This is a genomic window from Halorubrum californiense DSM 19288 (assembly GCF_000336875.1).
Taxonomy (GTDB): Archaea; Halobacteriota; Halobacteria; order Halobacteriales; family Haloferacaceae; genus Halorubrum; species Halorubrum californiense.
This window is the reverse complement of the sequence record NZ_AOJK01000050.1, coordinates 1-55,168: the sequence shown is the minus strand read 5'-3', so window position 1 is coordinate 55,168 and position 55,168 is coordinate 1. Positions and strand designations below refer to the sequence as shown.

Genomic DNA, 55,168 nt, shown 5'->3' with positions numbered 1-55,168 from the left:
TGATGGGGAGGAACGTCGCCCGGCCCGCGTTGCGCTGCTTCAGGTAGTCGATACACGTCGAGCCGACGCCGTCGTCGTCGACGACGACGTTCGCGAGGCGGCCGCCCGCCGCGGTCTCGCAGGCCTCGGCGTACTGGGCCTCGACCGATCCCAGCTCGCCGACCGCGCCGTGGACGCCGTCGATGCCGCCGTTCTTCACCTCGGTGACCGCGCGGGGCCACGAGGCGTCGCCGCGCTCGTCGGCGGCGGCCTCCAGCTTGGCGTACTCGTTCTGCTTCTCGCGGAGGGTGGCCTCGATCTCCTCGAGCCGCTCTTCCTTCTCCGCCTTCTCGGCGAACAGGTCGGCGACCGCGTCCTCGATGGTCGCCTGGTTCTTCTCGGCCTTGTCGAGCTCGCTTTTCAGCTCGGAGATGCGCGCCTTGTGTTCCGGCAGCGACTCGCGGGCCGCCTCCAGCTCCTCGCGCGCCTCGCTCACCGCGTTCGAGCGGCGGCGGGCCTCGTCGAGCAGCCGGTCCTTCTCGCGTTGGGTCTCGTTCTTCTCCTCGCGGAGCGCCTCGATCGCCGCCTTCTTCTCCGCGAGATCGCTTTTCAGCTCGTCGAACTCCGTGTCCGCGCCCTCGATCTCGGCCTCGACGTCGGCCAGCTCCGAGCGCTTCGTCGCCAGCTCCGACTTCACCGACGCCTTCTCAACCTTCGCTTCGCGGATCTCCCCATCTATTTCCTCTACCTTCTCCTCTTTCCGATCTATCTGGACGAACGCCTCTCGGCGGTCGGTCTCGGCCGACTCGGCGCGCGACTCCGCCGACTCGATCTTGTCCTCCAGCCGCGAGGCCTCGCCTTTGACCTCCTCGATCTCCGAGCGGATCCGGATCTGCTCGTCCTCGCCTTTGGTCTCGATCTCGTGGTTGAGGTCCGCGAGGTCCTCCTCCAAGCGGGTGAGCTTCCCCTGTCTGGCGTCGAGCTCCTCGCGGAGCTCGTCGAGGTCCGCCTCCGACTCGTCGATGTCGCCCTCGACGTCTGCGAGCGCGTCGCGCTTCTCCTCCAGCTCCGAGGCCTTCCGGAACCCGCGGTACTCCTCCAGCTCGTCGCGGAACTCCTGGTACTGGAGCGCGGTCTCGCGCTCGTCGGCGAGCTGGTCGAGTCGGTCCTGCTTCTCGCCGATCCGGAGGTCCGCCTCGCCGATGCGGTCTTCGACCGTGTCGAGCTCCTCGTAGGCCGCCTCCTTCTTCTCGTCGAACTCCGCGACGCCCGCGATCTCGTCGATGATCCCCCGCCGCTGGTAGGGAGTCATGTTGATGATCTCGGTGACGTCGCCCTGCATCACCACGTTGTATCCTTCCGGGGTGACGCCCGCCGCCGCGAGCAGGTCCTGGACGTCCGAGAGGTTCACCGAGCGCCCGTTGAGGTAGTAGTACGAGTAGTAGTTGTCCTCGGTCTCCTTCACGCGCCGTTTGATCGTTATCTCGGAGACGTCGCCGACGTTCTCCGTGCCGGCCGCGGAGACGACCTGCGACCGGTCGAGCGTCCCGTCCTCGTTCGAGAGCACGACCGTGACGGAGGCTTCGTTCGGCCCATCGGCGGCCTCGCCGTCGTCGTGGCCGGGGTTGTAGATGAGGTCGGTGAGCTTCTGGGCGCGGATCCCGCGGGTCCGGGCGAGGCCGAGCGCGAACAGCACGCCGTCGATAATGTTCGACTTCCCGGAGCCGTTCGGGCCGGTGACGACGGTGAAGTCCTCGTAGAAGGGTATCCTCGTCGTTCGCCCGAAGCTCTTGAACCCGTCCAGAACGACTTCAGTGATGTGCATGGGGTCGGGGGCGACCGCTTACGCGACGATGATGTCGTCGCCCTCGCTCGACTCGCCGTCGTCGTCCTCGGCGGCCTCCGCGTCGGGCGTCGTCGCCGACTGCTGGGGGACGATGACGTCCTCTCCCTCGCCCGCGTCGTCCGCGGTCGTCGCCGCCTCATCGGCGCCGTCGGACGACTCCTCAGCGGGTTCGAAGACGTCGACGTGGTCGTCAGAGTGGGTCGTCCGCTCGCCGCCGGACGCCTCCTCGGCGTCGGCGCTCGCGGATTCGTCGCTCGCTGACTCGCCGGCCGCGGCGTCTCCAGCCTCGGAACCGGCCGGCGCCTCGGCGACCGCCTCCTCGACCGCGACCGACCGCTCGTCTTCCAGCTGTCGGACGCGCTCTTTCATCTCGACGAGCTCTTCTGTGAGCCCGTTGACCGCCGCCTGTAGCTCCGCGACCTGCCGTTCGAGGTCCTCGACGCGGTTACTCATTTATACACACGCATGCTCGCGCGACGCGTATAAATCTGCGTCAGACACACGTGTGACCAAATCGCATGATTCGGGCGGCGTTCGGCTGAACGTTTCGCCGCCGTGAAACGTGTCAGACAGCAGGAGAAGATACTTATACCGACCGGAGATACTGCTTCGGTATGAGCAAGATCCCCTTCCGGGCGGACGACGACCTCGTCGACCGGCTGGAAGCGTGTGACGCCTCCAAAAGCGAGGTGATGCGGGAGGCGCTCCGGACGCACCTCGGCGGAGAGGGAGACGCGTCCGACGCGTCCGACGCGTCACCCGGGAGCGTCGACGACGCCCTCGCGGACCGCGTCGACGATCTGATCGCGGAGCGGCTCGACGCGGCGCTCGACGAGCGGCTCGGTCCGGCGGGCGGCGCTGCGACGCGAGCGTATACGCCCGGAAACGCCGGCGATATCAACGTAAACGTCACGCTCGACGCCCCGAACGCCGGATCCGACGAGCGGGACGACGAGGTGCGTGTGACGACCGACGAGACGGAACCGAACGCGCGTAAGACGGAGGCGAGTCCGGGCGCGCAAACGCGTGAAAACGCCTGCGGCGGATGTGGCGAAATCGTCCCTTCTGACCACGTATACTGCCCGAATTGTGGAGAGAAACAGTCGCACAGAGCGTTCTGCGAGTGCGGCGACGAGCTCCGGACCGACTGGGCGTTCTGCCCCGGATGCGGACGCCGGACCCCGGCAGCGGACGTTTTGAAAGACCAATAACCGGCTGTAGCAGTCCGTATACGTCGATATTCGGCCGTCTTCACGTTCTGTCTTACACCCACCGATAGTTTTATAATAGTTCGCTCGGTGATTTCATCTGCGTAAGACGGTCGTCTTACAGCGGTCGTCCGGTGTGGGGCGTCTCCCCGCAGTCGGGCGGTTTCGCGCTGTAAGACACACGCGTTGCGTGTTCGTCGTCTTACCGGGGGAATACCAATGGAGCGTGTGACACTACGAATCCCGAAACAGCAGATAGACGAGGTCGAACAGATGGTGGAGACGGGCGAATTCCCGAACCGGAGCGAGGCGATCCGGTCGGCCGTCCGCGACATGTTGAACGAACAGGACGGCGAGCGCGACGAGCGCGGCCGCAACCGCAACTGGGCGAAGGTGTAAACTGATGCAAGATCTCGTTCAGGACGCCCTCGACAACGCGGAAGCGGAGCAGCGCGACATGGATGACGTCGACATGGGAGACGACGAGTTCGGGGACCCCCGGATCGTCATCGTCGGCGCCGGCGGGGCCGGGAACAACACGGTCAACCGCCTGTACAACATCGGCGTCGACGGCGCCGACACCGTCGCCATCAACACGGACAAACAGCACCTCAAGATGATCGAGGCCGACACCAAGATCCTCGTGGGCAAGTCGCTCACGCAGGGGCTCGGCGCCGGCGGCGACCCCAAGATGGGCGAGCGCGCCACCGAGATGGCCCAGGGCACGATCAAAGAGGTACTCGGCGACGCCGACCTCGTCTTCGTCACCGCCGGGATGGGCGGCGGCACGGGCACCGGCGCGGCGCCGGTCGTCTCGAAGATCGCCAAAGAGCAGGGTGCCATCGTCGTCGGGATGGTCTCGACGCCGTTCAACGTCGAGCGCGCCCGCACGGTGAAAGCCGAGGAGGGCCTCGAAGACCTCCGCAACGAAGCCGACTCGATCATCGTCCTCGACAACAACCGGCTCTTGGACTACGTGCCGAACCTGCCGATCGGGAAGGCGTTCTCCGTGATGGACCAGATCATCGCGGAGACGGTGAAGGGGATCTCGGAGACGATCACCCAGCCGAGCCTCATCAACCTCGACTACGCGGACATGTCGACGATCATGAATCAGGGCGGCGTCGCGGTCATGCTCGTCGGCGAGACGCAGGACAAGAACAAGACCCAAGAGGTGGTCAACGACGCGATGAACCACCCGCTGCTCGACGTCGACTACCGCGGCGCCTCGGGCGGGCTCGTCCACATCACGGGCGGTCCGGACCTCACGCTGAAGGAGGCCGAGGGGATCGCGAACAACATCACCGAGCGGCTGGAGGCGAGCGCCAACGTGATCTGGGGCGCTCGCATCCAGGAGGAGTACAAGGGGAAGGTGCGCGTCATGGCGATCATGACGGGCGTCCAGAGCGCGCAGGTGCTCGGCCCCTCCACCCAGAAGCAGGCCGACAAGTCGCGCGCCGCGGTCGACGGCGACGACCTCGGCGACTCGCGCCAGCGAGCGGCCGAGGCGACCGAGGCCGCGGGCGCCGCGGGCGAGAGAGGCGAGCCGGCGGTCTCCGGCGGCACCGACCGCGGCTGGGAGTCCGACGGCGGCAGCGAGCCGATCGAGAAGAACAACGGCCTCGACGTCATCCGCTGAGCGCCTCGCGACCGCTGGGGTTCGTTTTCTGTTCCGTCGATACCGTTTTTCGATTCCGTCGATACTGCTTCCGACTCGCACACGGCGCGAGGACTTAACATCACACGGTCCCTGTGGAGTCACGTGTCACGTCACCAGCCGAGCCGGGGGGCGCGGCGTCGCTCCGGCGCCGCCCGCGGACGGACCAAGTTCGCGACGACACGATGACCGACGCGGCGCTCTACTTCACGGGGCCGGAGACCGTCGAGGTGCGAGAGACGTCAGTCGGCCCGCCGGAGGCCGACGAGCTGCTCGTCGACACCCGCGCGTCGGCCATAAGCGCCGGGACGGAACTACTCGTGTACCGCGACCAGACGCCCGGTGACCTCCCGGCCGACGAGACGCTCGACGCGCTCGACGGCGACCTCTCGTACCCCCTTCAGTACGGATACGCCGCGAGCGGAGTCGTCCGTGCGGTCGGCGCGGACGTCGACCCGGACTGGGTCGGCCGGTCGGTGTTCTCGTTCGTCCCCCACCAGACGAGCTTCCGAACGACCCCCGACGCGGTGGTCGCGCTCGCGCCGGAGACGACGCCGGCCGTCGGATCGCTCCTCCCCTCGGTCGAGACGGCGACGAATATCGTCCTCGACGCCGCCCCGCGGCTCGGAGAGCGGGTCGTGGTGTTCGGCGCCGGCGTGATCGGGCTCTGCGTCACCCGACTGCTGGCCGGGTTCCCGCTGGAATCGCTCGTCGTAGTCGACCCCGTCGAGCGCCGTCGGACCCTCGCGGCGGCGTTCGGCGCCGACCGGACGACGACGCCCGGGACGCTCGACGACGCCGCCGACGCCGGCGTCGGCAGTTCGGACGCCGCCCTCGGCGACGCCGACCTCGCTGTCGAACTCTCCGGGCAGCCGAGCGCGCTCGACGACGCCATCGGCGTCGTGGGCTACGACGCGCGGATCGTCGTCGGGTCGTGGTACGGCACCAAACGCGAGCCGATCGGGCTCGGTGGGCGGTTCCACCGAGACCGGATCGATATCGTCTCCAGTCAGGTGTCGACGATCAGCCCCGAGCTCCGCGGGCGCTGGGATCGCGAGCGACGCATGGACGCGGCGCTCGAACGGCTCGACCGGGTCCCCGCGGACGAGCTGATCACCCACCGGATCCCCTTCGAGCGTGCGGCGGAGGCGTACGAGCTGCTCGACTCGGAGTCCGAGGAGGCGGTTCAGGTAATCTTAGAGTATTCGTGAGCGTCCGCCGCCGTCATCGGCGGGGGAGGCGCCCGCTGACGGTGAGGTAGTCGCGCGTAAACACCGCGAGCGACGGGAGGAGGACGGCGGGCGCGACGGTCCACACGAGTCCCGTCGGGACCGGCGGGACGAGCGCGACCGTCACGAAGACCATCTGGACGCCCGCGAGATACTTCCCGAGGTCGCTGTCGGGGAGGTCGGAGACCGGGAGCCCGCGGACGCGGCGCAGCCACACGGCCCCGCGGAAGACGTACCGCGCGGCGGAGATGGCGAGGTACCAGACCGGCAGCAGTCCCCACAGCACCGCCACCAACGGCGCGGCGACGAACCCGAAGGTGTCGAACGCCATGTCGAGCCGGCGGCCGACCTCGGTCTCCCGGCTCACCGTCCGGGCGAGGATGCCGTCGAGCCTGTCGAGGACGACGCCGGTCCCGTAACACAGCGCCGGCACCCACGCGAGCGTCGTCCCCGCTGGGACGACCGTGAACCCGGCGACGACGGCGTACAGCGCTCCACGAGCGAGCGTGACCGCGTTCGCCAGCCCGAACAGCCGCCGCCAGAACCGCCCGGCCAGCCGCTCCGGATCGATCCGGTAGCCGACGTACCAGAGCTGTCCGGCCCAGCAGCCGCCCGCGACGACGGCGGGAGAGAGCCCCCACCGACCCGTCGCGACCGTCGGAAACAGCCGAAACAGGAGCGCGGCGAGCGCGACCGCGGCGACGAGCGGGAGCCCGATGCCGACCCCGACGCGGAGGGAGCGCTGCCGAGTCGACACGGCTATCGGCGGAGCAGGGCGACCAGGACGGCGATCAACGCGACCTGTGCGACCTTGTCGACGGCGCCGAGCGTCCCGACGTCGGCCGGGAACGACTTCGCGCCCCCGGCGAAGTTGACGACGTACCACAGGAGGATCTGGACGAGCGTGAACGCGATCCCGACGGCGTACACCGTGCGACGCCGGTAGTCGATCGCGAGGAGGACGACGCCCCCGACGAACCCGAGCCCCGCGAGGACGAAGCTGATCCCCATCGGAGAGGGAAACAGCCTGACGCCGAGGAGGAGGTGAACGGCGGCGGAGACGAGGGCGGCGACGATACCTACCCAGTGGAGACCGTTCAGCGATCCGAGGTCGACCGCCGACTGTCGCGCTTCGGTCGTTGCCATATCACACACACGGACTTCTCTCACATAGGAATACCGCCCGGACCGCGGGCGTCCGATCGGGTCGCGGGCGGCGACTCAGCGCTCGAAGTCGGGGTCGCGCAGGCCGTCGATCCGCGCGACCTCGTCGTCCGTCAACCGCTCGCCCCCGGCCGCAAGGTTCGAGACGACGTGCGACTCGGCGGTGCTCGACGGGATCGGGACGGCCCCCTGCGAGGCGTTCCACGCGATCACGGTCTGGGCCGGCGAGAGCTCCCGATCCGTCCCGATCCCGTTCAGGACGGGCTCGTCGAGGAGGCCGGGCGCCGACAGCGGCGAGTGCGCGACCACCCGGATCCCGCGCTCGCGACAGAACTCGACGAGGTCGGTCCGGGGGCGGTAGGGGTGTCGCTCCACCTGTACGAGCGCCGGGTCGACGTCGCCGGTCTCCAGCACCGTCTCCAACTGGGACCGCGAGACGTTACAGACCCCGAGCGTCCGCGCCCACCCCCTCTCGTGAACGGCCTCCAGGTTCTCCCACGCGGTCGCGAGCGACACGTCGTCGGTCGCGGGCTCGCCGTCCGCGTCCTCGGGGAAGGTGAGCGCCTCCTGCCGCTCGACCGGCTTCTCGGCGAGGCGGCGAAGCTCGCCCCGGTGTTCGAGCGCCGAGGGCCAGTGGAGCGCGTAGCAGTCGAACGCGTCGATCCCGAGCTCCTCGCGGCTGCCCGCGCAGGCGGCGAGCAGGTGTCCGCGGCGATGATTGGTTCGCCACGCCTTCCCGAGGAGGAACACGCGCTCGCGGTCGGGCGCGCCGGGCGCGGCGAGCAGCTCCCCGATCCGGTGTTCGTTGCCGTACAGCTCGGCGGAGTCGAGGAGGCGGTAGCCGGCGTCGAGCGCGGTCGCGATCGAGTCGGCGCGCTCGACGTACTCCCCGTCGCGGTAGCGCGAACAGCCGAAGCCGACGGCGGGGAGTCGGAGCGCGCTTTGGCCGGACTCTGTTTCCCTTCCAGTCTGCTTCTCTGGCCGGACGACCGGCGCCGGCGGCGGGTCGGCGGTCGCGCCGCAGTCGTCGACCGCGACCGACCCCTCGCCCTCGGCGGCCGCCTCGATGGCGTTACAGACGGCGACGACGTGGGCGCCCCGCCGTCCCCCCGCCCGCGACGGCGACCCGGCCTCGACGGACTCGGTGAGGCGCTCCACGGCGTCGACGTACTCGTACGGCTCCCCGGGCGCGTCCGACGGCGCGCTCACGTACTCCCGGCCGACGCGGCCGAACCGAACGCGGTCGCGGTCGTCGTCCATCGCGCCGGTCCCCTTCAGGTACAGCGAGCCGTCGTCGCCGTGGAGCTCCAGCCCGTAGAACTCCCGGCTCCGGTGGGGCGCGTAGAAGCTGGCCGTGAGCCTGACCGTCGGCCCGGACGCGAACGACAGCGTCGCCTCGACGTGGCTCGGCGTCGACGGCCGCCGGTCTTCCCGGGCGGGCCAGACGTCGAGGGCGTCGGCGACGCGGATGCGCTCGACCGGCCCGAACCACGCCACCAGCAGCGCGAGCGGATACACCGCCCCGTCGTACAGCGGCCCGATTTCGAGGAATGAGTCGGGCCGGTCGTGCCAGTCGGTGACGCGGCCGACGTGGGCGTGGGCGTACCCCAACCCCACCGACCCGAGCCGCCCGTCGGCGAGGAGGCGGCCCGCGCGGCGCTGCGAGGGCGCCCGCGGCGTCCCGGGCGCACAGTCGAGGCCGAGCCCGCGGTCGCTGGCGAGCGCCACCAGCGCCCGCGCCTCGTCGGCGTCGAGCGCCAGCGGCTTCTGCGAGTAGACGTGGCGGTCCGCTTCGAGCGCGGTCCGCGTCACCGCCGCGTGGGCCGCGTGGCTCGTCAGGTTCACCACGACCGGCGCGTCGACGCGCTCCAGCGCGGTCTCCAAGTCGGTGAACGACGGGCAGTCGTGAGACGCGGCCAGCGACGCGGCGCGGTCCGCGTCGAGGTCGACGACGCCGGCGAGCGACAGCGAACTCTCCGGCAGGCCGGCGGCGTACTCCGGCGCGATCGCTCCCGCGCCGACGAACAGGCAGTTCACGGTCGTACCGAGGCGGCGAGACGTATAGGTGTCCCGACGGCGTCGGGGCGCGTGGCCGACGGGACTGCTCCCGCCGGAGCGGTTTAGTCGCCCCGCGCCAACTGACGGTCGTGACGGAGCCGGGAATGAGCCGCCTCGGGACCGCCTACCTGCGCGGGCTACAGGCGATCGGTCGGCGGCTCGACTACGTGACGAACGCCTTCGACCGCGAGTGGGACGTCCTCGTCGTCCTCGACGCCTGTCGGGCCGACCTGCTGCGCTCGGTCGCGCCCGACTTCGAGTTCCTCGGCGAGGTCGAGTCGGTCCGGTCGGTCGGGAGCTCCTCCTCGGAGTGGCTGGAGAACACCTTCCTCGGTCACCCCGAGACGGGGCGGACCGCGATGGTGACCGGCAACACCTGGACCGACCGCTACCTCGACGCCGACGGGTTCGCCGCGCTCGACGAGGTGTGGAAGTACGCGTGGGACGACGAGGCGGGGACCGTGCCGGCCGCGGCCGTGACCGATCGGGCGATCGCGCTCGCCCGCGAGCGCGACCCCGACCGGCTCGTCGCCCACTACATGTAGCCGCACCACCCGTTCGTTCCGGATCCACTCGACGGCGACGACGGGCTGGCCCGGACCGGGAGCCACAGCAACGCGGGGAACCCGTGGGTGCTGCTCCGGCGCGGCGAGGTGTCGGTCGAGCGCGTCCGGACGGCGTACGAGGCGAACCTCCGGTACGTCCTCGACGAGGTCGAGTCCCTCGCGGCGAGCGTCGACGGGCGGATCGCGGTCACCGCCGACCACGGCAACTGCTTCGGCGAGTGGGGGTTGTACGGCCACCCGATGCACACGCCCGTCTCCGCGCTCCTCGCGGTCCCGTGGGCGACGGTCGACGGCGCGGACGAGGGCACGCGCGAGCCGACCCTGACGCCGCCGGAGCCGCTGCCGGTGTCGCGGGTACACGGCGACGAGGGCGAGACGGACAAAGAGCGGCTGCGCGCGCTCGGCTATCTGTGAACGATCGTCGCCGCCGCTCGCGTCCGGGTATACCACTCCGACGCGTCGAACGTCCTTCCGCCGCCCTCCGGATTTAGGTTGCTCGCGTCCGTGGATCGGTTTATGTACGCGACGACGGTGCTGACGGATTTCGTGGCCCAACATTACCTCACGGTCGTCGACGAGGGGCCGGAGAGCGTCCCGCACTCCCATCACTTCGAGGTGGAACTGACCTTCCGCGGCCCCGAGCTGAACGAGCACGACTACCTCGTCGACATCGACGACGCCGAGGCGGCGCTCGGCGACCTCGCGGACCGCTACCGCGACGAACTGCTCAACGACCTCCCCGAGTTCGAGGGGTACAACCCCAGCGTCGAGCGCTTCGCCCGCGTCGTCTTCGAGCGCGTGACCGACGCGGTGACCGACGACGCCGTGAGCGAGCTGGCCGTGACGGTCTGGGAGGACGACGCGGCCGCCGCGACCTACGACGCGCCGCTATGAACGTCGGGTTCGCGCTGTACGGGAGCCTCGACGAGCAGTCCGGGGGATTCCGCTACGACCGGAAGCTCGTCGCGGGGCTCCGCGCGGCCGGCGACACGGTCGAGGTCGTCGAACTCCCGTGGCGGGCGTACCCGCGCGGGCTGCTGGACAACGCGCTCCCGGGGGTCCGCGACCGCCTCCGCGTCGACGTCGACGTGCTGCTCCAAGACGAGCTCGCGCACCCCTCGCTCCTCCGCGCCAACCGCGACCTGCCGTACCCGGTGGTGAGCGTCGTCCATCACCTGCGCGCGAGCGAGCCCCGTCGGCTCTCGCCGCTGTACCGCGCCGTCGAACGCCGCTACCTCGCGACCGTCGACGGCGTCGTCTGTAACAGCGCGGCGACCCGCGACGCCGTCGCCGCCCTCGGCGTCGATCCCGCGGCGACCGTCGTCGCGCCGCCCGCCGGCGACCGGTTCGATCCCGCGATCAACGACGACGCGATCGAGGCGCGGGCCGCGTCTCTCGGGGGTCCCGACCCCGGTCCGCTCCGGGTCGCATTCGTCGGCAACGTCGAGCCGCGGAAGGGGCTCGACACGCTCGTCGCGGGGGTCGACCGCGCCGACACCGCCGTCGACCTCACGGTGGTCGGCCGGGTAGTCGACGAGGGGCACGTCGCGGACGTGCGGCGAATAGTCCGGGAACGCGGGCTCGACGACCACGTGCGCTTCGCCGGCCGGCTGTCGGACGCCGAACTGGCCGACGCGCTCCGGGGGAGCCACGTCCTCGCCGTCCCCTCCCGGTACGAGGGGTTCGGGATCGTCTATCTGGAGGGGATGAGCTTCGGCCTCCCGGCGATCGCCTCGCGGGCGGGCGGCGCGGGTGAGACGGTCGCCGACGGCGAGACGGGCGTCCTCGTCGACCCGGACGACCCGGCAGCCGTCGCCCGCGCGCTCGACGAGTTCGCGGGCGACCCCGACCGGCTCGCCGCGATGGGCCGCGCCGCGAGGCGGCGGTACGAGCGCCACCCGGACTGGGCGGAGTCGACGGCCCGCGTGAGGCGCCTGCTCGCCGAGATCGTCGACGACCCCGAAGCCGTCGACGCCCCAGACCCGGAGGTGGCGACGTGACGGACTCCTTCCGGCGTTACCTCCGAGCGAAGCGCACCGTCGACGACCGGGCGCTCGACCGACGCCTCGTCGGGACGCTCCGCGAGCGGCTGGCGGAGCGAGCCGCCGCGACGGAGGGGCCGCTCCGCGTCTTGGAGGTCGGCGCCGGCGTCGGGACGATGGTCGCCCGGCTGATCGACTGGGGGGTCCTCCCGCCGGGCGAGACGCGCTACGTCGCCGTCGACCGCGACGCCGAGACGCTCGCCGGAGCCGAGCCGTTCCTCCGGGAGTGGGCTGCGGGCCGGTCCGACGCCGCCGTCTCCGGCTCGGCTGACGCTGCCGGCGGGCTCGTCTTCGAGGCGGGCGAGCGCGCCGTGACCGTCGAGCCCGTCGCCGCCGACGCGGCCGCGTACGCCGCGGAACACCCGGGCGAGGCCGACGCGCTGATCGGGATGGCGCTGCTGGACGTACTCGGGTTCGACCGGCTCGACCCGCTGCTCGGCGCGCTGGCGCCCGGCGGGACCTACTACTTCCCGATCACCTTCGACGGCGGGACCCGGTTCCGCCCGGCGCATCCCGATGACCGGGCGATCGAGCGGCTGTACCACCGGCACATGGACGAGAAGCCGGGCGGGGACAGCCGCGCCGGCGGCGCCGCGCTCGCGCGCCTTCGCGAGGCGGACGGCTCGACGCTCCTCGGGGTCGCCGGCTCCGACTGGATCGTGCGTCCCGCCGACGGGGAGGGGGGCTATCCGGGCGACGAGGCGGTCTTCCTCAGACACATTCTGGACACCGTCGAGACGGCGGTCGGCGAGGTGATCGCCGCCGAGGGGGGTGAGACGAACGGCGTCTCGGCCGCCGACCTCGACGCGTGGCTCGAAACTCGCCGCGGACAGGTGAAATCCGGCGCGCTCGTCTACCTCACCCACCAACTCGACCTCGTCGGCCGCGTCGACGGCGACGTTTGAGCGGCGCTCCGATCACGTCGACCGCAGCAGGTGAACGGCGCTCCGGTCAGGTCGCCGCCTCGATCGAGTCGAGCAGCCGGCACTTCCGACAGACGTCGCGGCTCGTCTTCGAGCCGCAGCGCTCGCACTCGCGGAGGGCGGAACTCTCGCTGTCGCCGCCGGCGTCGTCCCCGTCGGCATCGTCTCCGTCGCCCCCGCGGTAGGCGTCGGCCGCGAGCGCGGACAGCTCCTCGTAGCCGGCCATGATCGAGTGGCGCGCGCCGGGGTGGTTCTCTTCGAGTTCGTGGATCGTCGACTGGATCTCGCCGCGGTACGCCTCCTCGGCGTGGGGGCACTCGGCCATGTGCGTCGGGAGGTCGCGGACGTGGCAGTACAGGGCGATTTCCTTTTCGGGTACGTCGCGGAGCGGCTTGGCGCGCGGGACGAACGCGTCGGTGGCCTCGCGCTCGTCGAAGGGGCCGAGCGAGGCGTCGAAGTGTTTCGCCACCTGCCGCACGTCGCCTTCGAGGAAGTTCATCATCGCCGTCTGCGCCTCGTCGTCGAGGTTGTGGCCGGTGAGCAGCTTGTCGGCGTCGAACTCGGCGGCGTACTTCTCGAGGAGGTCGCGGCGGAACACGCCGCAGTACGCGCAGGCGGCCATGTTCTCGGGGTCGTCCTCGACGACGTCGTCCATGCGCACGTCGAACTCCTCCTCGTAGGAGACGAGCTCGTGCCGCAGGGAGAGCTCGTCGGCCAACTCGACGCAGGCGTCGACGCTGGCGTCGCGGTACCCCTCGATCCCCTCGTGGATCGTCAGCGCGAGCATCTCCACGCGGGGGTCCTTCCCGAACACGTCGTCGAGGATCCGCGTCAGGGCGACGCTGTCTTTCCCCCCGGAGAGCCCGATCACCCACCGGTCGGGGTCGTCTGGCGTCGCGTCCGGATCGAGGAGGCCGTCCTCGCGGACCCGACGCTTCACCCGCTTCTCGACCGACTGCCGGAGGTGTTCGCCACAGAGGTGCGCCCCGGAGTAGGCGGCGTGGTGGATCGCGTCGGCTCCGCACTTGTCGCACTCCATCAGTGGCGGGTTGCGGTCGCGCGGGCATACGGGTTTCGGGCCGACTACGTGAGAGGAGTCGTGAGATGTGTTGAAATCGGTTCCGACGGGAGCGGTACCGAAAGCCAACTGACTGGCCGATCACTGAGCGAGGGCAGATTGGCCGAAACCACCGCCGAAGCCCCAGTCGCGACGGCTCTCGCGGCTTGCTGCGTTCCTCGCTCGGTCGCTTGCGCTCCCTCGCTGCGGTACTTGCGTCGCCGTGCTTCGCCCTCGCGACTGCCCCTTCGAGTCCCACCCCGCACCGCACAGCCCCGCACCTCACGCCTCCCCAGCCTCGCGGTTCGCGCTCTTCGAGCGCTCACCGCGTCCAGCGAGAGTCGAAGATTCTCTGGCAGCCGGCGCTACGCGCCGGCGACCTCGCGCGTGCTGCTCGGCCGCGAGGCGGCCTCGCCGGCACGCGCCACCGCAACTGATTCTCTATCGTCGGCCGATCGCTGCGTCTACTCCTCTTCTTCGAGGATCTCGCCCGCTTCGTCGCGCTCCGCCTCGTCGGTGTCGGCGCGCCGGCGAACGTCGACCCGGTAGTCGGTGAGGATGTCGCGGCCGAGCAGCAGCGGGTACTCCATGTGCCCGCGGTCCTCGACGCTCGCGGTGACGGTGTGCTGGTTCCCGCCGATACCGATGACGAGGTCGACGACCGGCCGGGCCTTCCCGCCCTTCACGCTGCCCGACTTGACGCGCGTCATGCTCTTGATCGGGCCGGCGCCGATCTCGGCGGCCAACTGGGTGTCGATGCTCGTCCGCGTCGCGCCCGTGTCCGACTTCGCGAGCGCCTGCGTGGAGCCGGAGGTGCCGGTGACGACGACCTCCTCGATGTAGCCGATGTCGGGCTGCTCGGTCGAACTCGGCTTCGGCGCCGGCGCGCAGGAGGGCCGCGAGTCGTCGAGGGTCGCGGCGACGCGCTCGACCGCCTCGTCGTCGACCTCGCCGCCGACCCTCTCGATCGCCAGCTTCGCGATGTGCGGGGCGGGGCTCGTGCCGGTCGCCTCGAACAGGCCCTTGAACCCGGCCGTGGGGTTGACTTCGAGGACGTACCAGCCGTCGTACCCCTCGACGAGGTCGACGCCGGCGTAGTCGAGGTCCATGACTTCGGCCGCGTAGAGGGCCGTGTCGGCGGCCTCCTGCGGCATGTCGTCGGTGGCGTCCTCGACGGCGCCGCCCAGCGCGACGTTGGTGCGCCAGTCGCCCTCGGGCGCGTAGCGGTACATCGACCCGACGATCTCGTCGCCCACGATGTACACCCGCAGGTCGCGGTGCTTCTCGTCGTCGCGGTCGATCAGCTGCTGGAGGAACGCCTGCCGGTTCCCGACCTTCGGGTTCACGCGCTCGGTGAGGTCCACCTTCCACGTCCCGCCGCCGTGGGTGCCGATGGCGGTCTTGTACACGCCCACGTCGCCGAACCGCTCGCGGCCCTCGTTGAGTCGGTCGTTCGACAGCGCCAGCAGCGCGTCCGGCACGCGGATGTTCCAGTCCGCGAGCGTCGCCGCCGTGGCGAACTTGTGGATCGACGCCAGCACCGCGTTCGGCTCGTTCAACATCGGCCGGATCCGCTCGAACGTCGTCGCCAGTCCCAGCAGCTCCGCGGGCTGGTCGGTGTTCGAGAGGAGGAGGCGGTTCGCGATCACGTCGACCGCGGGCTCGACGGAGACGTCCCCGTCCTCGACGCTGACCGCCGCGTTCTCCTCTCGGAGCCACACGGGCTCGTGGCCGAGGTCCTCGACCGCGTTGCAGATCGCTTTCGTCTCCTTGCTGTTGTGCAGCGACAGCACTCCCACCCGAACGGAGTCCGAACTCATACCTCACCCTGCGTGGGCCGACCTAAAAGACGCGCCGATCGGTTCGGCGGATCGGGTGGCCGGGCGCTCGGGTCGCCATATATATAGCCGACGCCGTGTTCCGCTCCGCCATGAGCGACGACCGGGCGTTCACGTACAACGGCGGGGCGGTTCCGCCCGGCGACACGCAGAACATCCGCTACGGGATCAGCGAGACGTACCTCGGCGACCCCGTGCGGATCCCGGTGACCATCGTCAACGGCGAGCGCGACGGGCCGACCGCCTTCCTCACCGCCGCGGCACACGGCGACGAACTCAACGGGATCGAGGTCGTCCGCGAGGTCGCCCACGAGTGGGACCTTTCTGAACTCGCGGGCACCCTCGTCTGTCTCCCTGTCCTCAACGTGCCCGGCTTCATCGCCCAGCAGCGCTACCTCCCCGTCTACGACCGCGACCTGAACCGGTCGTTCCCCGGCAAGTCCGGTTCCACGAGCTCGAAGCGGATGGCCCACCAGATCTACGAGAACTTCATCGCTCCGTGCGACTTCGGGCTCGACTTCCACACCTCCACCCGCGGCCGGACGAACATGCTCCACGTCCGCGCGGACATGACCGACGAGGCGGTCCACCGGCTCGCGCTGGCGTTCGGTTCCAAGGTCGTCATCGACAGCGACGGCCCGAGCGGCACCCTCCGCGGCGAGGCGACCGACGCCGGCATCCCCACGATCACCATCGAGATGGGCGAGGCCCACCGGTTCCAGCGCCCGCTGATCGACGACGCGCTCGCCGGCGTCCGCTCCGTCTTCGCGGAGTACGGCCTCCTGGAGGCCGACACGGTGCGCTGGCCCGGCTGGCGCACCATCGTCGCCGGCGCGGGCGAGAAGACGTGGCTGCGCGCCGACTCCGGCGGCATCGTCGACACCCACTTCGAGAGCGGCTCGCTCGTCCGCGAGGGCGACCAAATCGCGACGATCACCAACCCGTTCAAGGAGGACGCGGTCGCGGTCGAGGCCCCGTTCACCGGGCTCCTGATCGGCCTGCTGGAGAACCCGGTGGTCTACCCCGGCAACCCCCTGTGTCACCTCGTCGAGATCGGCGAGCCGACCCGCCGCGCGATCGAGGCGGGCGACGCGCCCGAGCCGGTGGGGCAGCCGACGCCGGCGGCCGAGGACTGAGGTCGCCGGCGCGGCGATCCGCCGCTGCGCCGACCGCCGGGTCGTCACTCTTCCCCGAGCCGCCCTCGCAGCGCGACCGCGGCGCCGGCGACGACCGCGAGGAACCCGACGAGGAACGCGACCGGCTGGAGAAAGACGCGCTGCGCGACCACCGCGCCCGGTTCGCGCTCGACGGTCCGGGTCCAGAACTCGTACCGCTCGCCGGCGCGCTCGACGATCAGCAGCCCGTCCCCGAGCGTCGGCTCCGCGGGGTACGCCAGCGACTCGACCCGCTCGTCCGGGTCCTCGACGCCGAACCCGCCCTCGGGCGCGTCGCGAGCCCGGTCGAACGCCGCGCGGGCGTCGGGCGAGAGGTCGTCGTACGCGACGACCGCGTCCGACGCGTTCGATCCGTTCGACCCGTTTTGCCCACTTGGACCGTTCTCCACGCCTGTCACGGGCGATTCGATACCGGCGACAGACCCCTCCCCCACCGGCTGGACGGTGTGCGTGTAGGCGGGGTCCGGCTCGTCGACGGAGACGGGGAGGAACAGGGGGTTCGCCATCAGGAGGAGGCCGAGCGCGACGAGCCCGGCGGCCGCGAGCGGGGTGCGCATACCTCGCGTTCGCCGGGCCGGGTGTTGAGCCTTTCCGACCCGACGCGGAGTTATAAATAGTCGCTGACGGTTCGGCGACGAACGGTTCCGAAGTCCCGGTCGCTCGCTTCTACATCGCTGCTGGCGGACCGTCGCCGCTCGCGAGCGCTCGCGAACCGCGCTCTCGACGCGAGCGGCGACGGTCTCTTGCCTCCGGCGCCCCGCGTTCCGGCACCGTGACGACCGTCCTCTCGGACCGCGACCGACGCAAACGCGACGACCGCCCGGACGAGACGTTCTACGACGAGCCGCGGTTCGTCACCCACGCCGCCGACGCGTTCCTCGACCGGCTGACGGCGCTGTACGCGTCCGTGACCGAGCCCGGCGACCGCGTCCTCGACGCGATGAGCAGCTGGGTCTCGCACCTGCCCGACACCGACTACGAGCGCGTCGTCGGCCACGGGCTCAACGAGGCCGAACTGGCCGCGAACGACCGTCTCGACGAGTTCGTCGTGAGCGACCTCAACGCGGATCAGTCGCTCCCGTTTTCTGACGATTCCTTCGACGTCGTCTGCTGTGCGCTGTCGGTCCAGTACCTCCAGTACCCCGGGCCCACGTTCGCGGAGTTCGCCCGCGTCCTCGCGCCCGGCGGGACGGTCGTGGTGAGCTTCTCGAACCGGATGTTCCCGACGAAGGCCGTCCGCGCGTGGCGGGCCGCCTCGATGGACGAGCGCGCCGACCTCGTCGAGCGCTACCTCGCGGCCGGCGGCTTCGACGTCGCGGAGCGGATCGCCGAGCGGCCGGGCGAAGATCCGTTCTACGCGCTGGTGGGGACGCTTCGGTGAACCGCCGGCGATCGCCGGAGACCCGATCCGGGGCGTTCGTCGGGGTCGGCGACCGTCAGTCCGCGGTCGACGGCTCTGCCGATTCCAGCCCCGATCCGCTCGGCGGCCGGAGGACGAACACCGCCAGCCCCGCGGCCACCGCCAGCGCGCCGCCGAGGGCGAACGTCGGCGTCCACCCGAGGGTCGCGACGAGGTACCCCGCGACGGTGCCGGAGAAGACGCCGCCGCCGACCTTCGCGGTGTACAGGACCGCGTAGTTGCCCGAGGAGTTGGCCGCGCCGTAGTAGTCGGCCAGCATCGACGGGAAGAACACGTACAGCGGCGAGGAGAAGAACATCGCGCCGAGGACGGACGCGACGAAGACCGCCCCGTTGCCCGCCTCGCCGGCGGCCACGAGCCCGACCCGGAACAGCCCGGCGAGGAGGAACGAGCCGGCCATCACGCGCTTGCGGTCGAACCGGTCGGTCGCCTCGCCGAGGATCAGCCGCGAGACCCCCGCGGCGATCGGGAGGAGCGTCGCAGACAGCGTCGCGATCAGCGCCGCGAGCCCGAAGTTCTCCGCGAACCGGACCACGTTGGCGATGACGAGGAGGTCCGCGCTCGCCATCGCGATGAACATCGCGTACAGCAGCCAGAACTGCCACGTCGAGAGCATCTCGCGCGTCGAGTAGTTCCGTCCGCGGATCGAGGCGGCGAGCCCCTCGTCGTCGCCGTCGTCGTCGTCGCCCGCGCGGTCCAGCCAGTCCGTCGGCGGGTCCCGGAGGAGGAACGATCCGACGAGCGTCACGACGAGGATGCCGATCCCGATGTTGCGGAGCACCCCGCTGTACGCCGCCGCGGAGTCGTTCGCCCGCACGTACGGGACCACCAGGGCGCTCCCGGCCGCGAACGCCATCGTCCCGACGCCGGTCGTCAGCCCCGTGCGGTCGGGGAACCACTTGACCGCGGTGTTCACCGCGACGGTGTAGACGATGCCGACGCCGACCGCCCCGAGCGAGTACAGCAGGTACAGCTGCCAGAGGCTCGTCGCGTACGCGAGCCCGATGTACCCCCCGCCCGCGAGCAGCGCCGCGAGGAAGGTGAGCGCGCCCGGGCCGCGGCTGTCGCGCCACTTGCCGGCGGGGAACTGCGAGAGCGACTGGAACACGACGTAAAAGGAGAACACCGCCCCCAGGGCGGGCAGCGCGATGTCGAGGCTCTCCGAGAGCGCCGGCGAGATGGACGACCAGACGTACTGGTACGGGCTCACCGCGGCCATCATCCCGGCCGCGGCGGCGATCTGCCACCAGCGCGAGAAGCCGAGGGTGTCGGCCGCGCGCGCGGCGTAGTCCATTCCCCCGCTCGACTCGTCGCCCGCGGCGCCGCCGTCCGCCCCGTCGTCAGCCATCGTCCCCGTCCGTCGATCGCGTGGTGGTGGTCGGTGTCATGTCGTGTCTCTCGGGCCGCGACGCCGGGACCGCCGGTCGCGTTCGTACCGGGACTGTCTGGACTGACCGATTAAAACGCGTCGTTGGAGGCGAGCCCCCGCCGACCGGCCGGCGGCGCGCCCGCGGATAAATTATGATAATTGTCTATCCTGTCGAAAATTGTTAAGAGGAGTCCGCTCGAAGTGGTATTCGTACTTCGCGGGCGTCCAAGTGGCGGCCCGCATCAATCCCATGTCTACCGACGTCAACGCCGCCGACCCCTCGACCGCGCCCCGTGACGCCGACCGCACCGCGTCGCCTCCCGAGACGGGGCGCTTCGAGCGCGTGCTCGCGGTCACGACCGGCGGGGCCGGCGACGACGCGGCGGTGTCGACCGCCGTGGACCTCGCGGCCGCCCACGGGGCGGCGGTCGACGCGCTCTACGTCGTCGACACCACCGAGCACTGGGACCTGCTCGTCGAGCGGCGCGAGCGCGACGGCGAACGGATCGTGGAGGCCGCCGAGGCCGCCGGCGCGGCGGCCGGCGTCCCCGTCGAGAAGTGGTTCCGCTACGGCACGCCTCACCGGGAGGCGATCGACTTCGCCGCCGCCCACGACGCCGACCTCGTCGTGGTCGGCTCCGCCGGCCGCACCGGGCTGGACCGCCTGATCCACCCCGAGCCGGTCCCGACCCGCGTCCGGCGCGGCGTCGACGTCCCGGTCGTGATCGTCGGTCCGGACGACGACTGATCGGGGCCCTCTCTCCGGGTCGCCGTCCCGGATAGGATCTCCTCTCTCCCGCCGCACGCGACCCGTTAAGTGGTCCCGGCCCCTACGATCGCTGTGACAGACGTAGGCATCGTCGGCGCGGGCGCGGGGGCGGCCGCGGCGGCGTTCGTCATCGACGGGACCGTGCCCGACGCGGACGTGACCGTGTTAGAGAAGTCGGGCGGGCTCTGCGGGCGCGCGGCGACCCGCCGCCACGACGATCTCACGTACGACTACGGGGCGAACTACCTGAAGAGCGACGACGACCGCGTCGTCGAACTGATCACCGAGACGCTCGACGACGAGGGGCTCGTCGAGGTGACGGGGCCGGTGTACACCTTCGACGCCGACGGGACGGTGTCCCCGGGCCGCGACGCCGACGAGCACAAGTGGAGCTACCGCCGGGGGCTCACCCAGATCGCGAAGCGCCTCTTCGGTCGCACCGACGCGACCGTCCACCGGCGCACCCGCGTCGAGACGGTTCGGCGCGTCGACGGCGCGGGCGACACCGACGGTGGGGCGAATGACGGTGACGCCCGGTGGGAGCTCGACGACGCGGACGGCGAGGCCCACGGCCCGTTCGATGTCCTCCTCTTGAATCCGCCGGCCCCCCAGACCGCGGAACTGCTCCGGACGGCCGAGTGGGACGACCCGCTCCGCGAGACGCTCGTCGAGGCGGTCGGCGACGTCGCGTACGGTAGCGTCTGGACCGCGGTGTTGCGATACCCGTTCGCGCTCGATGTCCCCTACTACGCGCTCGTCAACACCGACAAGGAACACCCGGTCGGCTGGATCTCGCGCGAGGAGTGTAAGGCCGGGCACGTCCCCGACGGCGAGACGCTGCTCGTCGTCCAAGCGAGCGGTGCGTGGTCGACCGAGCACTACGACGACGACCCCGCGGAGAACGTCGCCGCGCTCGCCAACCACGCCGCCGACATCGTCGGCGACGACCGGCTGGCGGACCCTGCGTGGACGGACCACCAGGGGTGGCGCTACGCGCTCCCCGACGCGGGCGTCGACCGCGGCCCCGTCGACTCGGCGCGCGACGCGGGGCTGTACCTGCTCGGCGACTGGGTCGCGGGCGAGGGGCGACTCCACGCGGCCCTCGCGAACGGGCTTGACGTCGGCGAGCGCGTCGCGTACGGACTGTAGGAAATCGGGAGACGACGCCGCGGTCGACCGTGGCGTCGCTGCGGGGAGAGATTTTTTGAGAAGCGGTTCGGCGGCGTTTCGGCCCGAAGCCGAGCGGCCGGAACGGTTAGTTCGTCGTGATCCGGTACTCGACAGTCCCCAGACCGGGGAGCGTGAGCGTCTGGACGCGCCCGCTGCGCCGGCGCAGGGTCCGCAGGACGGACCGCGACAGGACGGCGAGCGCGACGGTGCCGGTCAGCAGCGCGACGGTCGCGACGGGGTGCGCGAACGCGACGAACAGTGCGACGACGAGCGCGAGGAACGCGAGGGTTCCCAGCGGCGAGCGACTGCCGGGGGGCGAGTTCCGGCCGAGCCGGTGCGCCTCCTCCGGTGCGATAGAGCCTTGGTACATATCTCATCGTACGGGCTCCGCCGACTAAAACCTTTCATTTTCCAAATAGTTTTTGAGAAATGATACCATGGTTCATGGCAGTAAATCATCTGAAACGGTTATTCATGCGGTGTAAGATGTACCATGGTACTCGCTAGTATACATCTCAAATATCTGTGAATTGGCGGCACGGCCTGCCGCAAAACCGTCGGTCACGAGACCGTGTCGGCCGCGGGTCGCGCTCACGGAACCGGGGAGATCCCGTGCCCCGGCGGCGGTGAGAGCCGCGTTCGCCGGCGCTTTTATTCCGCTCCGACGAAATCCGTACATACGGACAGAACCACACGATGACACTTGACACCCCCACCACCGACCCGACGGTCGTCGTTTCCGCGCCGGAGCGCAGGCGCGTGGTCGCCGGCCCCGTCGACGGCGCCGTCGAGGCGGTCGCTGACCTGCGCGTTCGCGGGCGGGCCGACGAGATCGCCGCCGAACTCCGCGAGACGCACCTGCCGGCCCTCGAGGAGGCCGGCCACATCGAGTGGGACCGCGAGGCCGGGACCATCGAGCCCGGCCCGAACTTCGAGGAGGCCGGGGGCCACGTCGACGACCTCCCGATGCCGGACGCCGAGCCCTCGAACGACTGACCGGATCGGGGGTTGGCACGCGACGCGTCGGTGCCGACCGGCGCGGACGCGGCCCGGGACGTTTATGCCCGGGCGCAGGCGACACCCGACAGCTATGGCCGAGCCGATCCTGAAGTGGGCCGGCGGGAAGCGGCAGCTGCTCGACGAGCTGTACGCCCGGTTCCCGTCGGCGTTCGGCCGCTACCACGAGCCGTTCGTCGGCGGCGGCGCCGTCTTCTTCGACCTCGAACCCGCACGCGCGACGGTCAACGACGCGAACCCGCGGCTGGTGAACTTCTACGAGCAGGTCCGTGACCGCCCCGACGAGCTGATCGCTCGGCTCACGTCGCTCGACGACCCCCAGAGCGACCCCGACCCGGACCTCCCGCACGCCGAGGAGACGGCCCGCGACCGGGAGGTGGACTCGTACTACTACCAACAGCGCGCGCGGTTCAACCGCCGGCCGTACGAGGGCGAGTTCGACCCGCTGGAGGAGGCCGCGCTCCTCCTCTACCTCAACCGTACCTGCTATAACGGGCTCTACCGCGAGAACGCCGACGGTGGGTTCAACGTCCCCATCGGCCGGTACGCCGATCCAGACTGGGTCCGGCGAGACCGGATCCGACGCGCGAGCGACCTGCTCGCCGACGCCGAGATCCGCAACGCCGACTTCGCGTACGTCCTCGACGTCGCGGAGCCGGGCGATCTGGTCTACTTCGACCCGCCCTACGAGCCGATGAGCGCGACCGCGAACTTCAACGAGTACAGCGCGTCGGGGTTCGACCGCGAGGACCAGCGTCGCCTGCTCGACGTCGCCGGCGAACTCGACGAGGCGGGCGTGTGGGTCGTGCTCTCGAACAGCGGCGTGATGTACGACGCGTACGCCGAGGCAGGCTTCCGCGTCGACCGCGAGGACGCGACGAGAGCGATCAACAGCGACGCCGACGGCCGCGACGCGGTCGACGAGATCGTCGCGACGAACGTCCCGCCCGCCGAGCGCCGGGAGGCCGGCCAGCGCGAACTCCCCGACTTCTGAGCCACGGGTTCGTTACAATGTTCGGAGTTCGGCACTTCTCGCCCTCGATCGCTCAGTACAGACGACATATCTACGGGCTCCGACCTACGGACTGTCTTCTTCGGGTTTCCAAATCCACGCGACGAATAGCCCGACAACCATTACCACCGCTGAGATCGGCTCAATCCATCGAAAGAGCAGCGATTTTGAGGAAAGCAAATCGTCGAGAAACACTCCACAGGTAGCACCGGCAAGAAAAACAAACATCCCGATAGTCCGGGTCGTATCCCAGTCATCTCTCTTCGATTGGTAAGCTGCTGTAAGCCAAGCGAAAACAAACAATCCGACAGCGAGCAGAGTCGTCCAGCCCATAATTGCGGATAATGGGTGTATAAAAAAGAATCCCGGTGTTATATTCGCACCCTTCAGCGACCAGCCGTTTCAAGCGAGAATTCGTCTGAACAAGCGGATTCAGGGGGATCGGCACGACGGAATCGCGCGGACCGGAGTATCGCGTCGGCCGCGGACCCGCGCGGTCGTCGGACCGCGGCGTTGGGGCGGGCTTTTTGACCTCCCCCGCCGACGGGTCGCGTATGACCGATCTCGACATCGACCTCGTCCTCGTGCCCGTCGACGGCAGCGAGGAGTCGCACGAGGCGGTCGATTACGCCATCGCGGTCGCGGACGAGTACGGCGCGAGCGTCCACGCGCTGTACGTCCTCGACGAGGAGGTCGTCCGCGCGATCGACCACGGCGTGGTCGACGAGAGCGAGGTGGCCGACGACTCCGAGGCGTTCACCGACTCCGTCGCGCGCCGCGCGGAGGCGGCCGGGGTTCCCCACAGCAACTCCATCGCGTACGGCTTCTCCACGTCGGTGAAGACCGTCCACCCCGGCAGCGTCGTCCTCGACACGGCCGAGGAACTGGAGTCCGACTTCATCGTCGTCCCGCGCGAACCGGTCTCCGGCGACCCCGGTGAGGTGCTGGGGAAGGCCGCCGAGTACGTCCTGCTGTACGCGAGCCAGCCGGTCCTGTCCGTCTGATGGTCGGCGGCCTCCTCCCGGCGGGCACGACGCTGCCGCCCCTGCCGCACCTCCTTGTCGTCCTGCTCGCGACCGGCGGGGTCGTCGCCGCGCTCCGGCGGCGGCGCCCGCGGGTGACCGCGCGGCGCGTGCTCGCGCTCGCCCCGTGGATGGCGCTCGGCTCCGCGGCGCACGTCCTCTACGTCGTCGACGCGCTCCCGCCCCTCCTCGCGCCCCTGGCCGGCTCGCCGACCGTCTACCTCACGGTGGGGTCGCTGGCGGGCGCGGCGTGGCTCACCGCCGACGCCGCCCGCCCGAACCGCGTCGCGGCGCCGCTCGCGGCCGCCGGCGCACTCATCCTGATCCCGGTCGTCGCCGTCGCGGTCGGGACCGGACTCTCTCCCACCGGCGCGCGCTGGTCGGCGGGCGCGCTCGCGCTCACCGTCCCGATCGCCGGCGCCGCGTGGGTCGTCCTGACACGCTTCCGGCCCGAGGCCGCGGTCACCGGCGGCGTCGGCGCGCTCGCGGTGTTCGGCCACGCGCTCGACGGCGTCTCGACCGCGGTCGGGACGACGCAGCTCGGCTTCGGCGAGCGCACGCCGCTCTCGCGGATCCTGCTGGAGATCGGCGGACTGCCGTCGCTTCCGGTCGTCGGCGAGGGGTGGCTGTTCCTCCTCGTGAAGCTCGCGGTCGCGAGCGCCGTCGTCTGGCTGTTCGCGGCGTACGTCCGCGAGGAGCCGGCCGAGGGGTACCTCCTCCTCGGCTTCGTCGCGGCCATGGGACTCGGCCCGGCCGCGCACAACCTGCTGTTGTTCTCCGTCGCGGCGTGAACTCGGAGTCCGGTGACCGGCGTCAGAGGACCGCCAGCGCGAACGCGACCGTGACGCCCGCGAGGAAGACCGCCTGAACGAACGCGCTGGCGAGGGCGCCCACCACCGCGTAGGCCGCCTGCCGAGCGGCCTCGCCCGTGTCGCCGTCGTGTTCGTCGAGGGCGGCGAGGAAGACGGTGCCCCCCAGCCCGACGACGAGTCCGATCGGGCCGAGCGGGATCAGGAGGGCGATCCCGACCAGCGTCCCGACGACGACGGTCCGCGTCGACGCGCCGCCGAGCTTTCCGGAGACCATCCCCGACACGAAGTCTGCGAGGGAAGCAAGAAGCGAGACGAGGACGAGCGCAACCATCACGACGAGGCTCGGCTCCGCGAAGCCGGTGGTGTACGCGTAGCCGACGACGGTCAGCGCCGCGAGGGCGCCGCCCGGCACGAGCGGGACGAACGAGCTGGCCGTCCAGACGACGAGCAGCGCAATCGCCAGTCCGGCCGCGAGGGAGACCATACGGGGTGAACGCCGCGCGCGTTCAAAAGCGCGTCTCCCGCCGCACCATCCCGAGTCCCGTCACTTGGGGACGTACACGAGGGGCTCGTGCCGGTGGGCGGCGTACGGGTCGGCGTCGTCGACCGCCGAGAACACGCTCTTCGGCCACGTCCCCAACACCTCGTGGATGCGCTCGTACGACAGCAGGCTCTCGCCCGCGAGGACCAGCTCGAACCGGTCGGCGAACCGCTCGGGGGCCCACACGGCGTCCTCGCCGAGCCGTTCGTGCGGCGCGTCCGCGATGCGCTCGTAGTGGGATTGTGCGAGCCGGTTGTGGTAGTGAACGACGAGGTAGCCGCCGGGTTCTACCGCGTCGTAGAGCCGCTCTAACGCTCGTTCAACGTCAGCCACGTAACACAGCGTGAACAGACAGGAGACCACGTCGAACCGGCGGTCGGGGTCGAACTCCGGGAGGACCGCCCGCTCGAAGGCGACCTCGCGGTCGGCTCCACGTGCGCGCTCGCGGTTCTCCGCGAGGACCGCCTCGGCGGCGTCATACCCGATGACGGTCGCGTCCGGGTAGCGCTCCGCGACCTCGAACGCGAGATCGCCCGGCCCGCACCCGACGTCGGCGTACGCGTTCGGGCCGTCTGGAAACCGCGCGGTCAGAAACCCGGCGAACGGCTCCGCGACGAGGTCCGCGCTCGGGCTCGTGTCCTCGCGCACCGACTCGTCGGCTCCGTCCCAGTACTCCCCCCAGTCGATGGTATTCGCGTATCGCGTCTCGGACATTGTTTAGATGTTGTGTCATTTTTGGCGCTCTACGACCTTTCGATCGGCTGTTCCGGACTCACGCGGGAGACAGAGAGGGCTGCTACGGAGAAAAACTTACCAAAAATAGTTACTTTACTACTCGCTTACTATTTCTCAGCGAAAATATTTATCTTTTGGGGTCGGAGTATCACGCTCACCCGAGTCGCCGTCTAAACAAATCGAGACCCTCGCTCGACCCCGCGCCCACGGCGGTCCCCGACGGAGACGCCGCTCCCCGATCCGGCTTCAGTCGGCTCGGGCCGCGCTCCGTTGCGACGCGCGCGGACCGTAGAACTATCCCCGGAACCAGTACGGACGTCGCCGGTTTCGGCCCGCTGCGCTCAGTCCTCTTCCTCGACGACTTCGGGGTCCTCGATGGCCGACTGGAGGGAGTCGAGCCCGTTGACCCACTCGGAGACGAGGCCGTACTCGAGGTCCTCGACGAGGTCGATGTCGAGCGTCTCGCCGTCGATGACGCGCGTGCCGGCCTGGACGACGTAGCCGAGCGCGGCGTCGAGGTCGTCGCCCTCCTCGGCCTCGGCGGCCGCGCGCACGAACTCGCTCACGTCGCCCTCGACGACGCCGCCGACGACGTACTCCTCGGCCGCGTAGAAGACGGGGACGAGCGAGGTCTGGACGCCGTCGATCAGCATCACCTTGTCCTCGTCGTCGAAATCGACGTCGGCGAGGACGATGTCACGAATGTCGCGGAGCTCCTCGACGGCGCGATCCTCGTCGATGCGTTCGTCGTCGAACGCGGCCAGCACCTTCACCACGGCGATCGCCGCGTCGTCTTGGAGGTTCAAGAGGAGCCGGGCGGAGTCCTCGTTCTCGGGATCGATCTCCTCCTCGGCCAGCCTGTCGAGCCAGTTCTGCCAGCGTTCGTCGGTATAGAACGTTTCAACGGCGTCGTCGTCGGTCATGTCCTGTACGTCGCCCGGCCAACTCAAATGCCTTTCCTATCGATCGCCGCCCGAGAGGGCGTCTCACTCGTGTGAATCGTCGGATTCAGGACTCGCGTTCCAGGGTCGCCTCGGTGTCGATCCCGTACACGGCTCGGGGGGTCTCGACGTGCGCCCGCCGGATCGCCTCGTCGTACCCTTTGTCGAGGAGCCAACGGACCCGCCGCGGGACGGTCTTCGGCCCCAACACCATCCCCGGCCGGTCCGGGTCGTCGACGAAGTCGGTCTCCATCAGGAACGGCTCGCCCGCCTCGGCGGCGCGCTCCAGCCGCTCCTTGTCGCTCATCACGCTCGGCGTGACGCCCGCGAGTTCGCCCGCGGCGTAGTGTTTGACGACGCGCGAGGGGTCGAGGCCGGACTCCTCGGCGACCGCGGCGAGGTCGGTCAGGTCCTCGGTGGCCTCGGTGTGGAGCTGGACCGCGCAGTCGACCTCCGCGCCCAGTTCGAACGCCCGCCGCGTGACCGCGTTCGACGCCGCCCACACCGCGTCGCTCACGTCGTAGTGCGGGCGGCCGGACTTCAGCGCGAGCGCGTCGCCGTCGGCGACGTACTCGCTCGCGACCTCCAGCCCGCCGCGCATGAGGTCGCGAGCCTCGTCGGGCGAGAAATCGCGCTCGTCGACGAGCCGGCTGATCAGCCCGGGGTGGACGCCGAGGACGGGCCACGCGCGCCCCGGGAGCGTCTCCGTCGCGGCCGCGACCGTCTCCAGCGTCTCCTCGAAGACGGCCCGGAAGTCGGCCGGTTCGTCCGGTTCGACGCCGAGCAGCCACGAGGGCTTGTTCACCACGAGCAGGTGGGTGCCGCCGAGCCGGACGAACTCCTCGACGGCCTCGACCCCGCGGCCGTGTCGCGGGTCGAGGTGGAGGTGGTCGTCCAAGACGGGCGTACCGAGGTCCTCGGTCATGCGTGGGCGTTCGGCCGCGGGCGATTAGAAGGATCGGTCTGCGGCGGTTGGGGCGCTGCGGCTGCGGCGGTCGGGAGCACGCCGGCCGCCGCTGCGGGCGCGACGCGCGGCCCGCACCGACGCCGTTCAGTCCGCGCGGTTCGCCGCGAACGCCGCGTCGGATCGCGGGACCGTCACGTCGGGGAGCCCGGCCTCGATCCGGTCGCGGCGGTCCGCGAACTGCCCCGGCAACACCAGCCGCTCGCCCAGTTCGTCGAGCGGTTCGTCGCTCGCGTACCCCGGGTCCGCGGTGGCGAGCTCGAAGAGGACGCCCGCGAACTCCCGGAAGTAGACCGAGCGGAACCAGTGGCGGTCGATCTGTTCGGTCGGGCGGAGTCCCATCGAGGCGACCGCGCCGCGCATCGCGGACTGGTCCGCGTCCGTCGGCGTCTGGAACGCGACGTGATGGAGCGTGCCGCGGCCCGAACTCCCCTGTCGGTCGGTCTCCACGACGTCGACGTACTTCCCGACCGGACCGTCCGCGGCGAAGCGAGTCCGGTCGTTTCCGGTCGCGTCCTCCGCCTCCGTCTCGGCCGCGGACGCGGTCTCCGTCAGTCCCATCGTGCGGAGGAGCCCCTCGGTGCGCTCGGCGTCGCCGAGCCACAGCGTGACCGAGTGGAAGCCGCGGATCGCGGCCGACTCGGGGACGAACGCGGTCCACGCCGTCGTCGGATCGTCGTCGGGAATCTCGACCGCGACCAGTTCGACGGGGAGCCCGTCGGGGTCGCGGAAGGGGAGGACCGTCTCGCCGAAGCGCTCCCCGCGGGCGTCGTAGTCGACGCCGCGCTCGTCGAACCGCGCCTCCCAGTAGTCGAGGCTGCCCTCCGGCACCCGGAACGCGGTCCGGGAGACCTGCCCGGCGCCGACCTCGCCCTCGGGCAGGTCCGTCCACGGGAAGAACGTCATGCTGGTGCCGGGCGTGCCCTCGGCGTCCCCGTAGAAGAAGTGGTACGTCCCGGGGTCGTCCTGGTTGATGGAGCGCTTCACGAGCCGGAGCCCGAGCGTCTCGGTCCAGAAGTCGAGGTTGCGCTGCGGGTCGCCCGCCACGCAGGTCACGTGGTGGATCCCGGGGGTGGGGGTCGGCCCCGCTTCGGCGACCTCGTCGGTTCCGGCGGCGGAGTCGGATGCGTCGGTCATGTAACGAGATACGTCCCGGAGGGACTTGAATCGGCGCGGACACGGGTGTTACCGGGTCCCCGTCGCGGTCGTGGACGGGAGGCGGATCGCGGGCGGAAGGCCGGTCAGTCTCCGCACGCCATCGCCCGCTCGATCCGGCTCCGGAGCGCCTCCAGTCGATCGCCGACGGTCCCGACCGCCGCGAGAGCCGGGTAGCTGACGTCGAGACGCTGGTAACAGTACTCCGGCAGGTCGAGGTCGTCGCCGAGCGCGAGCCGGCGCTCGTGGTCCGCGAGCACGCGCTGGCGGCGGGCCGCGATCCGGTCGCAGTCCTCGCGAAGCGCGACGGTCCGGGTCCGACAGGCGTCGAGCGCGCCGAACCCGGCGTCGGCCGCGTCGGCCTCGTCGCCGCCGAGTTCGTCCGCGATCGCCTCGATCTCCGACCGGATCGGATCGAGGCGGGAGCCGGCGCGCTCGACCGACTCGATCTCGGACTCAAGCGCGTCGAGGAACGCCTCGCGCTCCTGAACGGCGGTCTCGACGGCGCCGAGGAGGGAGCGCTTGTACTCCGCGCGGAAGCTCTGGGTCCGTGTGAGCGCGTACGCCATCTCCGGCCCGAACTCCTCCGAGACGCTCCGCTCGTAGGTGTCGTCGTACTCCTCGGCGTAGTGCGGGACCGACATCACCGTGTCCCGGTAGGCCTCCCTGACCGCGACGAGCCGGGAGCCGGGGCGCGGCGCGTTCCCGACCGCGTCCCGCACCGCGCCGCCGACTGCGCCGCCGACGCCGGCGGTGCCCTCGAATCCACCTCCCCCCGTCTCTGCGGCGTTCTCGTCCGGGATCGACGACACCCGGCTCCGGAACGCGCTCAGCGCCTCCCGCTCGTCGACCACTCGGCGCCGCTCGACCCGGAGCGCGGACCGCGCCGCCCGGATCGGATCGCTCCCGTCGTCCGCGTGAGTCGCTGCCATACGTCGCGCCACGCCGAGGCCCCTCGTAAACGCTTATATGAGACGTATCTGCCGCACCGGACGACTACGGAGTCGTATATAGATCCCGCGCCCGGGGCAGCGACTTTACCGCTCCGGCGCCGACCGACGGCATGGAGACGGTCTCTCTCACCGAGGCGTTCGACTCGTTCGACGAGACGTGGTCGCCGCGGCTCGCGGGCGAACTCAACGGGCAGGCGGTGAAGCTCGCGAAGGCGGACGGCGAGTTCGTCTGGCATCAACACGAAGCCGCCGACGAGCTGTTCCTCGTCAACGCGGGTCGACTCCGGATCGAGTTCCGCGACGAGGCGGACGCGGTGCTGGAGGCAGGCGAGTTCACGATCGTTCCGCGCGGGACCGAACACCGGCCCGTCGCCGAGCCCGAGGCCGAAATCCTCCTCTTCGAGCCGAGCGAGACGCGCAACACCGGCGACGTCGAGACCGACGAGACGGTGTCCGACTTGGAGCGGATCGACTGAGGACCGGACCCCGTGGTCCCGCTCACCTCACCACGGCGCGCGCGAGCGACCCGAACAGCGGCAGCCCCAGCCCCGATCCGACCGTGACGTATACGACCGGGACCATCTCCGGGACCGCCGCGGCCGACGGTCCGAGCGAGGCCGCGAACGCGGCGAGACAGACGACCCCCGCGCCGAGCGCGTAGCCGGCGCCGCGGCGGACCGTCGGCGCCGCGAGCGACGCGAGCGCGCCCGCGGCGATCAGCCCGAGCCAGTGGATCGACGCGAGCCCGACGCCGGCGGCGAGCGCCCCGACGACCGCGACCGCGTGCGGTCGCGGCTCGGTCCTGATCCGGTGGAGCAGCGACGGCGACTTCCGGGACGCGATCGATTCGAGGGAGTCGCTCACTGCGATCCCCCCGGCTCGAACCGCACCGCCGGCTCGCCGCCGGCCCCGAGCGGCATCGGGCGCTGGTCGTTTTCGAGCCAGCGCCGGAGCTGGTCGTCGTAGTGCTCGGAGAAGTAGTCGCCGGAGTTGCCGCCCGGCAGGACCGCGGTCGCGTCGGTCCCCGGCCGCACCACCATCCGCCAGCTCGACCCGACCGCGGACTCGACGCGGTAGTTCATCACCGTCGCCGGCGACCCGTCCGCCGGCAGCTCCGCGTAGTTCAGGAACGGCGCTTCGCCGCCGAGGGGGTGGCTCATCGCCCGGGTGGTGTTGTAGTCGCCGTACGTCTCCCACCCTTCCGCCTCGACTTCGTCGAGCGCGTCGCGGAGCGCTCTCACCGCGAGGGCCGACCGCGACCGGCCGTCGAACAGCGGGTCGTCGTCGGGCAGCCGCGCGAGCGTCCAGTCGCTCGGGTAGTACCCCTCGCCGAGGTCGGCGTCGGCGAACGCCGGGCCGAAGACGCGCTCGCGGAAGTGTGGGAGGTAGCGGGCGAACAGCAGCGCGGCGCGCGAGTCGCGTCGCATCCGGTAGTCCCACCCGTCGAGGGCGTCCGCGGCGTCGACGAGCGACGGGCCGAGGCCGTCGCGGTCGCGGACCGCCGTGACTATTTCTGGGACCAGCTCCGGGGCGCGCCCGTCCCGAACGTCGCGCTGGAGCGCGCGGTGGAAGCCGGGGGCGGTCGGGCCGTCGGCGTTCCCACCGTCGGTCTCGCCGCCGTCGACCGCCTCGTCGAGCCCGGCGGCGATCCGCGCGCCGCGGTAGGGGGTCGCGTAGTCGACGCCGATGTAGTGGGTCGGGTCGTCGATCGGTCGCTGGTTGGCCGTCGAGAGGACGTCGGGGTCGATCGCGTGCGGCTTCTCTTCGAATGGGACGAAGCCCTCCCACGAGGACTCGCCGAACGGCTCGAACCCCCGCCACTCCCCCTCGCCCGCGGAGCCGTCGAAGATCCGGTCGCCGTCGACGACCTCGCCGTCGGTCCGGCGGATCGGGAGTCGTCCGGTCGCGAAGTAGAGGGTCCGGCCGTCGGCGTCCGCGTACACGAGGTTCTGCGTCGGCAGGTCGAAGTCACGCGTCGCCTCCAGTACGTCGTCGAGCCCCTCGCTGCGCCCGTACGCCTCGATGGCGACCGTCGTGCGCGTCGCGGTGTGGCCGGTCCACGCGACGCCGACCGTCTGATCCTCGCGCTCGATCAGAGGGCCGTGGACGGTGCGGCGCACGCGGAGTTCGCGGTCCTCGCCGCCGGCGACCGGGATCGGCTCGCGCTCGTCGACCTCGAAGGGCCGCCACTCCCCGTCGTACCGGTAGCGGTCGCCCGCGTCGTCGATATCGTACTGGTAGCAGTCCAACACGTCGGCACCGAGGTTGGTGAACGACCACGCGCCGCGGTCGTTCGCGCCCGCGATGACGAACGGGACCCCGGAGAACGTTGCGCCCCGCACCGATCGCTCGGGGGTATCGACCGACTGCTCGTACCACAACGGCGGCGCTTGGAGGGAGAGGTGCGGGTCGTACGCGAGTATCGGCGTCCCGCTCGCGGTGTGTTCGCCCGAGACGACCCAGCTGTTCGAGCCGACGCCCGTCGGCGACTCGAAGCCCGAGAGCCAGTCTGTCAGGGAGGGATCGACGGGGTCGACGGAGCCGTTCGGCGCGCCGGTCGTGGCGCGCTCGCCCGCACCGCGGACGCTCTCGGCGCTCCCACCCAGCCGCGTCTCGGTGCCGTCGAGGATCGCGTCGTCGTGGTCGTACCGCGTCGGAAACAGGGTTTCCGCGCGCTTCGCGCCGAGGTGATCGGCGACGAGCGCGCGGCGCAGTTCGGCGAAGTCACCGGTGAGCGTCCACGATATCTGCTTTTCCATCAGCATCGAGTCGACCGGGGTCCACGGCTCCGGCTCGTAACCGATCAGCTCGAACTCCAGCGGGAGCGGCAGGTCGTCCATCGCGGCGTTGACCCCGTCTGCGAACGCCTCGACGAGCGGGCCGGCGCGGGTCTCGGCGACGACCTCCCAAGTCGCCGCCGCGGCGTCGGCGAAGCCCATCGCGACGTTGAACTCGTCGCCGCCGAGCGTCGCCTCGCCGATCACCTCCGAGAGCCGCCCGCGCATCACCCGGCGCTGGAGGTCCATCGCGAACAGCCGATCGAACGCCTGACAGTAGCCGACCGCGAAGTACGCCGCGGGCTCCTCGTCCGCCTCGATCTGCGGCACGCCGAACTCGTCGCGGGCGACCGTCGCCGCCCCGTGCGGGCTCTCGACAGTCTCCGGGAGGGACCGGTCGGCGGCGTCCCACGCCTTGCCCGACAGCGGCGCGAACGAGTCGAGGCGGTCGGCCGCGTCGCTCGCCGCCAGCCCGGCGCTGCCGGCCGCGAGGACGCTCGCGAGGACCGCGCGGCGCGTGGTGTCACGTGTCACCTCCCAAGCGAGGCCGCGATCCTTCATTATAATTTGGATCGGATCGGGCTTCGAACCTTTATTTGTCCGTCCCGCGTAGATACGTGCGGTGTGTTCACATGAAACACGCATTGATCGGGGTCGGACAGGCGGGCGGGAAGGTGGTCGACGAGTTCCTGGCCTACGACGCGGAGACGGGCGCGGACATCGTTCGGGGAGCGATCGCGGTCAACACGGCGAAAGCGGATCTCGACGGCATCGACCGCCTCCCGGCTGACCGCCGGATCCTGATCGGGCAGTCGCGAGTCAAGGGCCACGGCGTGGGCGCGGACAACGAACTGGGCGCGGAAGTGGCCGAGGAGGACATCGACGAGATCCGGGGGGCGCTCGACTCGGTGCCGGTCCACGAGATAGACGCGTTCCTCGTCGTCGCGGGGCTCGGCGGCGGGACGGGGTCGGGCGGCGCACCCGTGATCGCGAAGAACCTCAAACGGATCTACACCGAACCCGTCTACGGGCTCGGCATTCTGCCCGGCAGCGACGAGGGCGGGATCTACACGCTGAACGCCGCTCGATCGCTCAAGACGTTCGTCGACGAGGTGGACAACCTCCTGTTGTTCGACAACGACGCGTGGCGCAGTTCGGGCGAGTCCGTCGGGGAGGGGTTCGACGCGATCAACAGGGAGCTGGTCCAGCGGTTCGGCGTGCTGTTCAGCGCCGGCGAAATCACCGAGGGGAGCGACGTCGCCGAGAGCGTGGTCGACTCCTCCGAGATCATCAACACGCTCAAAGGCGGCGGCATTTCCTCGCTGGGGTACGCCGACGTCGAGGTGGACGAACCGAAGCGCTCGGGGTTGCTGTCGCGGCTCCGCGACGACTCGACCGCCGGGATCGACAGCACGGAGGCCACCAACCGGGTCACGAGCCTCGTCCGGAAAGCGACGCTCGGTCGGCTCACCCTGCCCTGCGAGGTGAGCGGCACGGAGCGCGCGCTGCTCGTCGTCGCCGGGCCGCCGGCGTATCTCAACCGGAAGGGGATCGAGCACGGTCGCAAGTGGCTCGAAGAGCAGACCGGCTCGATGGAGGTCCGCGGCGGCGACTACCCGCGACGCGGCGAGGGGACGGTCGCGGCGCTCGTGCTGCTCGGCGGCGTGACGAACGTCCCGCGGGTCAAGGAGCTTCAGCAGGTCGCGATCGAGGCGCAACGGAACTTGGGCGAGATCACCGACGAGAGCGAGGACCGCTTCGCGGAGCTGATCGACAGCGACGGCGAGTTGGAGTCGCTGTTTTGACCGCCCCTTGGCCGCTCGGCGGGGTTCACAGAACCGTCACGGTCCCGAGCAGCGCTGTGTCGCTGAGCCGGCCTCGTCACCGATCCGCGACCGACGGCCGCCGATCGGTGAGGACGTCGAACGACTCCTCGATGTCGCCGAGCACGAGCAGCGCGTAGTACCGGAGGGACGTCACGACGGGGACCTGTGAGAGCGTCCCGACGACGAGCAGCGCGACGAGGAACAGGACTGCGAGCGCGATGAGGACGGCGAGTCCGATCGGTGAAGCTAACGAGACGGTTACGTGGACGACCGCGGCCGCGACGAGGATGGGGATCAAGAGCACGACCGCGACGATACCGACGACGACGGAGACGATGACCCCGGTCGCGGCCGTCAACAGGAACGCGACCGCGACGTATGCCAGGTACTGTTTCCACGAGCTCCTGATCGACGGCCAGAGGCGACGCCACGCCGCGAGCACGCCCGAGTCCGACTGGACCATGAGCGGTACGACGAAGGCGGTCGTGAACCCCGACACCAACGCGTACGCGACGCCGACGAGACCCAACAGGGGGAATCCCGACGAGAAACGTCGCGGCGGAGAACGAGGGATCGCGTCCGGTAAGGACGGGACCGACGAGCAGTGCGATCCAGCCGGCGAACAGCGCGAGCGTCGGGAGTCCGATCGCGACCCGGAAGCCGAACAGGCGGAGCCCCTGCCGCCACCGCCGGCGCCAGTAGCGTCGGAGCGTCACCTCGCCGGTGCGGAGCGACTCGATCAGCACGAACTCCATGACCGATCCGATCAGCGCGACCACGGCGAGGAGCAGGAGTCCCACGGCGACGACCGCGACGACGAGCGTCAGCAGGTCGACCGGAAGGTCGGAGGGTATCTCATCGGTAGAGATGTCTCCCGGCGGTGCCGACGCGCTGAACTGTGCCGTCGGGAAGCTTACGCCACCCCCGACGAAGAACGCGACGACCGCGAGCTTCAGCCAGCGGCGCACGGTGAGGGGAGTCAGGAACTCCCGGGTGACGCTGAACGCTCTCTCTACGTTTTCGACTGCGTGGGGGGGGAGGGTGTAAATTGAGGTAGACAAACCGCATAGTTAGCCCTTCTGGTGGTTGCTTACCTGACGTGTCCCAACTCCCCCTCGGCGGCGGGAAACGTACATCCGTCGCCCGGACGTACGGCGGATCGATGGAGGTCGCGCTGATCACGGTCGGGGACGAACTGCTCTCGGGCGACACGGTGAACACGAACGCCAACTGGCTCGCCGCGGCGCTGAGCGAGCGCGGCGTCGCCGTGCCGCGGATCCTCTCGATCCCTGACGACAGGGCCGAGATAGCGGCGCGGGTCCGGGAGTACGCGGCGGACTTCGACGCCGTGATCGTGACGGGCGGCATCGGCAGCACACCGGACGACGTGACGATGGAGGCGGTCGCGGACGCGTTCGACAGCGAGATGACCCCCACGGACCTCACGCGCGAGTCCGTCGAGCGGCGGCTGGCCGCGATCCGCGAGCGGGTCCCCGACCGCGAGTTCGATGTCGACATCGAGGCCGAGGCGTCGGTTCCGGAGGGGAGCCGCCCGCTCGTGACCGACGCGGGGCTCGCGCCCGGCTGCGTCGTCGAGAACGTGTACGTCATGCCCGGCATCCCCGACGAACTGAAGGCGACGTTCGAGGCGGTCGCCGACGAGTTCGCTGGTGATCGGCGCTCGCGGTTCCTCTACACCGTCGAGCCCGAGTCGAACATCATCGCCGCCCTGGAGGAGGCGATGGACCGGTTCGACGTCGCTGTCGGCTGCTACCCCGACCGCGAGGCCGACCACAACCGGCTGAAGGTGACCGCGACCGACGACGACGCGCTCGACGCGGCCGCGGCGTGGCTGCTGGAGAACGTCGACGCGAGCGAGACGCCGGTGTCGCGGGACTGGTGACGCGGGAGGCCGAGACGGCGAGCGCGCTCAGTCTGCCGCCTGTCCGCCGTCGACCGGGATCGTGTGTCCCGTGATGTAGGAGGCGTCCGACGAGCAGAGGAACGCGACCGCGCCGGCGATCTCTTCGGGGTCGGCGATGCGGTCCATCGGCACGTCGCGCATCGCCGACGTGTCGTAGTCCGCGCGGATGGTCCGTATCGCCGTCCGGATCAGACGTATCGCCGTCCGGATCAGACGTATCGCCGTCCGGAACCGGTCGCGGAGCGAGGGCGTCGAACCGCCGGGCCCATCGCCGAGCAGGCCGGACTGGATGTTCGTCTTCGTCGGGCCGGGGGCGACCGCGTTGACTCGGATCCCTTGCTCGGCGTGTTCGAGCGCGACCGACTTCGTCAGGCCGACGACGCCGTGTTTGCTCGCCGAGTAGCTTGAGAGCCCGGGCATCCCGACGAGCCCGGCCTCCGACGCGGTTTTGACGATAGCGCCCTCGCCCTGCGATTTCATCACCGGGATTTCGGCCTTCAGACACGCCCAGGCGCCCTTCAGGTTCACGTCGATGATCCGGTTCCAGCGCGCCTCGGATATCCCCGTCACGTCGACGAAGTCGGTCAGGATGCCGGCGTTGTTGTGCGCGAACTCCAGGCTCCCGTACGTCTCGACCGCGATGTCGACCATCCGCTCGACCGAGTCGGTGTCCGCCACGTCGACCTCGACGAACGTCGCCTCGCCGCCGGCGTCTTCGATCAGCTCGACCGTCTCTTGCCCCTCGGCGGTCGCGATGTCCGCCACCACGACGCTCGCGCCCTCCTCGGCGAAGCGCAGCGCCGAGGCGCGACCGATGCCCGAGCCCGCGCCGGTAACCAGCGCCGTCTTGCCGTCGATTCCGTTCATGATCGATGTCCCGGTCCCGCCGGCGGCTCAAAGCTCTTCAGGTACCGGGACCCGGCAGCCCCGAGAGGAAGCGGCTGTCTAGCGTTCGGTCACCCGTCCGGAACGGTCGGTGACCACTGAAAGGTGCGAATCGACACGCACCGTTCGGCGTCGCGGCCGCTCCGCGATGTCTCAGTTGTCCGCGGCGGCCGTCTCGCCGACCGGACTGACCGAGACCTGTCCGCTGCTGTGGACCGACACGACGCACTCGGAGAGGACGAACTTGACGACCCCGGTCGAGGGCGTCGCCGTCCCCTCGCTCTCGCCGAACAGCCGGCTGAGGGCGACCGCGTGCGCTCGGTCGTACTGAGACGCGACCGTCGAGCGGGCCGTCCCGGTGGCGCTCGACACGGCGTCGGTGACGGCCTCGTAGAGGGACGATTCGTCGTCCCAGCGGGCGAGCTGGCGGTCGTGCCACGGTGCCGTCGATTCGTCGGCGGATCGGGTTTCGCGGGTCATGGTTCGGTCGAGGGCGTCTGTTCGCCCGTGGCTCTTACTGAACGTTCGGTAAGTATTAACCTTTCGGCCGGAGGCGTCGCCGAACGCGAGGCGTTCTCGCCGTCGTCTCCACTTTGGATGAGAGCCACTTGAGGGCCAATATCGGCGGTTTAACCGTCGATCAGTGTCTGAAGCTGCGCTCCGACTCGCGCGTCGCGACACGGACGAAGCGCTTTTACCTACCGAACGTTCAGTATACGGTATGGCACGCGTCTCGCTCCGAAAGAATCCGCTGCTCGCCGCCGTGTTGGGGACGTTAGCCACCGGGCTCGGACACCTGTATCTCCGGCGCTGGCTCCGCGCGATCGGGTGGCTCTCGGCCACCTACGCGGCGACGGTACTGTTCGTCCCCGAGTCGGCGCTGTCCGCGCTGAGCACCGGCACGCTCGCCGACCCGTTCTCGCTGCTCCCGATCGTCCTCGTCAGCGCCGCCAGCGTCGTCGACGCCTACCTCGTCGCGACCGCCGAGCGCCGGTCCGACGGCGATCGGGCGGCCGACGCGGCGGGAGCGACGGACGCGACGGACGCGACGGCTGCCGACGAACCGCCGACGTGTCCCGCCTGCGGGAAGCCGGTCGACCCGGACATCGGATTCTGTCACTGGTGTACGACCGAGCTCGAGGCCGTCGACCCCGCCGAGGGCGGGCGGCCGACCGAGCGGGGGTCGGACTGACGATGGTCGCCGACGCGCCCGAGCGTGACTGGAGCGCCGCTGAAGAGGAGATCATGGAGGCGACCTACCGGGCGCTGCTCGAACACGGCTACGCGGGGCTGTCGATCTCTCGGATCGCCGCGGAGCTCGGGAAGTCCAAGGCCGCCATCTACTACCACTACGACGCCAAGGACGACCTCTTGGTCGCGTTCCTCGAGTTCGCCGTCGACAGGTTCGAAGCGACGATCGCGACCGAGACCGGCGACGAGCCGACGGCCGACCTCGAACACGTCATCGAGAAGCTCCTCCCGCTCCAGCCCGACGAGGAGCAGCACCAGCTGCAGGCCGTGCTGGTCGGGCTCCGGTCGCAGGCCGTGACGAACGAGGTGTTCCGCGAGCAGTTCACGCGGATCGACGACCGGCTGGCGGCCACCATCCGGGACATCGTCGAGCGCGGCATCGACGAGGGGGCGTTCCGCGACGTCGACCCGTCACGGGTCGCCGAGCACATCCTCGCGACGGTCAACGGCGCGATGTACGCCCGGGCGACGACCGATCGCGAGAGCGCCGCGGCGGCGACGCGCGTCTCCATCGCCTCGTACGTCGACTCAGAGCTCCGGCGTCAGCCGTGAACGAAACCGCCGCGCGGCTGCGCGGAACCACGTAGCTTTCCACGCGACGACACGACAGCTATCCATGTACACGATCGCAGACCTCCCGATCGACAACCGACTCCGGACCGTCCAGTACGATCTCGAACTCGAATCGGCGCTCCGCCGAACGTTCGAGAACGGCTACACGCAGGTCGGCGTCGAACGCGACGGCCAACTCGTCGGGATCGTCACCTACCGGTCGGTCGTCCGTACGCTGCTCGCGTTCCACCAACTGGACGTCGGCCACAAGACGCTGGACAAGGTCTCGGTCGGGGCGGCGGTCGAGGACGCCCACACGGTCAGCGAGGACGAGCCCGTCCTCGCGGTGTTCGACGCGCTCGCCGAGCACACGTACATCGTCGTCGACAGGGGTGAGGGGTGGCACATCCTGACGGACTACGACCTCCTGACGCGGTTGAAGCGGATGCTCGAACCGTTCCTGCTGATCGAGTCGATCGAGATGCGGCTGCGCGAGATCCTCGGGCGGGCGTTCGGCGACGGCCTGTCGGAGGAGCTGGCCGCGACGTTCGACGAAGACCACCCGCTGCCGACCCCGGCGTCCGTCGACCACTGTAGCTACGCGCACTACGCCCAGTTCATCTCCATCCACTGGGCGGAGTTCGAACCGATCTTCGACGACCAGCAGGACGTGATCCGCGAACTGGTGCTCGAAATCGGCGACATGCGCAACCGACTCTTCCACTTCCGGATCGACGATCCGGAGGAGTTCGACCGCGACCTCCTTCGGTTCGGGCAGTCGTACTTCTCTTCCGTGTGAACCCCGGCCGACCGCGGAGACGGACCGCCTGTCGGACCGAAGAGGAGACGAACTCTCGGGCGCGGCGGCGTCGCCCGGCCCGGCTCAGTCGGCTTGGACTAACTCCATGCCCCCTCGGACGGCTTCGCGTCGACCGAGCAGCGTGACGTGGTCGCCGCGGTTGACGACGGTGTCCGCGCTCGGCACCGCGACGGAGTCGCTGTCACCGTTGCTGAGGACGGCGATGAGGCAGCCGTCGGGGAGCATCGGGCCGACCTCGCGGACGCGCTTGCCGATCAGTTCCTCGTTGGTGACCTCGATCTGTTGGACGTCGCCCGTTTCCCCGATGTCGGTCATCCAGTGAGCGAGGTCCGGTCGCTCGATCTGATTGTCGATGGCCCACGCGGCCGACATCGCGGCGGAGATCGTACTCACGCCGAGGTCCTCGAACGCGTCGACGTTGTCGGAGTTGTTCGCCTTTGCGAGGATCTTCTCGACGCCGAAGTTCGTCTTCGAGAGCTGCGCGACCAGCAGGTTCGTGTCGTCGTCCCCCGTGGCCGCGACGAGGATCTTCGCGTTCTCGGCACCGGACTTGCGCAACACCTCCGTGTCCGTTCCGTCGCCGATCACGGCGGCGAAGCCGTCGTTGCGGAGCGATTCGACCGTCGCGTCATCCTCCTCGATGATGACGACGTTTTCGCCGCGGTCTTCGAGGCGCTCGGCGAGCGCGCGGCCCACCTGTCCGCCTCCGACGATGATGACTCTCATGGGTATCACGTTGAGGTACTGCGCGATGTACCGCGCCAGCCCGCCTTGGACGACGGCGGTCACGAAGATGACCAGGAACACGGTCCCGATCAGCAGGTCCGCCTGCTGGGCCAGCGCGGGGTCGTTGAGCTCCGTGGCGGCCGCCCGAAGCTCGGTGGCGAACAGCGTCGCGACCGACGCGGGGATGATCCCGCGCGGACCGATCGCGCTGATGAACAGCCGCTCGGAGAGTGTGAACCGGTCGCCGACCGTCGAGACGAACACGAGCAGTGGCCGGATCACCACCGCGACTACGACGACCACGCCGAGCCCCGCGAGCCCGACGTCGAATATCGCCGCCGGGGGCAGCTGCGCGGCGAGCGCGATGAACACGAACGCCAGCACGAGCAGCGTGATGTCGCCCTTGAAGTCGGTTATCTCGTCTTTGTACGGGATATCCACGTTCCCGAGGGCCAGTCCGGCGGTGGCGGCGGCGGCGACGCCGGCCTCGCTCGCCAGTTGGTTCGCCCCCGCGTATGCGGCGAGCGCGCCGGCGAGGGCGAGCAGCCGCGCGTTCCGCGGTGCGGCCCCGGGCGAGAGGTCGACGTAGCGGAGCAGGTAATAGAGGATCCCCGCGACGACGAGGCCGACGAGCAGCCCCTCTCCGAGGCGGAGCGCGAACCCCTGAATCAGCCCCTCGCCGGCGACCGTCGGATTCACCGTCTCGAAGAGTACGACCGCCGTGATCGCCGCCGTCACGTCGTTGACGATCCCCTCGGTCTCTAGGACGGCCGCGACCTGATCGCGGACGGGGACGACCTCCAGAATCGGGGAGATGACCGTCGGGCCGGTGGCGACGAGCAGCGCCCCGATCACGAAGGAGAGTCCCCAAGGGAGTCCTTCGAGGACCCGGACGGCGACCGCGGTCCCGACCAGCGCGATGCCGGCCCCGACCGTGACGAGGCGGACCGCCGCCCGAGGCGCCTGCCGAATGCGCTTGAACTCGAGGTGGAAGGCCCCCTCGAAGACGATGATCGCGACCGCGAGCCCGACGATAGCCGGGAGCGAGTCGCCGAAGCTCTCGCTCGTCACGATCCCCAGCCCCGGTCGACCGATGGTTACCCCGACGAGCAGGAAGAAGATGATGCTCGGGACGCGAAGCCGGGCGGCGAGTATCTGTGCGAGGACACCGAGTCCGATGATGCCGGCGACGAGCGGGATCAGGAACTCCTGTGACACACTCGGTCCTCCGTGTCGTGGTTCAATTTTCGCTGGATTATAAGTTAGTTGGTGTGTCTGACTCCCGTGACCTCGCCGCCGTTGATCGGTCCGGCCGGAGTTCACGTGAGTCAGATCACAATTATTATTATTTTACTGACAAAACAACCGCAGTAATGGACCAACTGGTCAGATCGAACAACGACCGCGCGGTCAGCCCGGCCGTTGGCGTCGTGTTGCTCGTCACGATCACCGTCCTCCTCGCATCCGTAATCGCCGTGTTCGCGATCGGGGTCACGGACGATATCGGAGAGAAGCCAACTTTTGCTGCCCTCGATCTGACGTTCGAGGAAGCGCCCGCTTCAGCCCCGGACTACGGCGCGTTTCGCTGGGACATCACGCTTACGAACACCGCGGGCGAGACCGTCGAGGCCGACGAGATCGCCGTCTATCTCGACCACGGGAACCAGCGGGTCGCCGGAACGCTCGACCGGTCGCTTCGGCCCGGCGAGACCGTCGGACTGACCATCGTCCACAACAATCAGGATGGGGACACGATTCCGCCCGATCTCAACTGTACCAACGTCGACGTGGCGTGTCGGCTGGCCGGCGACGACGGTAACTTCCCCGACGACGAGCGGATTCGACTCCAGATGATACACGAGCCGTCGGGCTCGATCCTCTACCGCAAACAGATCGGCATCTCCGGTTCGTACGGCATCTTCAACGGCAACCCGGACGACATCGACATCACGGACGAGACGCTGACGTTCGCCTGACGCGACTTGACGGGAACCGAGATCGGAATTCAAATAGCCGAATAGCTCTAACGGAGAGTATCCAAATGCCAGAAAATAGCAGTTCTCCCGACGTTCCCAGTCAACCGATCGTCGTCCAAGAGGACACCCACCAGAACGAGATCCCGGACAACATCAACTCGGATCTGTACTCGGCGGACAGTCCCACCAACTCGTTCCACGAATTTACAATCGAGCGTGGCGACGACCTCGTTGAAGCCCTCCGCAATAACGGCTACACGGTCGAATTCAGGGATCGCTGACATTCAGCTTGGATTTCGGTGGACCACTTCGAAACGGATAGGTTAGGTCTGCTCAGCCAGTCTGTGGACTGCCTTACTCGTCGTCAGTCGGTTCCACCCGGAGACGTCTGGGTCGATCACGATTCGGGCACTAGAAAGACTGAGGCAGAGGAAATCGCACGGTTACAATCCGTACGAAGTTGGTATGGGTTGGGGCGGGGATTCCGCGTACTACGCGGGGTTCCTTCTCTCCGGGTTTTGCGGGCGAGGAGTCTTCTAACGGGGGTCTGTGACAACTATGACCACGGACAAAGACGACCTCGAACCGATCGAACCGGGGACGGCTCAGAAGCTGTTCTTGGATCACAAGGCGACCGACTGTACCGATTCGACCGTTCGGAATCACCGATACCGACTGAACCCGTTCGTTCGGTGGTGCGGCGAGGAGGACATCGATAACCTCAACGACATCACCGGCCGGGACTTACAGCGCTACCGGCTCTGGCGGAAGGATGACGGCGACCTGAACAAGCTCTCGCTCCGCATGCAGATGTCCACGCTCCGCGTGTTCCTGAAGTGGGCCGGGTCGATCGAGGCGGTGCCGCAGAACCTGTACGACAAGGTGATGGTCCCGCGCGTCCGTCCCGAAGAGCGGCAGCGCGACGAGACGCTCGACGCCGAGGACGCACAGGACATCTTGGACTACCTGTCGAAGTACGAGTACGCGTCGAGGGAGCACACGGCGATGGCGCTGCTCTGGCAGACGGGGATCCGCGTCGGATCCGCGCACTCGCTCGACTTGGACGACGTTTTCCTCGACGAGAACTACGTTCAACTGATCCACCGGCCCGACGAGGGAACGACCCTGAAGAACGGGAAAAGCGGTCAGCGCCCGGTCGCGCTCACGCCCGACGTCTCAGAGGTACTCGCGGATTACATTCAGGCCCATCGGAAGGACGAGACCGATGAGTACGGCCGCGAACCGCTGTTCACGACGGCGCACGGCAGGATGCACGGCAACACGATCCGGCGACTCATCTACCGCGTGACCGCGCCGTGTTACCGCGGCGTCACCTGCCCGGACTGCGAGGGCGACGAGTCGAAGTGCCCCGAGGCGGTCAGTCCGCACGCCATCCGTCGAGGGAGTATCACGCACTTCCTCACCAGCGACGTGCCCGTCGACGTCGTCAGCGACCGAATGAACGTGAGCCGGAAAGTCCTCGACGCCCACTACGACAAACGGTCCGAAGAGGTGAAGATGGAACAGCGACGCGGGTACCTGGACGACATCTGACGACCGGGGCGTTCGCGCGCGACTCGCATTTTTCACCGAAGACGCGGCGAGACAACCTCGTGTTCGACCCACAACGCGGCTTCGTGGATCCGTTGCTTTCCTGGTACGAGCAGAACGGGCGTCACGACTTGCCGTGGCGAGAACCCGACCGGACGCCGTTCGAGGTACTGCTCGCGGAGATCATGCTCCAGCGGACCACCGCGGAGGCCGTCGCGGGCGTGTTTCGACCGTTCGCGGCTCGATACCCTACACCGGCAGCCGCCGCAGCCGCACCGAGCGACGACATCAAGGGGCTTGTCGAACCGCTTGGGCTCGTGAAGCGCGCCGCGTACGTTCGGCAGTGTGCCGGTCAGATCCTCTCGCGGCATGCGGGCGACGTGCCGCGCGAGCACTCGGTGCTGGTGGACCTTCACGGAGTCGGCGAGTACACGGCACGGTCGGTCCTGATACACGTTCACGGCCTCGGGGTCGCGGCCGTCGACACGAACGTGCGCCGACTGCTATCCCGGTTCTTCGACGTCACACCGGAGCAGAGCCAGATCGCCGTCCTCGCCGACGCGCTCGCCCCCTCGACGCGAAGCAGTGACTTCCAACACGCGATGCTCGACTTCGCGGCTGAAGTCTGTACTGCCGATTCTCCGGGATGTTCCTCTTGTCCGCTCCGCGGCCCCTGTGCGACTGCTGAAGAGTGACTCACGTTCGAAGCGAGTCGAACCGTTCCGTGTACCGTACCCGCTCTCCTTGGCAGCGGCCGTTCGTCGCCCGGTCAGGCGGGAACGATCCCGAGCAACGCGAAGTTCACCGCGAGCATCGCCACGAACAGCGCGTACCCGGCGACGCCCTTCGCAGCGCGTTCCGCGCTCGGAGGTGTGACGCCGCTCTCTCCCGGCGTCATCGCTTCGAGTTCGTTGTGAAGCCGACCGGCGGTCCGGGACCCGAGCGCAGCGGTGGCCGAGGCCGCTGCCGTTCCCGGGCCAAACACCGCAGTCGGCCCCCGCCAGACCTCGTCTATGCTTCGCTGTACTACATCCGTCTCTTCGGGTGTCTCGTCCGACTTGTCCCCGGTGTCCACCGTTTCGGTCCCTTCGCTACCCCTCGCACCGTCAGAGGCAGGGCCGGTCGCTGAATCCGCATCGTTCGATTGGAGCCGTGACAACACCTGCGGGTCGATCATCTCATCCTCGTTGAACAGGTTGTCAGGCACATGGTCCATGTCCAGCGTTTCTTCCGGATCTCCGTACCCGTCGAACAACTTCTCGAATATTTTGAGCCGGTGTTTCCGCTTTCGCTCCTCGCTGCGGGTGTCGTAGTGCCTGTTCAACACGGGAATCGAGACGTCCACGCGGCTGGTCAACCTGTCTTTCGGGACCCCGGCGTCGATCTGTGACTCTATCGAATACCGACGAAGCGGATGCGGGCTGTGACTCGACGGGCACTCGCTCGCGTACGCGTTCTTCACCGCGTCACATGAGTCGATGTCCCGGTCGTGCGGGCAGTTGTTCGCATGGACGCACGGCCGAGTGACTTTGTACAAGTCTCGCCGGATCGTGTCCGTCGATGGTCGGCCGTGTCTCGTCGTTAACAGCGGTTTCCGGCCGAACCGATCAGTGACGTCGTGCCGGTCCGGATTGTCCAAGTAGTCGCCGATCAGTTCCGCCAAGTCGGTCGGGATGTTGCCGTGCCGTTGCCCGTCGGTCTGGTTTTTCAACGGGGTGCCCTTCTCGTCCGGGTGGTCGTTCTCGGGGCGATGGCGGAAGCGAATCGCTCGCTCTTCGAGGTCGACATCCTTGATGTCGATCGCTCGGATCGCCCCGACACGGCATCCGATCTCTTCCATGAGTCTGTATTCGACGTGGCGACGAGACGCCCGTTCGTACGTCTCTAAGTACTCCAATGTCGCCTCGACTTCCTCGTCCGTCGGCTTCTCGTCGCTCACCTCTTCGTCTTCCGGAACGTTCGGGATCGGGGTCTTGTCCGGCGTTCCGCTCGCAACGGCCTCGATCCGGACACAGTAGACGAGGAACCGTCGAAGAATCCCGAGGATCCCGTTGAGACTCACGGTGTTGTTATCGCTCGTTTCCTTACACCAGTTCTTGAACTTGTTGAGCTGCCTCCCACCGATCTCGTTCAGATTGTGAATGTCCTTCTCCTCGCACCACTCCACGAAGAGGTTGACTCCCTTCCGTATCGTTCGCAGCGTCTCGAACGACGCGTCCTCCTTCCGTTCTCGTAAGTAGTCGTCCCTCGCTTCCCGAGGCCCCATCGGCTCTAATTCGTCAGTTACCATCGGATTAAACACCGTATGAAGCAATTGAATTTAAATGTCTGCCTCAAGGCCGTCAAGACCGGCCGCGAGTCGGTCATATAGGGGTGAATCAGGTTCCTAGCCCCGATTGATCGTAATCCGATCCGGTTTGACCGATGAGTGCCGCACAGCATCACGGCCTGGAGAGCCCACTTCCCCGACAACGGAATTTGTAGAATCCGGTGACGGCTCGGTTATGAACTGTGGGCTCCGGGTCTCGGGTCCGAGAACATGAAATCTACAGAACACGGTGACGGGTCGATGATGAGGGGCGTGCTCCGGAGATCCCGAGTGCTCATCAATGAAACCTCCAAAACCCGGCACCGGGTCGCCGAGCACGGTTCTACACACCGGGCTACGTGCCGGACTACTCAGCGACGATATCGTCATGAACGGCGGAAAAATCCTCCACTGACCGATATCACGGCGAGTCAGCCATCGGCTCCTCGATGCGATGCGAGTATAATCTCTCTGTCGACCGAGTCGGTACATCCACTCAAGCGGGTCTCAGCATATCTTGCGTCGCACGTTGTCTACAGGGCTACGATACGGCAACGAGTCCATTTGACAACTCGGTCAGCTCCTCAGTCTCGTCGATGACAGAGAGCCACCGGTCAGGCAGTTGTGACGCGCCGAACCGTGCTCCGGCGACCGCCCCTGTAATCGCACCGATCGTGTCCGTGTCACCGCCGCGGTTCACCGCAGTCACGATCGCTTCCTCGGCGCTGTCGGCGGTGAGGCCGTCGTGGAGTGCCGTCTGTAGGGAGTGGACGACGTACCCCGTCGTCTCCAACGTGCCAGGGGACGCACCGCGAGCGATCGGGTCGAGCGCCGCCACAACGTCGTCAGGTGCGTCCGAGCCGACGCAGTCGAGCGCGTCTCTCAGCGGCGTCGCCGCGTCGTCGAGCAGGCCTGCGACGGTTACGTTCAGAACCGCACACCCGTACGTACACCGCGGGTCGGCGTGCGTGATCTGTGAGGACTTCCGACTCCCCTCCACGAGACGGTTCCAGTCGGTCGCGTACGGGACGGCGAGCGGTGCGCACCGCATTACGCTCCCGTTCCCGGCGTTCTGTCCTTCCCGGCTCTGCTCCCACACGCGTTGGCCCGCTTCGTCCCACGCGTCACCGCGTTTCAACCGGCGCAGCGACCGCCGCGTCATGCCCCCGATATCGAACGGTCCCGTATCGTACCACGCGACGAACCGGTCAGCGATGTCCGCCGGATCGAACGTCCCGCACTCGACGAGACTCCGCGCGATACACAGCGCCTGCTCTGTGTCGTCCGTGATCGTCCCCGCCGGCTGATTCCACGTCCCGTGCCCTTTCATCTCGTCGAGCCGCCCGTGCTCGGCCGTGATCGCGGACGCCGACTGGAATTCGACCGGGCGGCCAAGCGCATCTCCGCACGCCACCCCGAGCAGCACACCACGCGCCCTATCCGAGTCCATGCGTCACCAACGACTACTGGTGAGAAAAACGTGGGGTGGCAGTCACTCGTCGGGTTTCGTCCCAGTGCGGAGATTCTCTCGGTATTCCGCCCACGCTTGATACATCTCCACGCGTTCCTCTCTGGTCATCGCATCGTGTTCGTCCGCATCGTAAAACGGGAGTTCCTCTTTGTCCGGCATCTTCATCACCTGCCCGAGCGGGTAGAGTTGCTCGTAGTAGTTCTCCAACACCCAGTCTTCGCCGTGCTCGTCGACGGCCTTCTGAATGTACGAGGCGGCTTCCGGGTAGTCGTCAGCGAGTGACTTACTCATTGGATGGCAGGAGGTGAAAGGGATCTGTCGAGTCGGTGCGTCTCCGAATACGGGTCAGGCGTCGGCGAATTCAGAGAGCGAGTGGTTCCGGCTGTCACTGTTCCATTTCCCTATCTGGATGAGTTCGAACGCATCGATCGGCGCATCGATCGCGGTGTCGATCTCCCTGCGGACCGCGCCGGAGAGACTATCGACACGAACCACGGTCAGCGCGTGTTGGGTGAGGCGGTAGCTCGTTGCGAGACTCGTCGGCGCGACGACGATGACGCTCGCCCCGTCGACACCGTCAAGCGCCAGTTGGGCATCTCGATACCGGCGCACCGTCGCATCCAGCTCACCGACGGGGAAGAGACGCTTCGCATCCCCGTACTCGACACTGGCCCCCGCCGACGAGAAATGCCCTTTGAGCATAATTAATTATAGACATATGCTCCCGAAACATCAAACTTGCGGTGGGTGAGAGCCTCGACCGGTCGCTATCACCCGACTGCTCCCTTAATTTCACAACCGCGGCCGATACACGCACTTACATGCCCCGCGACCTGTACGATTGTACCGCGGCCGAACTCGCCACACACTCCGTCGAGCGCCTCGATCACGACACGGCACCGAGTACCGCCGCTGCGTGGCTCGCCGATAACGGGTACGACGCCGCCCCAGTCTACGCCGATGACGACCCCGTCGGATTCATCCACAAAGACGACGTCACGACCGACGATGACGGCACCACGCTCGCCGACCACCTCACTCCACTCACTATCGACTACATGGTGAGCGGCGACACGTCGTTCACGGCCCTGTTGTCCGCACTCATCGACAACCCCGTTTACTTCCTCGGCGGCCCCGATCAGGTCACCGGAATCCTTACCCGCGCCGATCTGAACACCGCACCGGCCCGCATCTACCTGTTCGACCGCATCACCTACCTCGAAGAACACCTCCGCGAACTCGTCCTCGACGTCAAACCGGACTGGAAAACCACGCCCGTCACCCGCGACGAACTCGACGGCATCGAAGCCCGGCACGAGGACGCACAAGCCGCCAACGTCGCGCTCGACGAACTCCACTACGCGCAGTTCTCCACGCTCCAAACGATCGTCACCAACGTCGAAACCTGCTGGGAGGCCTGCGGGTTCACCACGAAAGGCACCGCGGACTCGCGTCTCCACGACGTCACCGACCTCCGCAACGACGTCGCGCACGCCAACCTCCTCGTCGAAACCACGGACAACACCGACTTCCTCGCCAGCGGCCGCACCACCGAAAACCTGTACCGCACCCTCGAAACCATCGACGACGTCCTCTCGAACCTCCAAGCCGCCGGGTACGACCCCGGCGCACCGGAGCCGCAAGACGACCCGGATCAAACTGGAAGCGACGCGCCGGCACAGCAGCAGTAACAACGAGTATCAACTCGCGGCGAACACGCACCGCAGCGGGATACCCGCGGCTCAAGCGACTCTCGACCGACCAGAGTCACGCGCGGTCGCGGAGCGTAGCCGCAAATCAGAGGGGTCTCGCGTCGGCTCGCTCCACTCATCCGTATCAGAGGCTTCAACGTAGGTCTGTAACGCGTGCGAGTCAGCGAGGAGAAAGACGGACGCACGCTTCTCCCGGTCAGACGCGTGTTCGAGCACGAGGAGCAACCAGTCTCGCGTGCCGTCTTGCGCGATCTCGACGTCCGCCTCGGCCACGGCCCAGTCGCTAGGCACGTCGAGTTCCGACAACACCGCGTCACGTGTCTGTTCAGCCGCGTCGACATCGACATCAGAGAGACTCGCCAACCGGCTCTGAAGTGACGTCATGCGGTACTACCACGTAGCACTCAGCCGCCGGTATAGCTTGTGCATCACGTAAACTATCTGAAAGACTACCCGCACACGAGCCGCTCATCGATCGAGAACCAGCGATCCGTCTGGTGCTTGATCGATATCACCGATCTTCAGCAACCATTCAACACCTGACGTGGCGATTTCTTCGCCAACCCGCCGCGTAATCGCCTCCTCAGGAACACCTGAATAGAGGTCGTCATCATACTCGTGTTCACGAAGCGAAATAACAGCGTTCCTGACTTCCGTTCCGTGCTGGCTTCGTTCGTAGAGTTCGCCTACCTCCCTGTGAATGTCGAATACGAACCCTTGGTCCTCCAGTCGGTCCAGTTTCTGTTTCATCGCTCCAATGAAGTCATCGCTTCCAAGCAGGTCTAACTGCGTCATGATCTCTGTAACGATCACGTCGTCGTCAATTCCTCCCTGAGCAATGCGCACCATGTCCTCGACGTCGTCCTCGCGGTTCGCCACTGCCTTGAACAAGAAAATGTCGTCCAGAGATACCGTCTGAACCGACAAGCCTCTTTCATCGAACAGGTGCTGACTACGCGAAATCATCGCGTCACTCAGGTGGATAACCCCAGCCACCTGCCTGTGGAACACATCGAATCGGCGTCGATCCTTTTCGAGAATGAACGCCGCCTCTAACTCGTCATACGCTTCTGCGAGGTCACCCTGCGGCTCGTATCCCGCGGCAGTAAGTACACTCCAGAGTTGCTTCAACTCAGACTCCTTCCGGACGATGAGATCGATGTCTTTCGTCGCGTTCTTGAGGCCTTCCAACGTCAGTGCCCCGCCACCGATCAGGTACACTGTGAGATCGTCGCTGATGAGGTCGGCGAGTTCGCTGAACTGTCGTCGGATCGCGGTGGACTCGAACGTCGGCTCACGGCTCATACTTTCACCTCATACTCAGCGGCGAGCGTCTCGAACTCCTCCCAGTTTGGCGTGCTCTCAGACGTGACCTCCCCGCCGGTGCGCAGAAACTCCAGGAGCGAGACGACGACGTCCTCGACGCCGTAGTACGTTGCCGCCTCCTCAAGCGACTCCTCCGACAACTCCGTCGCAGCGATGAGCAAGAGCGCGTATTTCCGGTGCCGTGAATCGTTCTCTATGAGAAGCAGGTGGCAAACGAACTCCACGGGACCGAGCGCTTCCCGGTCCTCCGAATAGAAGTAGTACTGTTCGGATGTCGTGAAAAACTGGAGTCCGTACTCGGCAAACCGATCGAGCCCGGTTCGATGATAGTTTTCCTCGTTTACGTCTGTCGCTGTTCGGATGAGGAACTCGGTGTGAGATTCCCAGACGATCGTCGCACCCCCGACATCACGCTTCGTTCTGACACGGTGGACATGATGTCGAAGCTCATACGCGAACACATGGAGATCGTCGAATTCCGCTCTCAGTCGATACTGACTGTGTTCTTTCGTCGCCATCGCTCGATTCGTGAGCGTCCGAAGATCTCGATAGATCGTCGCCCGACTGTGCCCAGTTCGCTCTGCGAGCTCCGTCGCTGTCCACGGCTCTTCGCTGCCAAGGTAGTATAATACATTCAGCATCGAGGAGGTCAGCAGCTCCGGGAAATCAACGTGAGGATTCGACGTTGTAAGCGATTGAAACACTTCTACGCACCGCGCGTCACTTGGTTTTGCGACGGACCGCGTTCCAACCCGTTCTCTGCTTATCAGCCCGTGCTGTTCCAAGTCACCGAACGCATCAGATATCGTCGCCTCCTCGTACCCTAACTCCTCGGCTAACTCCCGCCTGTCCTTTGGCTCGCCGAGCACCGAAAGGACCCACAACTCTTTCTCACCAACCATGTTGTCTCATATTCGCCCAATAGTATTTAACAACTTAGGTGAATACGAAACAAAATATAATATAATCAACTATTTATCTTGTATTGGAACGCAGGTATTCTCCTGAGATATCGAGATACTCGTGAGAAAACGATCAGAATTCGTCTTTTACCACCGTGCCTATCCCGTACTGATTCACACGGTGACAGACCTCGGGAATCGTGCCGAATACACAGCGTGAAGCAACAAGCGCACAAGTAACTCCACCAAATCCGTCTAAGAATTATGGAGCTGGTAAGGAGAACACGTCGGTATGCGAGTCCTCACTCGGAACGTTAACGGCGCGTTCCCACATCAGGCCAAAGACGAAATCGAAGCGCAAATCGAGTGCCTCGCAGGGGTGGCTGACCCGCCTGATTTGCTCCTGTTGAACGAGGTGAATCAGTACCGGCGGGAGTTCACCCGCGAGTTGATTCGAGACGAACTAGGGTATGACGGTATCGTTGATACGCTGTCATGGGCGCACGAACTCCGCGAGAGCGACGTCCAACCGCACCGCGACATCGGTCACACAAACGGCAACCTCACCGCCGTCCGAGACGCTGACAGCATCGAACACACCCCATTGGAATTGTTCGACGACACGTACGACGACGCGGACCGCAAGCACGTCTCAACGCACTACCCCGAGAAAATCTTAGTGACGACGTACACGGTCAACGGGAGAGACATCAAGGTCTGGAACGTCCGCGCCGTCCCGGGCAGCATGAAAGGCGAAGAGAAACTCAAGATCTTCGAGACCGTTTACAACCGGATTACGAACGACCCGGAGCGGTTGCGAATCCTCGCCGGCGACTTCAACACGCCAGCCGCGGAACTCCCCGACGGGCAACCCATCACGTTCAGCGACGACAAAGACCCACGAATCCAAGACCGCTGGCGGACCGCTGCGCTTCAAATCCTCAAAGGACTAGGTCACATCGGCATGGTGGACGTATTCCGCTACCACTGGGGGTACGGAACCATCGACACACTAGACGAAAGCTTCGGCAACCGACGATTCGACCACATCATCGCCTCCGAAGAGCTAAACCCGGTGTACTGCGAGTACGACCCTGAATCCCTCAATCACAGCGACCACGCAGCGCTCATCGCCGACTTCGAAATATAGCACATGTAACCGTTGCCCCCAAACCACGCGCCGCTAAGAACTTCGCCTCGTCACGTGCCGTACTCCCGTGTGAACACTACCCAACTATCGGCTTGGATACACCGGTGACATAGAACGGATCGCCGGCATACGTACTGCTGCCGCTTGACGCTACAACGTGTCTAGCCTGATGATTACTAGAAGCGCGTGGCAGAAGATGTTGATAGTCTATAGGAATTCGTCAACGGTGACGTCTCTCCAGTCGGGGAGTACGTTGTTCAGTTCCTCGCGGTGGAAGATCCCGTCTCGCGTTCCGAACACCGCCCGGATATCGTCCAGATTCAGGTACGGTTCCCGGAGCCGAAGCACCATGAGCTCCTCAAGCAACTCCGCGCTGAGGAACACGATACTCTCAACGGCCGTCGTTTCTCGAAGCTCACGCAACGTGCTGCGGTCTGGGTCGGTGAACGTTGAGGACACGATAGCGAAGTAGATGCGGCGAACACCCTGATCACGCAACTGCCGGGCGTGCCGCTCGATGTACTCTCGAATCGCGCGGTCATCAGTAGATATCGAGTACCCGTCTCCGCGGACTTTCGCGTCGTAGATGATCGCGTAGTCATTCCGAACAGCCGTAGCGATACCATCAGGCTGCCGCCCGGATCCCTGCCCGAGCTCCTCTACGTCGAACCCGAGTATCCGGAACGAATGATGGAGCTTCTCCTCGAAAACAACGGCTAAATCCCTATCTTGCTCTTCATACTCCGCTTCAGCTGTACTGTCACGCTGTGCGACAGCACTCAGATCAGAAACGACCGGTGGCAGGAAGTCACCGAGCACCTCCTCGTGAACCCCGGACGGTTCTCCGGGCCCCTGCCCCTCCTCCTCCGCTTCCCACTCTAGACGGGGTTCTTGATCCCAGTAAATCGCATTCGAAATGTCCCGGTACTCCCAGTCAGCGCCGGTTGTTTCTGTTGCGAGGTTGATTAACTCGTCCAGTGTGTCGATGAATTCGACATAGTCCTCACCCCACTCCCCATCTTGAACGAACCGGTCGTGGTCCTCCAAGTAGTGTTCAGTCGTCACATAGTAGACCGGGTACTCGGTCGGCGCCTGAAGATGCCAGAAGTAACTGAGGAAAAACATCGCCGGCTTGTACCGCGGCTCCGCGTCAATACTGTTCTCCCGGTACGTCTGCGCTAAACCAGCGTGCTCATTGATTCGGTCCGCAGCCGCCCCCCGTGATTCGGGTTTGGCGAGCATCTCACGCAGGTGCTCGGCGAGTTCCCCCTGGTCGGGGGTCGCGTTCCACATCTGGTTGAAATGGCTGTGTTGAATCGCCATACGGCAGCGAGGTAGGCCACTAAATCAAAGGAGTTGAAGCGGGAAGATTCGGTTGCCTATGACACA

The 55,168-nt window shown here is 67.8% G+C and carries 57 protein-coding genes and 2 pseudogenes (1 of these 59 cut by a window edge); 28 read left to right on the top strand and 31 right to left on the bottom strand.

Translation table 11 applies throughout. The features are described from left to right. Positions 1-1,804 carry the 5' portion of a chromosome segregation protein SMC gene (smc, locus tag C463_RS10135; RefSeq protein ID WP_008443377.1) on the bottom strand. It extends 1,778 nt beyond the left edge of the window, so the window shows 1,804 of its 3,582 coding nt (coding positions 1-1,804); it begins with the start codon at positions 1,802-1,804; its stop codon lies off the left edge, out of view. A gap of 18 nt (positions 1,805-1,822) precedes the next feature. Next, complete coding sequence (locus C463_RS10130) at positions 1,823-2,278, bottom strand: DUF7518 family protein (protein ID WP_008443375.1); 456 nt, start codon at positions 2,276-2,278, stop codon at positions 1,823-1,825. A gap of 161 nt (positions 2,279-2,439) precedes the next feature. Here C463_RS10130 and C463_RS10125 point away from each other — a divergent pair, with 161 nt between their 5' ends. From C463_RS10125 to C463_RS10110, 4 genes are all read left to right on the top strand, one after another. Continuing rightward, on the top strand, positions 2,440-3,036 hold the full coding sequence (locus C463_RS10125) for a double zinc ribbon domain-containing protein (protein WP_008443374.1): 597 nt from the start codon (positions 2,440-2,442) through the stop codon (positions 3,034-3,036). 216 nt (positions 3,037-3,252) lie between these two features. Then, complete coding sequence (locus C463_RS10120; RefSeq protein WP_004595187.1) at positions 3,253-3,432, top strand: ribbon-helix-helix domain-containing protein; 180 nt, start codon at positions 3,253-3,255, stop codon at positions 3,430-3,432. A gap of 4 nt (positions 3,433-3,436) precedes the next feature. Further along, positions 3,437-4,672, top strand: coding sequence for a cell division protein FtsZ (ftsZ, locus tag C463_RS10115; protein ID WP_008443373.1), 1,236 nt, complete (start codon positions 3,437-3,439; stop codon positions 4,670-4,672). Between the two features lie 203 nt (positions 4,673-4,875). Then, the gene (locus tag C463_RS10110) at positions 4,876-5,901 is read left to right on the top strand and encodes a zinc-dependent alcohol dehydrogenase (RefSeq protein ID WP_008443371.1); all 1,026 of its coding nucleotides are present in this window, start codon (positions 4,876-4,878) and stop codon (positions 5,899-5,901) included. A gap of 13 nt (positions 5,902-5,914) precedes the next feature. Here C463_RS10110 and C463_RS10105 read toward each other — a convergent pair whose 3' ends face one another. From C463_RS10105 to C463_RS10095, 3 genes are all read right to left on the bottom strand, one after another. Beyond that, positions 5,915-6,676, bottom strand: a complete 762-nt coding sequence (locus C463_RS10105; protein ID WP_008443370.1) for a CDP-alcohol phosphatidyltransferase family protein — start codon at positions 6,674-6,676, stop codon at positions 5,915-5,917. A gap of 2 nt (positions 6,677-6,678) precedes the next feature. Further along, positions 6,679-7,065 carry a DUF7475 family protein gene (locus C463_RS10100; protein ID WP_008443369.1) on the bottom strand — a complete coding sequence of 129 codons (387 nt, stop codon included), beginning with the start codon at positions 7,063-7,065 and terminating at the stop codon, positions 6,679-6,681. A 75-nt stretch (positions 7,066-7,140) separates the two neighbouring features. Next, positions 7,141-9,120 carry an aldo/keto reductase gene (locus C463_RS10095; protein ID WP_008443363.1) on the bottom strand — a complete coding sequence of 660 codons (1,980 nt, stop codon included), beginning with the start codon at positions 9,118-9,120 and terminating at the stop codon, positions 7,141-7,143. Between the two features lie 125 nt (positions 9,121-9,245). Here C463_RS10095 and C463_RS20155 point away from each other — a divergent pair. The 4 genes and pseudogenes from C463_RS20155 to C463_RS10075 all read left to right on the top strand — a co-directional run bounded on the left by C463_RS20155 (position 9,246) and on the right by C463_RS10075 (position 12,654). Then, positions 9,246-10,121 (top strand): annotated as a pseudogene (locus C463_RS20155) (hypothetical protein). Between the two features lie 102 nt (positions 10,122-10,223). Further along, a complete protein-coding gene (locus tag C463_RS10085; protein ID WP_008443361.1) occupies positions 10,224-10,601 on the top strand; it encodes a 6-pyruvoyl trahydropterin synthase family protein in 378 nt (125 codons plus the stop codon). Continuing rightward, the gene (locus C463_RS10080; RefSeq protein ID WP_008443358.1) at positions 10,598-11,707 is read left to right on the top strand and encodes a glycosyltransferase family 4 protein; all 1,110 of its coding nucleotides are present in this window, start codon (positions 10,598-10,600) and stop codon (positions 11,705-11,707) included. Before C463_RS10085 ends, C463_RS10080 begins: the two co-directional genes overlap by 4 nt. Further along, positions 11,704-12,654, top strand: a complete 951-nt coding sequence (locus C463_RS10075; protein WP_008443356.1) for a hypothetical protein — start codon at positions 11,704-11,706, stop codon at positions 12,652-12,654. Before C463_RS10080 ends, C463_RS10075 begins: the two co-directional genes overlap by 4 nt. A gap of 46 nt (positions 12,655-12,700) precedes the next feature. Here C463_RS10075 and ncsA read toward each other — a convergent pair whose 3' ends face one another. Together ncsA and C463_RS10065 are read right to left on the bottom strand one after the other, a co-directional pair. Beyond that, a complete protein-coding gene (gene ncsA / locus C463_RS10070; RefSeq protein ID WP_008443353.1) occupies positions 12,701-13,711 on the bottom strand; it encodes a tRNA 2-thiolation protein NcsA in 1,011 nt (336 codons plus the stop codon). Positions 13,712-14,193: 482 nt separating this feature from the next. Continuing rightward, positions 14,194-15,549, bottom strand: coding sequence for a putative ATP-dependent zinc protease (locus tag C463_RS10065; RefSeq protein ID WP_049905799.1), 1,356 nt, complete (start codon positions 15,547-15,549; stop codon positions 14,194-14,196). Positions 15,550-15,659: 110 nt separating this feature from the next. On the opposite strand from C463_RS10065, the gene C463_RS10060 reads away from it, so the two are divergent. Further along, complete coding sequence (locus tag C463_RS10060) at positions 15,660-16,703, top strand: succinylglutamate desuccinylase/aspartoacylase family protein (RefSeq protein ID WP_008443346.1); 1,044 nt, start codon at positions 15,660-15,662, stop codon at positions 16,701-16,703. Positions 16,704-16,747: 44 nt separating this feature from the next. On the opposite strand, the gene C463_RS10055 is transcribed toward C463_RS10060, so the two are convergent. Beyond that, complete coding sequence (locus C463_RS10055) at positions 16,748-17,299, bottom strand: hypothetical protein (protein WP_008443345.1); 552 nt, start codon at positions 17,297-17,299, stop codon at positions 16,748-16,750. Between the two features lie 215 nt (positions 17,300-17,514). On the opposite strand from C463_RS10055, the gene C463_RS10050 reads away from it, so the two are divergent. Beyond that, the gene (locus C463_RS10050; RefSeq protein ID WP_008443344.1) at positions 17,515-18,123 is read left to right on the top strand and encodes a class I SAM-dependent methyltransferase; all 609 of its coding nucleotides are present in this window, start codon (positions 17,515-17,517) and stop codon (positions 18,121-18,123) included. A 55-nt stretch (positions 18,124-18,178) separates the two neighbouring features. Here C463_RS10050 and C463_RS10045 read toward each other — a convergent pair whose 3' ends face one another. Next, positions 18,179-19,510 carry an MFS transporter gene (locus C463_RS10045; protein WP_008443343.1) on the bottom strand — a complete coding sequence of 444 codons (1,332 nt, stop codon included), beginning with the start codon at positions 19,508-19,510 and terminating at the stop codon, positions 18,179-18,181. A gap of 271 nt (positions 19,511-19,781) precedes the next feature. On the opposite strand from C463_RS10045, the gene C463_RS10040 reads away from it, so the two are divergent. Together C463_RS10040 and C463_RS10035 are read left to right on the top strand one after the other, a co-directional pair. Then, positions 19,782-20,279 carry a universal stress protein gene (locus C463_RS10040; RefSeq protein ID WP_008443339.1) on the top strand — a complete coding sequence of 166 codons (498 nt, stop codon included), beginning with the start codon at positions 19,782-19,784 and terminating at the stop codon, positions 20,277-20,279. 93 nt (positions 20,280-20,372) lie between these two features. Further along, entirely contained in the window at positions 20,373-21,449 is a 1,077-nt protein-coding gene (locus C463_RS10035; RefSeq protein WP_008443336.1) for an NAD(P)/FAD-dependent oxidoreductase, read from the top strand. A gap of 106 nt (positions 21,450-21,555) precedes the next feature. Here the strand turns inward: C463_RS10035 and C463_RS10030 are convergent, their stop codons facing one another. Then, positions 21,556-21,840: a hypothetical protein gene (locus C463_RS10030; RefSeq protein ID WP_008443334.1), complete on the bottom strand. Its 285-nt coding sequence runs from the start codon at positions 21,838-21,840 to the stop codon at positions 21,556-21,558. Between the two features lie 326 nt (positions 21,841-22,166). Between C463_RS10030 and C463_RS10025 the strand changes: the two genes are divergently transcribed. From C463_RS10025 to C463_RS10005, 4 genes are all read left to right on the top strand, one after another. Next, positions 22,167-22,466 (top strand): DUF7344 domain-containing protein, encoded by a 300-nt coding sequence (locus C463_RS10025; protein WP_008443333.1) that lies wholly within the window; start codon positions 22,167-22,169, stop codon positions 22,464-22,466. Between the two features lie 94 nt (positions 22,467-22,560). Next, positions 22,561-23,481 (top strand): DNA adenine methylase, encoded by a 921-nt coding sequence (locus C463_RS10020; protein ID WP_008443332.1) that lies wholly within the window; start codon positions 22,561-22,563, stop codon positions 23,479-23,481. 572 nt (positions 23,482-24,053) lie between these two features. Continuing rightward, a complete protein-coding gene (locus C463_RS10010; protein ID WP_008443331.1) occupies positions 24,054-24,503 on the top strand; it encodes a universal stress protein in 450 nt (149 codons plus the stop codon). Next, complete coding sequence (locus tag C463_RS10005; protein WP_008443330.1) at positions 24,503-25,312, top strand: DUF63 family protein; 810 nt, start codon at positions 24,503-24,505, stop codon at positions 25,310-25,312. Before C463_RS10010 ends, C463_RS10005 begins: the two co-directional genes overlap by 1 nt. Positions 25,313-25,334: 22 nt before the next feature. On the opposite strand, the gene C463_RS10000 is transcribed toward C463_RS10005, so the two are convergent. The 6 genes from C463_RS10000 to C463_RS09975 all read right to left on the bottom strand — a co-directional run bounded on the left by C463_RS10000 (position 25,335) and on the right by C463_RS09975 (position 30,601). After that, on the bottom strand, positions 25,335-25,817 hold the full coding sequence (locus C463_RS10000; RefSeq protein WP_008443328.1) for a DUF456 domain-containing protein: 483 nt from the start codon (positions 25,815-25,817) through the stop codon (positions 25,335-25,337). Between the two features lie 60 nt (positions 25,818-25,877). Beyond that, positions 25,878-26,588: a class I SAM-dependent methyltransferase gene (locus tag C463_RS09995; RefSeq protein ID WP_008443327.1), complete on the bottom strand. Its 711-nt coding sequence runs from the start codon at positions 26,586-26,588 to the stop codon at positions 25,878-25,880. Positions 26,589-26,950: 362 nt separating this feature from the next. Next, positions 26,951-27,532: a DUF2150 family protein gene (locus C463_RS09990; protein ID WP_008443326.1), complete on the bottom strand. Its 582-nt coding sequence runs from the start codon at positions 27,530-27,532 to the stop codon at positions 26,951-26,953. An 85-nt stretch (positions 27,533-27,617) separates the two neighbouring features. After that, the gene (locus C463_RS09985) at positions 27,618-28,475 is read right to left on the bottom strand and encodes a TatD family hydrolase (protein WP_008443325.1); all 858 of its coding nucleotides are present in this window, start codon (positions 28,473-28,475) and stop codon (positions 27,618-27,620) included. A gap of 126 nt (positions 28,476-28,601) precedes the next feature. Beyond that, a complete protein-coding gene (locus tag C463_RS09980) occupies positions 28,602-29,651 on the bottom strand; it encodes a ring-cleaving dioxygenase (RefSeq protein ID WP_008443324.1) in 1,050 nt (349 codons plus the stop codon). Positions 29,652-29,755: 104 nt separating this feature from the next. After that, the gene (locus C463_RS09975) at positions 29,756-30,601 is read right to left on the bottom strand and encodes a DUF7260 family protein (RefSeq protein WP_008443323.1); all 846 of its coding nucleotides are present in this window, start codon (positions 30,599-30,601) and stop codon (positions 29,756-29,758) included. A 131-nt stretch (positions 30,602-30,732) separates the two neighbouring features. On the opposite strand from C463_RS09975, the gene C463_RS09970 reads away from it, so the two are divergent. Next, positions 30,733-31,098 carry a cupin domain-containing protein gene (locus C463_RS09970; RefSeq protein WP_008443322.1) on the top strand — a complete coding sequence of 122 codons (366 nt, stop codon included), beginning with the start codon at positions 30,733-30,735 and terminating at the stop codon, positions 31,096-31,098. Between the two features lie 22 nt (positions 31,099-31,120). Here the strand turns inward: C463_RS09970 and C463_RS09965 are convergent, their stop codons facing one another. Both C463_RS09965 and C463_RS09960 read right to left on the bottom strand, forming a co-directional pair. Continuing rightward, positions 31,121-31,486 (bottom strand): hypothetical protein, encoded by a 366-nt coding sequence (locus C463_RS09965; protein ID WP_008443320.1) that lies wholly within the window; start codon positions 31,484-31,486, stop codon positions 31,121-31,123. Then, positions 31,483-33,933, bottom strand: coding sequence for a penicillin acylase family protein (locus C463_RS09960; protein WP_049905796.1), 2,451 nt, complete (start codon positions 33,931-33,933; stop codon positions 31,483-31,485). The genes C463_RS09965 and C463_RS09960 overlap by 4 nt, the downstream gene beginning before the upstream one ends. A gap of 98 nt (positions 33,934-34,031) precedes the next feature. Between C463_RS09960 and C463_RS09955 the strand changes: the two genes are divergently transcribed. Then, the gene (locus tag C463_RS09955) at positions 34,032-35,204 is read left to right on the top strand and encodes a tubulin/FtsZ family protein (protein ID WP_008443318.1); all 1,173 of its coding nucleotides are present in this window, start codon (positions 34,032-34,034) and stop codon (positions 35,202-35,204) included. 76 nt (positions 35,205-35,280) lie between these two features. On the opposite strand, the gene C463_RS19685 is transcribed toward C463_RS09955, so the two are convergent. After that, the gene (locus C463_RS19685; RefSeq protein ID WP_449271963.1) at positions 35,281-35,724 is read right to left on the bottom strand and encodes a DUF7544 domain-containing protein; all 444 of its coding nucleotides are present in this window, start codon (positions 35,722-35,724) and stop codon (positions 35,281-35,283) included. A gap of 100 nt (positions 35,725-35,824) precedes the next feature. Beyond that, a pseudogene (locus C463_RS20315) lies at positions 35,825-36,286 on the bottom strand (DUF7544 domain-containing protein); the annotation flags it as partial. 101 nt (positions 36,287-36,387) lie between these two features. Between C463_RS20315 and C463_RS09940 the strand changes: the two are divergent. Further along, on the top strand, positions 36,388-37,128 hold the full coding sequence (locus C463_RS09940) for a competence/damage-inducible protein A (protein WP_008443315.1): 741 nt from the start codon (positions 36,388-36,390) through the stop codon (positions 37,126-37,128). 27 nt (positions 37,129-37,155) lie between these two features. On the opposite strand, the gene C463_RS09935 is transcribed toward C463_RS09940, so the two are convergent. Further along, a complete protein-coding gene (locus C463_RS09935) occupies positions 37,156-38,016 on the bottom strand; it encodes an SDR family NAD(P)-dependent oxidoreductase (protein WP_008443314.1) in 861 nt (286 codons plus the stop codon). Between the two features lie 171 nt (positions 38,017-38,187). Further along, positions 38,188-38,514: a HalOD1 output domain-containing protein gene (locus C463_RS09930; RefSeq protein ID WP_008443313.1), complete on the bottom strand. Its 327-nt coding sequence runs from the start codon at positions 38,512-38,514 to the stop codon at positions 38,188-38,190. A 241-nt stretch (positions 38,515-38,755) separates the two neighbouring features. Here C463_RS09930 and C463_RS09925 point away from each other — a divergent pair, with 241 nt between their 5' ends. The 3 genes from C463_RS09925 to C463_RS09915 all read left to right on the top strand — a co-directional run bounded on the left by C463_RS09925 (position 38,756) and on the right by C463_RS09915 (position 40,636). Further along, positions 38,756-39,226 carry a DUF7575 domain-containing protein gene (locus C463_RS09925; protein WP_008443311.1) on the top strand — a complete coding sequence of 157 codons (471 nt, stop codon included), beginning with the start codon at positions 38,756-38,758 and terminating at the stop codon, positions 39,224-39,226. A 2-nt stretch (positions 39,227-39,228) separates the two neighbouring features. Further along, positions 39,229-39,837 carry a TetR/AcrR family transcriptional regulator gene (locus tag C463_RS09920; protein ID WP_008443310.1) on the top strand — a complete coding sequence of 203 codons (609 nt, stop codon included), beginning with the start codon at positions 39,229-39,231 and terminating at the stop codon, positions 39,835-39,837. A gap of 64 nt (positions 39,838-39,901) precedes the next feature. After that, complete coding sequence (locus C463_RS09915; RefSeq protein ID WP_008443309.1) at positions 39,902-40,636, top strand: CBS domain-containing protein; 735 nt, start codon at positions 39,902-39,904, stop codon at positions 40,634-40,636. An 84-nt stretch (positions 40,637-40,720) separates the two neighbouring features. Here the strand turns inward: C463_RS09915 and C463_RS09910 are convergent, their stop codons facing one another. After that, positions 40,721-42,601, bottom strand: coding sequence for a cation:proton antiporter domain-containing protein (locus C463_RS09910; RefSeq protein WP_008443308.1), 1,881 nt, complete (start codon positions 42,599-42,601; stop codon positions 40,721-40,723). Positions 42,602-42,756: 155 nt separating this feature from the next. Here C463_RS09910 and C463_RS09905 point away from each other — a divergent pair, with 155 nt between their 5' ends. The 4 genes from C463_RS09905 to C463_RS09890 all read left to right on the top strand — a co-directional run bounded on the left by C463_RS09905 (position 42,757) and on the right by C463_RS09890 (position 45,605). Then, complete coding sequence (locus C463_RS09905) at positions 42,757-43,359, top strand: type IV pilin (RefSeq protein WP_008443307.1); 603 nt, start codon at positions 42,757-42,759, stop codon at positions 43,357-43,359. Positions 43,360-43,424: 65 nt separating this feature from the next. Continuing rightward, positions 43,425-43,640, top strand: a complete 216-nt coding sequence (locus C463_RS09900) for a hypothetical protein (protein WP_008443306.1) — start codon at positions 43,425-43,427, stop codon at positions 43,638-43,640. A gap of 277 nt (positions 43,641-43,917) precedes the next feature. Beyond that, on the top strand, positions 43,918-44,913 hold the full coding sequence (locus tag C463_RS09895) for a tyrosine-type recombinase/integrase (RefSeq protein WP_008443305.1): 996 nt from the start codon (positions 43,918-43,920) through the stop codon (positions 44,911-44,913). Between the two features lie 59 nt (positions 44,914-44,972). Next, positions 44,973-45,605, top strand: coding sequence for an A/G-specific adenine glycosylase (locus C463_RS09890; RefSeq protein WP_008443304.1), 633 nt, complete (start codon positions 44,973-44,975; stop codon positions 45,603-45,605). A gap of 74 nt (positions 45,606-45,679) precedes the next feature. Here the strand turns inward: C463_RS09890 and C463_RS09885 are convergent, their stop codons facing one another. The 4 genes from C463_RS09885 to C463_RS09870 form a co-directional block, all read right to left on the bottom strand. Then, positions 45,680-47,200 (bottom strand): tyrosine-type recombinase/integrase, encoded by a 1,521-nt coding sequence (locus C463_RS09885; protein WP_137695628.1) that lies wholly within the window; start codon positions 47,198-47,200, stop codon positions 45,680-45,682. Between the two features lie 559 nt (positions 47,201-47,759). Next, complete coding sequence (locus tag C463_RS09880; RefSeq protein ID WP_049905794.1) at positions 47,760-48,668, bottom strand: ADP-ribosylglycohydrolase family protein; 909 nt, start codon at positions 48,666-48,668, stop codon at positions 47,760-47,762. Positions 48,669-48,710: 42 nt separating this feature from the next. Continuing rightward, positions 48,711-48,980 (bottom strand): hypothetical protein, encoded by a 270-nt coding sequence (locus C463_RS09875; protein WP_008443301.1) that lies wholly within the window; start codon positions 48,978-48,980, stop codon positions 48,711-48,713. A 54-nt stretch (positions 48,981-49,034) separates the two neighbouring features. Then, on the bottom strand, positions 49,035-49,391 hold the full coding sequence (locus C463_RS09870) for a hypothetical protein (protein ID WP_008443300.1): 357 nt from the start codon (positions 49,389-49,391) through the stop codon (positions 49,035-49,037). A gap of 119 nt (positions 49,392-49,510) precedes the next feature. Here C463_RS09870 and C463_RS09865 point away from each other — a divergent pair, with 119 nt between their 5' ends. Continuing rightward, positions 49,511-50,380: a CBS domain-containing protein gene (locus C463_RS09865; protein WP_008443299.1), complete on the top strand. Its 870-nt coding sequence runs from the start codon at positions 49,511-49,513 to the stop codon at positions 50,378-50,380. A gap of 51 nt (positions 50,381-50,431) precedes the next feature. Here C463_RS09865 and C463_RS09860 read toward each other — a convergent pair whose 3' ends face one another. The 3 genes from C463_RS09860 to C463_RS09850 all read right to left on the bottom strand — a co-directional run bounded on the left by C463_RS09860 (position 50,432) and on the right by C463_RS09850 (position 52,629). Beyond that, complete coding sequence (locus tag C463_RS09860) at positions 50,432-50,785, bottom strand: hypothetical protein (RefSeq protein ID WP_008443298.1); 354 nt, start codon at positions 50,783-50,785, stop codon at positions 50,432-50,434. A gap of 84 nt (positions 50,786-50,869) precedes the next feature. Beyond that, positions 50,870-51,706 carry a DUF6036 family nucleotidyltransferase gene (locus C463_RS09855; RefSeq protein ID WP_008443297.1) on the bottom strand — a complete coding sequence of 279 codons (837 nt, stop codon included), beginning with the start codon at positions 51,704-51,706 and terminating at the stop codon, positions 50,870-50,872. After that, positions 51,703-52,629 (bottom strand): helix-turn-helix domain-containing protein, encoded by a 927-nt coding sequence (locus tag C463_RS09850; protein WP_008443289.1) that lies wholly within the window; start codon positions 52,627-52,629, stop codon positions 51,703-51,705. The genes C463_RS09855 and C463_RS09850 overlap by 4 nt, the downstream gene beginning before the upstream one ends. Positions 52,630-52,921: 292 nt before the next feature. On the opposite strand from C463_RS09850, the gene C463_RS09845 reads away from it, so the two are divergent. Continuing rightward, positions 52,922-53,779 carry an endonuclease/exonuclease/phosphatase family protein gene (locus C463_RS09845; protein ID WP_008443288.1) on the top strand — a complete coding sequence of 286 codons (858 nt, stop codon included), beginning with the start codon at positions 52,922-52,924 and terminating at the stop codon, positions 53,777-53,779. Between the two features lie 207 nt (positions 53,780-53,986). On the opposite strand, the gene C463_RS09840 is transcribed toward C463_RS09845, so the two are convergent. Then, positions 53,987-55,102, bottom strand: coding sequence for a restriction endonuclease FokI C-terminal domain-containing protein (locus C463_RS09840; protein ID WP_008443287.1), 1,116 nt, complete (start codon positions 55,100-55,102; stop codon positions 53,987-53,989). Positions 55,103-55,168: the final 66 nt, after the last annotated feature.

What these genes read in the sequence shown, in the direction of transcription:
- C463_RS10040 (WP_008443339.1), top strand. Translation starts at nt 19,782, where the DNA reads ATGTCTACCGACGTCAACGCCGCCGACCCCTCGACCGCGCCCCGTGAC.
- C463_RS09925 (WP_008443311.1), top strand. Translation starts at nt 38,756, where the DNA reads ATGGCACGCGTCTCGCTCCGAAAGAATCCGCTGCTCGCCGCCGTGTTG.
- C463_RS09920 (WP_008443310.1), top strand. Translation starts at nt 39,229, where the DNA reads ATGGTCGCCGACGCGCCCGAGCGTGACTGGAGCGCCGCTGAAGAGGAG.
- C463_RS09955 (WP_008443318.1), top strand. Translation starts at nt 34,032, where the DNA reads ATGAAACACGCATTGATCGGGGTCGGACAGGCGGGCGGGAAGGTGGTC.
- C463_RS10005 (WP_008443330.1), top strand. Translation starts at nt 24,503, where the DNA reads ATGGTCGGCGGCCTCCTCCCGGCGGGCACGACGCTGCCGCCCCTGCCG.
- C463_RS10030 (WP_008443334.1), bottom strand. Translation starts at nt 21,840, where the DNA reads ATGTACCAAGGCTCTATCGCACCGGAGGAGGCGCACCGGCTCGGCCGG.
- C463_RS10000 (WP_008443328.1), bottom strand. Translation starts at nt 25,817, where the DNA reads ATGGTCTCCCTCGCGGCCGGACTGGCGATTGCGCTGCTCGTCGTCTGG.
- C463_RS09855 (WP_008443297.1), bottom strand. Translation starts at nt 51,706, where the DNA reads ATGAGCCGTGAGCCGACGTTCGAGTCCACCGCGATCCGACGACAGTTC.
- C463_RS09870 (WP_008443300.1), bottom strand. Translation starts at nt 49,391, where the DNA reads ATGCTCAAAGGGCATTTCTCGTCGGCGGGGGCCAGTGTCGAGTACGGG.
- C463_RS09895 (WP_008443305.1), top strand. Translation starts at nt 43,918, where the DNA reads ATGACCACGGACAAAGACGACCTCGAACCGATCGAACCGGGGACGGCT.
- C463_RS09845 (WP_008443288.1), top strand. Translation starts at nt 52,922, where the DNA reads ATGCGAGTCCTCACTCGGAACGTTAACGGCGCGTTCCCACATCAGGCC.
- C463_RS09865 (WP_008443299.1), top strand. Translation starts at nt 49,511, where the DNA reads ATGCCCCGCGACCTGTACGATTGTACCGCGGCCGAACTCGCCACACAC.
- C463_RS09860 (WP_008443298.1), bottom strand. Translation starts at nt 50,785, where the DNA reads ATGACGTCACTTCAGAGCCGGTTGGCGAGTCTCTCTGATGTCGATGTC.
- C463_RS09915 (WP_008443309.1), top strand. Translation starts at nt 39,902, where the DNA reads ATGTACACGATCGCAGACCTCCCGATCGACAACCGACTCCGGACCGTC.
- C463_RS10010 (WP_008443331.1), top strand. Translation starts at nt 24,054, where the DNA reads ATGACCGATCTCGACATCGACCTCGTCCTCGTGCCCGTCGACGGCAGC.
- C463_RS10125 (WP_008443374.1), top strand. Translation starts at nt 2,440, where the DNA reads ATGAGCAAGATCCCCTTCCGGGCGGACGACGACCTCGTCGACCGGCTG.
- ncsA (WP_008443353.1), bottom strand. Translation starts at nt 13,711, where the DNA reads ATGGAGTGCGACAAGTGCGGAGCCGACGCGATCCACCACGCCGCCTAC.
- ftsZ (WP_008443373.1), top strand. Translation starts at nt 3,437, where the DNA reads ATGCAAGATCTCGTTCAGGACGCCCTCGACAACGCGGAAGCGGAGCAG.
- C463_RS10025 (WP_008443333.1), top strand. Translation starts at nt 22,167, where the DNA reads ATGACACTTGACACCCCCACCACCGACCCGACGGTCGTCGTTTCCGCG.
- C463_RS10065 (WP_049905799.1), bottom strand. Translation starts at nt 15,549, where the DNA reads ATGAGTTCGGACTCCGTTCGGGTGGGAGTGCTGTCGCTGCACAACAGC.
- C463_RS09970 (WP_008443322.1), top strand. Translation starts at nt 30,733, where the DNA reads ATGGAGACGGTCTCTCTCACCGAGGCGTTCGACTCGTTCGACGAGACG.
- C463_RS09885 (WP_137695628.1), bottom strand. Translation starts at nt 47,200, where the DNA reads ATGGTAACTGACGAATTAGAGCCGATGGGGCCTCGGGAAGCGAGGGAC.
- C463_RS10060 (WP_008443346.1), top strand. Translation starts at nt 15,660, where the DNA reads ATGAGCGACGACCGGGCGTTCACGTACAACGGCGGGGCGGTTCCGCCC.
- C463_RS09900 (WP_008443306.1), top strand. Translation starts at nt 43,425, where the DNA reads ATGCCAGAAAATAGCAGTTCTCCCGACGTTCCCAGTCAACCGATCGTC.
- C463_RS10100 (WP_008443369.1), bottom strand. Translation starts at nt 7,065, where the DNA reads ATGGCAACGACCGAAGCGCGACAGTCGGCGGTCGACCTCGGATCGCTG.
- C463_RS09990 (WP_008443326.1), bottom strand. Translation starts at nt 27,532, where the DNA reads ATGACCGACGACGACGCCGTTGAAACGTTCTATACCGACGAACGCTGG.
- C463_RS09980 (WP_008443324.1), bottom strand. Translation starts at nt 29,651, where the DNA reads ATGACCGACGCATCCGACTCCGCCGCCGGAACCGACGAGGTCGCCGAA.
- C463_RS09880 (WP_049905794.1), bottom strand. Translation starts at nt 48,668, where the DNA reads ATGGACTCGGATAGGGCGCGTGGTGTGCTGCTCGGGGTGGCGTGCGGA.
- C463_RS09840 (WP_008443287.1), bottom strand. Translation starts at nt 55,102, where the DNA reads ATGGCGATTCAACACAGCCATTTCAACCAGATGTGGAACGCGACCCCC.
- C463_RS10120 (WP_004595187.1), top strand. Translation starts at nt 3,253, where the DNA reads ATGGAGCGTGTGACACTACGAATCCCGAAACAGCAGATAGACGAGGTC.
- C463_RS10130 (WP_008443375.1), bottom strand. Translation starts at nt 2,278, where the DNA reads ATGAGTAACCGCGTCGAGGACCTCGAACGGCAGGTCGCGGAGCTACAG.
- C463_RS10085 (WP_008443361.1), top strand. Translation starts at nt 10,224, where the DNA reads ATGTACGCGACGACGGTGCTGACGGATTTCGTGGCCCAACATTACCTC.
- C463_RS09930 (WP_008443313.1), bottom strand. Translation starts at nt 38,514, where the DNA reads ATGACCCGCGAAACCCGATCCGCCGACGAATCGACGGCACCGTGGCAC.
- C463_RS09940 (WP_008443315.1), top strand. Translation starts at nt 36,388, where the DNA reads ATGGAGGTCGCGCTGATCACGGTCGGGGACGAACTGCTCTCGGGCGAC.
- C463_RS10020 (WP_008443332.1), top strand. Translation starts at nt 22,561, where the DNA reads ATGGCCGAGCCGATCCTGAAGTGGGCCGGCGGGAAGCGGCAGCTGCTC.
- C463_RS09995 (WP_008443327.1), bottom strand. Translation starts at nt 26,588, where the DNA reads ATGTCCGAGACGCGATACGCGAATACCATCGACTGGGGGGAGTACTGG.
- C463_RS10110 (WP_008443371.1), top strand. Translation starts at nt 4,876, where the DNA reads ATGACCGACGCGGCGCTCTACTTCACGGGGCCGGAGACCGTCGAGGTG.
- C463_RS09935 (WP_008443314.1), bottom strand. Translation starts at nt 38,016, where the DNA reads ATGAACGGAATCGACGGCAAGACGGCGCTGGTTACCGGCGCGGGCTCG.
- C463_RS09975 (WP_008443323.1), bottom strand. Translation starts at nt 30,601, where the DNA reads ATGGCAGCGACTCACGCGGACGACGGGAGCGATCCGATCCGGGCGGCG.
- C463_RS09875 (WP_008443301.1), bottom strand. Translation starts at nt 48,980, where the DNA reads ATGAGTAAGTCACTCGCTGACGACTACCCGGAAGCCGCCTCGTACATT.
- C463_RS10045 (WP_008443343.1), bottom strand. Translation starts at nt 19,510, where the DNA reads ATGGCTGACGACGGGGCGGACGGCGGCGCCGCGGGCGACGAGTCGAGC.
- C463_RS09850 (WP_008443289.1), bottom strand. Translation starts at nt 52,629, where the DNA reads ATGGTTGGTGAGAAAGAGTTGTGGGTCCTTTCGGTGCTCGGCGAGCCA.
- C463_RS10055 (WP_008443345.1), bottom strand. Translation starts at nt 17,299, where the DNA reads ATGCGCACCCCGCTCGCGGCCGCCGGGCTCGTCGCGCTCGGCCTCCTC.
- C463_RS09985 (WP_008443325.1), bottom strand. Translation starts at nt 28,475, where the DNA reads ATGACCGAGGACCTCGGTACGCCCGTCTTGGACGACCACCTCCACCTC.
- C463_RS10080 (WP_008443358.1), top strand. Translation starts at nt 10,598, where the DNA reads ATGAACGTCGGGTTCGCGCTGTACGGGAGCCTCGACGAGCAGTCCGGG.
- C463_RS09905 (WP_008443307.1), top strand. Translation starts at nt 42,757, where the DNA reads ATGGACCAACTGGTCAGATCGAACAACGACCGCGCGGTCAGCCCGGCC.